This window comes from Exiguobacterium artemiae, from assembly GCF_033342815.1.
GTDB lineage: Bacteria > Bacillota > Bacilli > Exiguobacteriales > Exiguobacteriaceae > Exiguobacterium_A > Exiguobacterium_A artemiae_A.
Genome location: NZ_JAWPEN010000006.1, coordinates 57,672 through 115,342 on the forward strand (window position 1 = coordinate 57,672; position 57,671 = coordinate 115,342).

Below are 57,671 nucleotides of genomic sequence, written 5' to 3' on the forward strand. Positions count from 1 at the left end.
TCAGGATCGTGCGTAGCGAGTACAATCAATTGATCCGGATGATCAAGCATGTTTTGAATGAACGCAGACCGTTGCCGATCGGTTAATCCGGCTGTCGGTTCATCAAAATAACAGGCTTCTTCCTTCCAGGAGAGCCGTTCCATCAATTGTTGTTTTTGCTCGGAAAACGTAGCGGCCGGCTTGTCGAGGACAGGTGCAAGCGCCGGATGTGCCGGAACATAACATTTTTCGCCGGTCCGCCTGACCTTTCCGTACAGCGGCCGTTCCACACCGAGTAACAGACGGAGCAACGTTGATTTTCCGCTTCCGTTGGCTCCGATCAGCGCCACCCGTTCCCCCAGATGAAAGGATATTCGTTCAATCGACAAGGCATACTTTTCTTGTAACGGATAGCGGTGCCGGATGCGTAACATCTCGTCGATAACCTTTCCTTTGACCGATTCCGTCCCTTTCAGCTTTTCGAGCGGCTGTTGTTGGATGACGGAATAGGTGATATGGCAGGTAAAACGGCGCTCGATTTCCTCAAACAACAGCATCAGCCGGTTTTTACGAACTTGATCTAAAAATAAAAACGGCTCTGCCAGGAAGATTTTTTCCGGTAAACCGGACAAGGTGTAGCCGAGCGAGACCAGTTGCTGTTCCCCCGAGGATAATTCACTTGTCTCGCGATCAAAAAAGGCCTCTAAGCCGAGTAACGTCGCCAGTTCTCCAGCGACGAACAGACTGGTTGTCGCCAACATATCGCGGACACGACCATGCAGCAGGCGATCCGGTTGAATCACTTCTGTTCCGGCCGCATGAGCCAGTTGTTCCAGCCGCTTACGTGATCCTGCTTCTTCGGTAATGATGGTAGGCATCGCGTATTCCTCCTTTCGAGAACATCAATAGTCCGGGTAACACTAAAGCGGCTTCTACTGCTACAGGAGACCAAAAGGCAAGATACATTCCTGTAATTAAAATTCCGATCATCCAATCAGAACGCGTCAAACGCCGTAACCGACTGGGGACCGCTTCGACGGGCAACAGGTGGTACAGTGCCACACGTTCCATCTTTTCTGCCAGCGGTTGTTTGGTATGGCTCATTTTTACTTCCGGCCACGTCCGGAGCAATGAAGGTAAGATTGCCAAAACCATTCCCGTCAAACGGGTCAGGCGCGGTAAAACCCGGAATAACGGTCCCATTTGGTCAAGTCGGATCAGGGTGAAGGTCAGTTGACTGGATGTCACGAATAACGCCACCGTCAGACCGGTCAACCAAATTCCGTATGGATCAACGGAAGCACCGACGAGCAGAGGAGCATACATCATTCCGATATAAATCAAGGGTAAGGTTAAGTAACACAGGACATGCCATTGCCGGATCCATGTAAAGAATAGAACATGTCCGGTCAAGACAACAAGGATGCTTACATGTGTCTGCAAAAAAAACGGGACCGATAACATCGCCACTACAAAAAGAGCGACATTCAGTGGATGAAGTCGCTCCCGTTCGGCCTTACTGAAAATAAGCCATTGCATCTTTTTCAAATCGCCATTCCAGACGGTCACCGTCTTTTAATTGATACGCCCCTGCCCCGACTTGTGCCGGTTTGTTATTGACGCCGAACACCCAGCCACTACTCGCTCCGGCTGATTTTTCACGAATTCCGTCGACAGCCGTCACGTAGGCCATTTCACCCTTGCCGGTTTTGACGACTGGAAGATCTGTTTCTTCTAACGCATCAAGCGCCGTCTCTGATTCCTTGAGACACATGTCTTTTTCATATAATGTCTTATCATTCGCATGATTAACGACCGATACTTCGACCGAACGTTCACACGTCTTTGGTTCAGCAGCTTGATCTGTCGGTTGTTCCGTACATCCTGAAAGAAGGAGGACTAGCCCCATCAATATCCATTTTTTCATCGTACGACTCCTTTTCGTCTTGAGGTCTCAAAACTGTAATTGTATAAAAGTATGGTTTTCTCCCGTAACGATTGACCGTCAGAACGAAGATATGTCAATCGAATCGCATTCGCTAACACATCATCTCCCGTATTGACATACGGAATCAATTCGCCTTGATCGTTAATCAACAGAACCGTGGCATCCTGCAAACTGAACGTTTCGTACAAACCATCCAAATCCATCTCAACATACGGAGTCTTCGATTCATGAAGAATCTGTTTGATAGATAACGTCTTTAACGTTTGAAACGAAGTCGAGGCATCAATCAATTTTTGATAGTACGACTCTAATGAACGGGTCAATACTTCTTCGCGGGGACGGTACGTTAATATACCGGTCACCTCCTGATAGGTCACTTCGTACCGGATGAACCGCTTCGGACTTTTCGCAATCAACTCAAATGTCGCATTCCGCAAGTTGCCCCCTTGGTCAAACAACAATTGACTTTGTTCCAATCGTAGAGAGTCGTCTCCGATCCGCCGGTCGATGTGGGTCATCAGCGTATCAAACGATTCGTCCGTAATCGTGACCTGCCCCATTTGTTGCGTCTCTTCCCGGAGCGTAAACGTATCGAACGGTCCCAGGAAAAGCTGAAGCAGAAAAAAAAGAAAACCGAATAAGGCCATATAACGTTTGTACCGTGAATTTTTTTTCGGATGCAGAACAATCAGGAATAAGATAATTCCAAGCGGTAATTGAATATCATAAACAGGGAACGATACTGCTCCTAAACATGCATAAAAAACAAATTTCAGATAAAGATATTGTTCCTTTTCGGTCCGTCTTTCTAAAAAGAAACCAAGAATGATACTGGCTAACAGAAACAATGACCATTGGATGAGAAAGTCCATGTTGTTTTTACCCCTTAATCACGACAGATTGATGATCCGTCATGAGGTATGACTCTTCAAATACTTCCCGTGCCTCCGCTTCCAACCGTTGTTCTTGATCGACATACCGCGCAGATATATGCGTTAACAACAGTTTCTTCGCCCCTGCTTTCAAAGCGATTTCAGCAGCTTGTCTGGCTGTCGAATGACCGAATCGTCCTGCATGGTCTTGTTCAGAATCGGCAAATGTCGCCTCGTGGACAAGAACATCGACTTCTTGCGCCAATCGAATGCTTCCGTCACACGGCACTGTATCTCCTAATACCGCCAACTTAATACCCGGCTTCGGTTCTCCGAGAAAATCAGTCGACCGGTATTCAGTCCCCTCGAAAACAAACGTTTTCTCCTGTTTGATTTGTCGATAGAGTGGTCCTGAAGGAATACCCAGTTGTTTCAGCGCTTCGACGCGTAAGGTCCCCTTTTCTTCCTGCCCTTCAATCCGGTAACCATACGCCAAAAAGCGGTGTTCCAACGCTTCGACGTAAATTCGAAATCCTTCCTGCTCATAGGTCTGACCGGCTTCGACTTCAATGACATCAAGCGGATAACGTAAGTACGTACCTGTGATACGCAAAGTTGCCTCGAGCCATTCCTTGATTCCTTTCGGACCGAAAATCGTCAATAACGTCGTTCCTTCGAGTGCAGCCCGTGTACTGATGAAGCCGGGAAGACCGAAAATATGATCTCCATGCAGATGTGTAATGAAAATCGTACTGACTTTCCGCGGTTTAATCGGACTATGCAACATTTGGTGTTGTGTCGCTTCTCCACAATCAAACAACCAGGTCATTTTCGGATGCAAGAGCGCAATCGCAGACACATTCCGTTGTTTTGACGGCATTCCTGCACCAGTCCCTAAAAAATAAAATTCCATCTTTTTCCCCTTTTCGTAAAATTAGCATTTTTCATACATAAAATACACCTTTCTCGGTCCGAAGCATGTTAAAATGGGCCTATACTGATTCGAAAGGTGGTTTTTCCATGACCAAAATCGAACGGACTTATGCACGTGTCGTACAAGCCGCTCGTTTATTAAACGAGAACTATCGGCAACAATACGGAAAATCGATTCAACTTCAAGAAATCGCAACGACTTTACTCTGTACCGAGGAACTCATTCTGGAGTCGATGGAATTTGTCGAACGTCCTCAATTAACTTAATCGTAAACGAACAAAGAGTGTACCGCAATGTCGCGGTACACTCTTTTTAGTCTGTCATCATTTATTTGTGATGTAATCGACTAACGTCACGCACAATTCTGCTGTTTTCACGAGCTCTTCAATCGGCATTTTTTCATTCGTCGTATGAATGTCTTCATAGCCGACAGCCAGGTTGACGGTCGGAATACCGAAACCGGCAATCACGTTCGCATCTGATCCCCCGCCAGAGTGCAAGAGACGTGGTGTCCGACCGAGTTGTGTAATCGCTGCTTTCGCAACCTCGACAACTTGATCACCGTCTTCAAATTTAAAACCAGGATACATGACTTTAACTTCGACTTCGGCACGTCCGCCAAATTCAGCGGCAACCTCTTCAAACGCCGCTTTCATTTTCGCTGTTTGAGCTTCCATTTTAGGTGCAACGAGTGAGCGGGCCTCGGCAAAGATTTCAACATAATCACATACGATGTTGGTCGATGGACCACCACCGCTGAAGCGTCCGATATTCGCCGTCGTTTCTTCATCGATTCGGCCGAGCGGCATTTTGGCAATCGCTTTTGCTGCAATCGTGATAGCCGAGATTCCTTTTTCAGGTGCAACACCGGCATGCGCGGTTTTGCCGTAAATTTTGGCATTTACTTTCGCTTGGGTTGGCGCAGCCGTAATGATGTCTCCGACTTTACCGTCCGAGTCCAAAGCAAAACCGTAATCTGCATCAATCTTCGAAGGATCGAGAACCATGGCGCCGACTAAGCCTGATTCTTCGCCGACCGTGATGACGAATTGAATTTTCCCGTGCGGTTGGTTCGTTTCGTTCAGAACATGGACCAATTCGATTAAAGAAGCGAGCCCCGCTTTATCATCTGCTCCAAGAATTGTTGTTCCATCAGTTTTAACGTAACCGTCCTCGATGATTGGTTTAATTCCTTGTCCCGGGAAAACGGTATCCATATGGGAAGTGAAATAAATCTTATCAACACCGTCTTTTGTTGCCGGAAGCGTAATGATTAAGTTGTTTCCTTTATGTTCGGTTTTAGATGAAGCGTCATCTTCGAATACGTCACACCCCAGTGTCGTAAACGTCTCTTTCAAGTGGGCACAAATTTGTGCCTCTTCTTTTGATTCCGAATCAATCTGGACCAGTTCTAAAAAGGTGTCGAGCACACGTTGCTCATTAACCATGTTGCATTCCTCCTCGTTTTTTCAGTTCATCTAGCGCTTTTTTAGTATACCATCTATAGGCAGATTTGCACTTCGCAAGCGTTGTTTGTACAATGGCTATAATCAATGGCAGTATGAAAGGAGCGTTCTTTTTATGGCAAAACCATCAAAACAACAACGAATCATTAAGTGGACGACGATTACGATTTTGACGATTTTCCTGCTGGGCACTTTTGCCTCGACGATGTTCTATCTCTTTTGATCGACGAATCGTTGCTTTAATTGCAAATATTGCTCCGCTTCCTGCAACATATGCAGTAAAGCGGACCGGACTTCAAACTCATCCCGTGTCTTCGGGAGCGGTGACTCGCGAAACTCTTCGAGCAGTCGTTCGAGTTCCGCTAAAAATAACGTTGCGTCGGCATCGGGTCGGACATTGTCACCAATTGTCCGGAACAGGCCGGCGACTTTTTTTCCTTCTTCTACGACGAGAACCAAATCATCGACGTTGCGGACGATTCCATTTAATAATTCAAACTGTTGTTCACGCATTCGGAAATACAGGTAGTCTTCATCGTCATTTCGTCGACCGATCGCATTGCCCATCCGTTTCAGCGAAGCATCCTTTCCTTCCTTCAACAGCCGTTCCGTCTCGTGCAGTGTCAACGAATGCCGATTGATCCATCCCGTTTCAATCGCTGCTGCGACTTCGAAGAACAGGGCAGCAATCCGTTGATCGATTTGCAGTCTTCGCTCGGCAATCGTCCGGTCGAGACTCGGCATATACATGTTCACGAGTAGTCCGACACCGACACCGATCAGCAACAAATAAATTTCGTTTAAAAAGATGGTCAGATTCAATTGCTGTGCGACGTAAAGATGGGTCAGGATGACGACACTCGTGATAAAACCGTCCTGCAGACGGAGGCGTTGCGTCAGTGGAAGAAATAAAATGAAATAAAGTGCAATTGCAATCGGACGATAGCCGATGACTTCGAAGATGACAAAACCAAGTCCAATTGCGAGAATGGACGCCATGATCCGTTCATACGACGACCGGAATGATTTTTTTCTTGTCGCTTGAATGCTCAAAATGGCGATGATGGCTGCAAAGACGTAGTAATCCAGTTGCATCTTTTCCGCAATCCACATCGCCAGTGCCGCTGCGACAGCGGTCTTTAACGTTCGATATCCGATAAACACAGACTTCCCTCCATTCTTTGTTAGGTTACCTATTCTTTACCCAGGTTGTCGATTGATTTTTTTGAAGGACGTGATTTTTTGACTAAACGTACGATTCGCCCCACCCGACCGGTCCGTCGAACGGGTTCCTTCAAGGGGCTTGTCTTTTTTTTCTTACTCGGTTGCGGATTGTTCCTGTTGTTACGGGACAAACCTCAAACCATTCTTCCTCCGGCTTCCCCCTATGTTGCGGAACTATACCGGGACGGGAAAGTCATCCAGGAAGAGGAATTCGATTCTGCCGAAAAAGCGAAAGCTTTTATCGACGGGCGTCCCGGTGCCATTAAACGGACAGCGGATGAACGTTATATCTATTTGACCGGCAGGGGAATCGGTATCGTCCATCCGAATCAGACGCTGAATATCTACACCGATCGCGCTCTCAAAAAACGACACACGTATGTTGCTCCCGGCAGCCGTCTTTCCCTGCTTTCATACACAGATTCTGTCAGCCGGGTTGAAATTGCCGGTCTGACCGGTTACGTTGCTTCCGATCGGCTGACTCTTTATCCGCTCGAACAATCCAGTAACCGGTCCTATTACGAAAAGCGAGGCGACCGTCTGTTGCATTATATTGTCGCCGATGCCGGACTCGGCGGTTTGATTACAGCCGGTGAAGCCCCGGCGTCGTTAGATGACCGAACGATGCAGTACGTTGAATCGAAAACACTAACGCAGGATTTACGGAAACCGACCGCTTTGACAGCCAAACAACTCGATGCCTACATTAAAAAAAATGCTCCCGACAGTCCGTTGATCGGGAAAGGAAAGACCTTTAAGCAAGTCGAACGCACCTATCAAATCAATGCGGCTTATCTGCTTGCCCATGCGATTCACGAGTCCGATTACGGACGGTCGGACATCGCAAAAGACAAGTTCAATCTTTTCGGAGTCAATGCAACGGATATTGCTCCCGGTCAAAATGCGACGGCCTATACTTCGTTTGAAGACTCCATCCGGAAAACAGGCCGCTTCATTGCCCGCGACTACCTTTCGAAAGACGGGAAATACTACCGCGGTTCGTTTCTTGGAAACAAGGCACGCGGAATGAACGTTTTTTATGCTTCCGATCCGTATTGGAGCGAAAAAATCGCCGGCATCCTCTTGAAAATGAACGCCGTCTAAAACGGACTTATGGTACACTAATGGGCGAGACATCAATCATTTAGGAGTGAATACACATGGAAAAAGTTTTAGTATTTGGTCATAAAAATCCGGACACGGATACGATTGCATCGGCCATCGCCTATGCCGAATTAAAAAAAGAGCTCGGTGTTCATGCTGAAGCCGTTCGTCTTGGTGAAGTCAACGGGGAAACACAATTTGCCCTCGACTACTTTAAAGTCGCTCGTCCCCGCCTCGTAACGGAGGTATCAAAAGAAGCACAACACGTCATTCTTGTTGACCACAATGAACGTCAACAAAGCGCGGATGATATCGATGCCGTCAAAGTGACGGAAGTCATCGACCATCACCGGATTGCCAACTTCGAGACATCCGATCCGGTTTATTACCGTGCGGAACCAGTTGGTTGTACGACGACGATCTTAAACAAAATGTACAAAGAACACGGTGTTGCCATCAAACCGGAAATTGCCGGTTTGATGTTGTCAGCCATCGTTTCCGACTCATTATTGTTTAAATCGCCGACATGCACGGAGCAAGACGTTTTAGCCGCACGTGAACTGGCGACGATTGCCGGTGTCGATGCCAACGTCTATGGTCTCGACATGTTAAAAGCAGGTGCTGATCTATCGAAGAAAACCGTCGATGAGCTGATCTCACTTGATGCAAAAGAATTCTCAATGGGACCATTCAAAGTCGAGATTGCCCAAGCAAACACGGTCGACACGGCAGAAGTTTTGCTTCGTCAGGCAGAACTCGAAACTCGGATCGAAGCTTTGATCGCCGAAAAAGATTTAGATTTGTACATGTTACTCGTCACTGATATCCTGACGAACAATTCGGTGGCGCTTGTCCTCGGACCTGAAGCCTCACTTGTCGAACGGGCCTTCGGTCTTGAAGCAACGAACCATCTCCTTTATCTCGAAGGTGTCGTTTCACGGAAAAAACAAGTTGTTCCGGTCTTGACCAATACGGCAGCAGCCGTCGAATAATTTCTGTTCAAAAGAAGGAGTTTACTCCTTCTTTTTTGAATACTTATATTGAATGGCTATTCATTCAGTTTATAAGGGGGTTTTGGAAATGGCAAAAACAGTACTTGTCACAGGTGGTACGAGCGGAATGGGGAAAGCGATGGCGATCGCTTTAAAAGAGGCCGGGTGGAATGTCGTCGTGACCGGTCGGAATGCCGAACGGTTGCAGCAAACCGATCAGGATTTACAAGCGATTGACGGAAACCACAGTGTCATTCAAATGGACGTCCGGGATCCGGATGCCTGTATCGCTGCCGTCAATCAAACCCGGCAACAGTTTGGACAACTGGAAGCCCTCATCAACAATGCCGCCGGTAACTTCATCTGTCCGACGGACGAACTCTCGCCGAACGGATGGAAAACGGTCATTGATATCGTCTTGAACGGGACATTCAACTGTTCCCATGCCCTCGTCAAAGGCTGGCAGGAAGACAACGTATCGGGCGGACAAATCTTGAATATCGTTGCCTCATACGCGTGGCAGGCAGGTGCCGGTGTCGCACCTAGTGCTGCAGCAAAAGCCGGTGTCCTGAACCTGACACGAACACTTGCTGTCGAATGGGGATACAAATACGGAGCCCGCATCAATGCAATCAGTCCAGGACCGATTGAACGGACCGGCGGAGCCGATAAACTTGCCATGTCGCCGGAACATGCGGAACGGATTCGACGCAACGTCCCGCTCGGCCGATTCGGCACACCGGAAGAGATCGCCGGACTGGCGACCTGGATGTTGTCCGATCAAGCGAGTTATTTAAACGGGGAATGTATTGCCCTCGATGGTGGGCATTGGTTAAATAAACAACCATTTTGATCATATAAAGCGCCTCTCGTCTTTTCAGCGAGAGGCGCTTTTCCTCGTTTCCGGATTGTCCTTCCTGCTTTTTCAACTAGCTATGTTTATCAATCATTTTTTTAGGAAAATAGTAATACAGATAGGGAAAAGGGTTAAGGAGGATATTTACATGGGAATCGCTTTTATGTGGGGGGCAATCGCTGGCGGAGCCGTCGTCATCGGAGCTTTGATCGGTTTGTTTCTCCCTCTTAAACAACGGTTGATCGGATACGTGATGTCGTTTGGAACAGGGATTTTAATCGGGGCGGCAACGTTTGAGTTATTGGATGAAGCCTTAAATAAATCCACGACGAAGATTGTCGGCATCTCGTTCATCGTGGGTTCGCTCGTGTTCACCGGTTTTGACATGTTTGTTTCCTCACGTGGGGCCAGTAAACGGAAACGGTCGTCCGGCGGAAACGAAGGAACAGGAACTGCCATCTTTTTCGGAACGATTCTTGATGCGATTCCGGAATCGATCATGATCGGTGCCAGTTTATTATCGGGAAATGTCAGCGCCGCACTTGTCGCAGCCATTTTCGTCAGTAACATCCCGGAAGGTTTGTCGAGTACGACCGGCTTACAAAAAGACGGTTTCTCGAAGAAAAAAATCCTGGTCATGTGGGGAATCGTCTGGTTGATTTCCGCGCTCGCTTCTCTTGCCGGGTATTCGATTTTATCAGAATTACCGGATATGCAGTTTGCGATGATCGGTGCCTTCGCCAGCGGCGGTATCATTGCCATGCTCGCTTCGACGATGATGCCGGAAGCGCATGAGGAAGGCGGAGCCATCGTTGGTCTGTTCGCTTCCCTCGGTCTGATTACAGCTGTCATCTTAAGTTAACGAACAGGGATCTGCTCCTGATGGAGCGGATCCCTGTTTTTATCATTACTGACCGTTCCATTCCTGTTTGAACCGTTCGACGAATTCCAACATATACTGATGACGATCTTCAGCAATGATCTTCGCTGTCTTCGTATTCATCAAATCTTTTAAGCGGAATAATTTTTCATCGAAATGATGTAAGGCACTTGTCGTCCCTGTCCGGTCACCCGGCTCGCGGGGAGCCAGTCCCGGTACATACATCGGTTCCTTAAAGTGACCGGCAAATTGAAATGTCCGGGCGATCCCAATCGCACCGATCGCATCCAAGCGATCCGCGTCCTGGACAATCTTCCCTTCCAGTGTCTTCATCGGCGGACGATCACCCCCTTTAAACGATAAACTGTTGATGATGTCGAGGATATGCAGTCGGTCCTGTTCCGAGACGCGTGGTCGCAAATACTGATCGACGCGGTCACTCGTTCCGCCGAGTTTATCATCTGCTACATCGTGCAGGAGTGCAGCGAGTTCAATGATGCGTGCGTCGCCTCCCTCAGCTGCTGAAATCCGTAACGCCATCTTCCGGACACGTTCGATGTGGGCAAAGTCATGTCCGGAAAAATCAGCGGCATGAAACTCTTGGACAAACCGTTCCGTTTCTTCGTTTCCCATACTCTACCTCCTCTGTCTTAAAAAAGCGCCGACTCGTTGAATCGAGTCAGCGCTTTTCGTCACAACACTTTTTCCAAGAATTTTTTGGCGCGATCGGTTTTCGGATGATCAAACAGTTCAACCGGACTGCCCTCTTCCATCAAAATGCCTTCATCGAGGAACAGGACGCGGTCTGCAACTTCTTTTGCAAAGCCCATCTCGTGCGTGACGATGACCATCGTCATTCCGCTTTCCGCCAGTTGTTTCATGACATCAAGTACTTCATTAACCATTTCCGGGTCAAGGGCCGATGTCGGCTCGTCAAACAGCATGACGTTCGGTTCCATCGCGAGCGCCCGGGCAATCGCGACCCGTTGTTTTTGACCACCCGACAGCTGGTTCGGGAAGTTGTCGCGTTTTTCGGCCAAACCGACGCGTTCGAGCAGGACTTCCGCCCGTTTGACAGCTGCATCTTTCGAGAGGCCAAGTACGTTAATCGGTGCATAAATCAAGTTATCGAGGACCGATTTATGCGGGAACAGATTAAACTGTTGGAACACCATGCCTATGTTTTGACGGGCCTTGGCGATGTTTGCTTTCTGTTTCGTCAATTCAAACCCATCGACGTTAATCGTGCCGCTTGTCGGCTGTTCCAACAAATTGATGCATCGTAAGAACGTTGATTTCCCGGATCCCGACGGACCGATGACGGCAACGACTTCTCCCCGTCCGACCGTCGTCGTGATGCCTTTTAAGACTTCTAATTTTCCAAACTGCTTATATAGATCAGTAACTTGAATCATAGGTTCCATCTGATTACCCACTCTTTCTCATAGCTTTTTCGACTTGTTGACCAATCAAGGACAATCCCATGACAAGTACGAAGTAAATGAATCCGGCAAACAATAACGGTTCAAAATACAAAGCCTTTTCTCCCCCGACGACTTGCGCCCGGCGCATGACATCAAGCACACTGACCGTTGAGACCAATGCTGATTCTTTTGTTAAGGTGATTAATTCATTCATGAGGGCCGGCAGGATGTTTTTGAACGCTTGCGGTAAGATGATCGACCGTAACTGTTTCATGTAAGGAATCCCAAGCGCGTCTGCCGCTTCCCATTGCCCGCGGTCGACAGCTTGAATACCGGCTCGGATGATTTCTGAAATATAGGCACCGGAGTTCAGAGAAAAGGCAATGACCGCCGATTGATAACCCGTCGTCACATATCCCGTCAACTGCGGTAACCCAAAGTGAATGATCGCCAGCTGTAGAATGAGCGGCGTTCCGCGGAAAACTGCCGTATAGGCATGACCGATAAATCGAACAAATCCGTTTTTCGTAATTTTTAATGCCGCGACGACGATTCCGATCAGCATACCGGCAATCGCGGCGACGATGACGACTTGAAATAGAACTGGAATTCCTTGCAGAATATATGGGATTGAATCTTGAATCTTTGTAAAGTCTATCATAACCAATCTCCTAACGTCGCACAAAAGGGATGAGGTTACCCCCACCCCTATGCACTACTCTTATTTTGCTTCTTTTTGGAACCATTCTTCCGCGAGTTTATCGATGTCGCCGTTGTCGATCATCTTCTTCAACTCTTTGTTGAAGTCGTCACGCATTTTGTCTCCTTTTTTGAAGGCGACGGCAGAACCGGTTGGTCCGTCTTCTTTGATTTCGTACGTTTTTAATGCTTTATCTTGATTCATGTATTTAACAGCGACGGCGTCTTCAATGATCAAGGCGTCGATCCGGCCCGTATTCAACTCCTGAATGATTTCCGGAATTTTATTTAATGAAACAGCTTCACTGTCTTTGTAACGGTCCTTCGCCAACGCTTCCTGGATCGATCCGAGCTGGACACCCAGTTTCTTGCCTTTTAATTCGTCATCTGACGTGATCGCTTTATCTTTCGTCATGACCAGGTTTTTGGACTGGAAATAAATATCCGTGAAGTCGGCGTTTTTCTTCCGCTCGTCGGTCGGCGTCATTCCCGCCATGACGAAATCAACACGTCCCGCACTGAGCGCTCCAAGCAGACTGCCGAACTCCATGTCCTCAATTTTCAACTCATATCCGAGGTTTTTTGTGACTTCTTTGGCGATTGCCACATCAAATCCGACGATGTCATCACCTTTTGCTGTATCGATATACTCGAATGGGAAGTAATCCGCTGACGTTCCCATCGTCAATACTTTATCGTTCTTTTTTGTCGTATCCCCTGTCGATTCCTCCGAAGCGCCACATGCTGCCATTGTGACTGCTAGAATGCCTGCCATTGCCGTTGCTGCTAATTTCTTCATCAATAAATTCCCCTTCCAACGCTCAATTGTCAGAACTTTAACAATAGTATGACTTATGTTTTTTTCTAATTCAATACTAAAAAGTTCGACCTGATTTATTGCTTTTAGAATATACGAATATTTATTCATTGTAAAGCATAATAATCTATAAAAATTGCATAAAATACGGATTTATTCATATTTGATGAGTAATCACTTGTTTTGATAACGCTTACATTTATTTTAGGACAAACGACTTTCGTTCAACGGACGATGTTCATAAAAAAACCTGCCCCCTCAAGCAGGGGCAGGTTTTGATTTACTTAAGCGTAGATTTCAATCAATGACTCTAACTTCTCGACGACTTCTTCCGCTGTAAACGATTCGATATCAAACCGTTCGACCATCGACAAGATGTTTCCATCCTGCATCAAAGCGAATGATGGCGATGACGGCGGATATCCTTCGAAGTATTCACGGGCCCGATCGGTTGCTTCCCGGTCTTGTCCTGCAAATACCGTTACGAAATGATCCGGTTTGACACCTTCCATACGGTTGACGTAGGCAGCTGCCGGACGGGCAATACCGCCGGCACATCCACAAACCGAATTGACGAGGACAAGCGTCAGTCCTTCGCGTTTCATTGCCTCATCAACGCTCTCAGCCGTTGTTAATTCTTCAAAACCGGCTGCCGCTGCTTCTTTACGTGCCGTTTGAACGACATCTTCAAAATACATTTGGAAATCCATTGTATTTGTTTCCCCCTTTAATTCGTTGTCTTCTTTATTGTACGAGTTTCGATGAAATCTGTCCAAGTCTGCCGCTCAATTCACGTTCTAAATACGGCTTTGCATGCAACAGCTCCCGAAAAGCGATATACCGGTCGATTTTTTCTTCTGTTGGCCGTTTCGGATTTTTGTAAGCCCGAATCAGGATGTTTTTCGGCGTGTTTTCTAAATCGATGAATTCAAGCAATTGCGTCTCGTATCCGACAAGTGTCAATAACTCGGCCCGAATCGAATCCGTCGCGAGTGAAGCAAACTTTTCTTGAATCAACCCATGTTGCAGCATGACGTCAAGCGGTGAACAATCCAGTTGACGGTTTAATTCCTTTTGACAACACGGAACGCTGAGAATCACTGATGCGTTCCAATCAACGGCACGGGCAAGTGCGACATCGGTCGCGACGTCACAGGCATGTAACGTCACCATCAAGTCGACTTCTGTGTCCTGGTCGTAATCGTGGACATCACCGACACGGAAGGACAAATCATCATACCCTAAATCAGCAGCGATCGCCGCACAGTCCTCAATGACTTCTTTTTTTAGATCAAGACCGGTGACATTTAAATCAAAACCTTTGACGATCTTCAAGTAATGATAAAGAGCAAACGTCAGATACGATTTTCCGCATCCAAAATCTAAAATCCGTAATGTACGTCCTTTCGGCAACACGCTAATACTGTCTTCGACGAATTCCAGAAACCGATTGATTTGTTTGAATTTGTCGTATTTTTGGCGTTTGACCTGTCCTTCTTCCGTCATGACACCTAAACGGATTAAAAACGGCACCGGTACACCATCTTCTAACAAGTGACTTTTCTTCCGGTTATGAGACAACTCTGCCTGGATCGGTTCTTTGACGGTCGTCTTAATAGAGACTTTCATTTTCTTCGAGAGTTGAAACTGGACTTCTTCCGTTTCGAACCGGAATAAAAATTGACGGAATTCGTCAAAGAATTGGTCCATTCTTACAATAAATTCTTCTATACTTAAATTCTCATGCTTAATGATCCGTTCATGTTGAAACTCTAATTGGATTGCATACGTATCTCTAAGTAGAATCGGTTTTATCTTGATTCGGCGGAGATCATTTGATTTCAGACGCGGAGCGCTAATCGTCGCGTGTATGAGTGAAGTCGCCTGCAGTTTTTCCGTGAGCAAGTCTTTTAATTGATGTAGTTCCACGTATCGTCCCGTCCTTTTTTGTTTGGTCTTTCGAAACTGTAGCAAATTCATCCGTGTTCGACAAGCAAGTCAGCTTTCTTTTCAGTCGTCATACTTAATTTAAGGAGGAACACAACATGTTTAAAAAAATCCTTTCCCAAATCGGTATCGGTGCCGCAACGGTCGACACACGCCTCGAGCAAGAACACTGTGAACCCGGCGGTACGATTCAAGGAGTCGTCCATATCAAAGGCGGTAACGTCGATCAGGAAATCGCACGGATTTATCTCGCCTTCAACACCCAGTACAAACAGGAAGTTGGGGACAGCAAGACATTCACGACGTTCACACTGGATCGGTTTGTGTTAAATGAAGCACCGTTTACGATCGAAGCCGGTGTCGAACGCGAAATTCCGTTCACGCTGCAGGTTCCTTTTAATACCCCCCTCTCCGTCAGTCAATCGAAATCCTGGATCGAGACCGGTCTTGATATCGCGCAAGCGGTCGATCCGTCCGATCATGATGCGGTCGTCGTCAAGGCAAACGACTATCAATCCGTCATTCTGGAAGCGATGGAAGATCTCGGATTCCGCTTAAAAAAAGCAGATACAGAAAAATTACCGGGCCGCTTCCGAAAAGATTTACCGATCGCGCAGGAACTCGAATATTCTGCCCGCGGCACGCATTATGCGCATAAACTGGATGAAATCGAAGTCATCTTGCTGCAGGACCGGTCCGGAATCGATATCGTTCTTCAAATCGACCGTCGTGCCCACAGCCTCGGTTCTTTGTTCAGCGAAATGGCGGGTACGGACGAAACGATGACGAAACTTTCATTATCCAATCAGGAGTTAACCAATCCGTCGCTGGTGAAACAACGCCTCGCAGATTTGATTGAACGCCACAGCTGATTTATCTTTTCTATATAAAATACCGGATCCGCCAACAAGCGAATCCGGTGTTTTTACGTTGTCTCGTCTTATTTCAATGATGTCGTTGTAATAATCTGTGCCAGGCTTTTTTCAAATGTCTCTTCCGTCCAGCCCATTTCCCAAAACATCAATTCGTAATAACAGCTTCTGACGAAATGCTGCTTCATCCGGATGCGTTCTTGGTCACTTGCCTGCGCTGCCAATTCATTTAAACGGTCGATTTGCTCAAAGACCACCCGCTCGAACCAGTCCGAACTGTATGTCGCAATCCATTGTTGATAAATCGGTGAAGCTGGTGCAGTGGTCTGTAACTGTTGTCCGATTTCATAATAGAGCCAGTAACACGGCAAGATGGCAGCAATCGTCTCCCCGAGCGTCCCTTCGCTCGCATGGTGCATATGTGAAATATAGGCGTATGCGGTCGGTGCTGGCTCGAACCGGGCTAATGTTTCGTCCGAAATCCCAAGCGGTTCAAAAAATGATTGGTGCAGACTGAGTTCTGCGGCATAGGTCGATGTCGCATGTTCCGCGAGCTCGGCAATCGTCGCGAAATCCTGTGCCTTAGAAGCGGCACGGGCCTGAATTTTTGCGAAATGTTTTAAGTAATAGGCGTCTTGCAGCACGTAATGCCGGAATTTCCTTTCCGGCAATGTTCCGTCTGCAAGACCGGTTACGAACGGATGCGTAAAACTGCTGTCCCAATACTGTCCTGCCGCTTGCCGGATTTCTTCACTGAATGTCATATTTCTTCCCCCTTTTGTCATCAAAAAAACGCCACACCTGATATCAGGTATGACGTGAAAAGACCATAAAAAGAGGATCCGTCACGCCACTTCCCTCCGTAAGTCCAAACTTAATCAGGTTCAAAGGGTCCGCACGTCTCCGTCGTCTCAGTCAGCCTACTGACTCCCCTAGTGGTCGCTATTTGATTTGTTTCAAGTGTAACATGATTTCATTCAATTCTGAACCTGCCTCCCTTCTTTCCATTGTTTTTCTGTACAATGAACATGACGGAAGGTCGATGCCGGCTCGTCCTTGAGACCGATTCTCTTCCGTCACCGGTCGATTAGACTGAAATTAGTACCTGATACTTAACTTACGGAGGAATCTGACAATGAATAAAACCATCACATGGACTGCTTCGGCATTACTTGCCACGACGTTATTACTGCCTACTGCCGCATCTGCCGAACAGGTCGTCGACAAAACGATCATCACACTTGGTGAATCGCTCGGAGCAAAGGATAAAGCATGGGTCTTGTCCCGTCTCAATGCACCGGAAGGCATCACTCCGATCATCGCGACGTCTGCCGATGAGGAAAAATATCTTGGAAAAAACATTCCCCAATCCCAGCGTGGCGGCAATATGTATTCCTCCGCCAAGATTGAATTGGCTGAAAAAGGCGACGGTCTGTCCGTCGCAACCGAAAATATCACGTGGGTCACAAAAGACATGTATTTGAATGCGCTGGTCACGGCCGGTGTGACCGATGCCGACATTACGATTACTTCCCCTTATAAAGTAACCGGTACGTCTGCCTTGACCGGTATCATGAAAGCCTATGATCAAACGTCAAGTGAGACCGGTATCAAACTGACGGATGAACGGAAAGATTTAGCCCAACAAGAATTATCGGTCACATCAGATGTCGGAAAAACTGTCGGGACGGATAAAGTCGCCGACTTGATGAACGAAATCAAAGCCGAAATCGCGAAGCAAAAACCGGAGACGAAAGTCGAAATCGAGAATGTCATCGTCCAAGTCATTCAAAATAACAATATCAATCTGTCCGATGCCCAAATGGAGCGCTTGACCGGTCTGTTTAATCAAATGGAAAAAGCTGATCTTAACTGGGGACAGATTGAGACGGGACTGAAGGATGCCGGACAAAACATCCAGTCCTTTGCGACATCGGAAGAAACAAAAGGATTTTTCGCCAAACTGTTTGACGGCTTAAGTGCCTTCTTTAATTCCATCGCCGGTTTATTTAAATAATCTGCTCTTCCTTTCATTCCAAGCGGCATGGTAAAATAGAGTCATCGAATGAGAAAAGGTGGTGTGGAGAGATGGGTTTTGCTGCGTGTAAGCATTGGTTGATGGAACAACTGTATCTGTTGCGCGCGATTTTTCATGGAATGGCGTTCTAAGGGACTAGTCTGTCCTTTTTTGAAGAACTCTATACTTGAAAAATAAAGCAAAGCGCATCTTCCACTGGTGAAGGAGAGTGCTGTTTGCGCTCTCCTTTTTTGATGCGTCAGAGAGGAAAATTCATATGATGATCTGCGACATCCAACACCTGTCCAAACAATTCGGAGGCGACGATATCTTAACGGATGTGTCCCTCTTTATCCAGTCACACGACCGCATCGGCTTGATCGGACGTAACGGGAGCGGGAAAACGACTTTCCTGCGTTTACTGGCCCGGCTTGATTCACCTGACACCGGAACCATCTACCAAAAAAGCGGGCTATCCATCGGTTATTTGGAGCAATTGCCGGTATACAATGACCACATGACCGGACTTGACGTCCTGTGGACCGCGTTCGCCCCGTTGCTCGACTTACGGCAATCGTTGCACCGGCTCGAACAAGAGATGGCAACGAAAACCGATCAAATTGAGTCATTGCTTGCACAGTATACAAAGGTGACCGAGGCATTCGAGCGGCAAGGCGGCTATTTACTGGAGTCTAAAGTCGACCGGATGATTAACGGTTTACGGCTTCATTCGTTACTCGATCGTCCATTCAATCAGCTCAGCGGCGGTGAACAAACAAAAATCTGTCTCGGACGGATGCTGTTAAGTGAACCCGAATTGTTGATTCTTGACGAACCGACCAACCACCTTGATCTGGACGCCGTCGAATGGCTCGAGTCATTTTTAGCACACTACGCCGGTGCCGTGCTACTCGTGTCTCACGACCGTGTCTTCCTCGATACGGTCGTGACGAGCATCGCTGAACTCGAAGATGGTGAAGTCCGGCTCTACCAAGGAAACTATACGTACTACATGACGGAAAAAGAACGTCTTTTACTTGAACAATTCCATGCCTATCAGGAGCAGCAAAAAAAGATCAAGCAAATGAAGGATGCGATCCGCCGCCTCCGTCAATGGGCCAATGAAGCTTCTCCCCCAAGCGAAAAGCTGTTCCGCAAAGCAAAATCGATGGAACGGGCACTTGAGCGGATCGAACGCATTAAACGTCCGAAGCTCGAAGCCGAGACGCCCGATCTTACTTTTACAGCACACGGGAAGATGAGCCGGATGGTCTACCGCGTAGAAGACGTCAGCCTCTTCTTCTCCGAACAGTCGCTGTTTCATTCGCTAACGTTTGAAGTTTCAGCAAAAGACCGAATTGCCATCGTCGGGGCGAACGGAAGTGGAAAATCCACATTGTTGCATCTCCTGTTAGGTCAACTTGAGCCGACAAGCGGTCAGATCACACGTGGTCCTTCTGTTAAAATCGGTTACATGTCGCAACATATCGACTTCCCGTCCGGTGAACGGCTGATTGACATCTTTCGCGCAACCGTTGATCTTGATGAAGGAGCGGCGCGACAGCGTCTCGCCCAGTTCTTGTTTTTTGGACCCCGCGTCTTCTTACCGGTCGAAGCGTTAAGCGGCGGTGAACGCATGCGGCTGATGCTTGCGATTTTGGTCCATTCTGATTTGAACGTACTGATTTTGGATGAGCCGACCAATCATCTTGACATCGAGTCACGCGATGCACTCGAAGAAGCACTTGAATCCTTTGACGGGACCTTGATCGCCGTTTCGCACGACCGTTATTTCCTGAATCGGCTTTTCACGAAAACCCTTTGGCTAGATCAGACGATGGAGCTGTTTCCCGGTCCATATGCCTATGCGTCAATAAAACGTCAAACACATCCGGCCATCGCAAAAACACCGAAGACCGTCGTCTCGGACAAAAAACGATCTTCTCCTTCTATTCCAGTACAGACAACACGTCAAGTAGAGGCGATGATTGAACGATTGGAGCAGGAACTGACGACGCTTGATCGGCAACTTGCTAGAACGACGGGTTACGAAGAGACGGTGAAACTTTTTTCTATCCGTGAACAGCTTGTTCAACAGCTCGATGCACAATACGAACAATTTTTGGCTTCGGAATGAGTCAATTCTCCTGCATTATATGATTTGAGACCTGTCGACTAGATCGACAGGTCTCATTTATTTTTCAAAAACAGTTCAAATTCTCTACTTTCTAAATAGTTAACCATGTTAATCTACGAAAAAAAGTTTTAAAATTTCTCTTGCTTATTATCTGAAAATTCGTATAATTTAGCGTATATTCATTTTACTAAAACACATTAGGAGGAATTTTTCAGATGGATGCCTTTCAGCAAGCAGTACAATCAGGAGTCGATTTTGCCAATAACTTATTATGGTCTTATGTTTTAATCGCGGCACTAATCGGCGTCGGCATCTACTTTACGATTCGGACAAAGTTCATTCAGTTCCGGTACTTAAAAGAAATGTTCCGTGTCACACTCGATAAAAATGAGAAAACAACGGATGATGAAGGAGAAAGCATCACTTCGTTGCAATCGTTCTTCATCGGTGCCGCCACACGGATCGGAACAGGTAACTTAGCCGGTGTCACGATTGCCATCACGCTCGGAGGTCCCGGTGCCGTCTTCTGGATGTGGATGGTCGCTCTACTCGGTGGAGCAACAGCCTTGATTGAAAGTACACTCGCCCAAGTCTATAAAGTTCGTGATACAAAAACTAACGCCTACCGTGGCGGTCCTGCCTACTACATCGAAAAGGGTTTAAAAAACCGCGCGCTCGGTGTTGTCTTCGCTATCTTAATCGCCGTCACGTTCGGCTTAATCTTCAACTCTGTTCAATCGAACACGATTGCAGCTGCCTTTGACAATGCCTTTGGGATCAACAAAGCCGTTATCGGCGGTGTCCTCGTCGTCTTGACAGGACTCGTCATCTTCGGCGGTGTTCACCGCGTTGCAAAATTCTCTGCTGTCGTTGTCCCGATTATGGCGGGTCTTTATCTCATCGCTGCCCTCTTCGTTGTCGTCACGAACTTCACAGAACTCCCTGCTGTCTTCATGATGATTCTCAAGAGCGCATTCGGCATCGAACAAGCCGTCGGCGGATCTGTCGGAGCAGCTATTTCACTTGGTGTCAAACGGGGTCTCTTCTCGAATGAGGCCGGTATGGGTTCTGCACCAAATGCTGCCGCGGCAGCCGAAGTTTCGCACCCGGCAAAACAAGGATTCCTCCAGACACTTGGTGTTTTCCTTGATACGTTGATCGTTTGTACAGCAACAGCTGCTATTGTCTTGTTGAGTGATAGCTACGCTTCTGGTAACGGCGAAGGTATCGCCATGTTACAGAATGCTTTAGGTGAGCAGCTTGGCGCGATTGCTCCAGCTTTCATTGCAATCTGTGTCTTCTTGTTCGCTTTCAGTTCCATCGTCGGCAGCTACTACTACGGTGAAACAAACATCGAATTCATCAAAAACAGTCCGGCTGCTGTCTTCGGATTCCGGATTGCGACAATGGCCTTTGTTTTCATCGGGTCTGTCCTCAGTCTCGGAATGGTTTGGAGCTTCGCCGATCTCTTCATGGCAGGCATGACGTTGATCAACTTGACGGCTATCTCTCTCTTAGGTGGTATCGCCCTTAAAGTCATCAATGATTACCAGGAACAACGAAAAAAAGGACTCGATCCTGTCTTCTCAGCAAAAGCACTTGGAATTGAGAATACAGAGTGTTGGGACGAAGAAGAAACGGTTCGTCCGGCAGCAGGAGAAGCCTCCCCACCGCCGATCGCCCGTCGCTAATTTCAGGATTGCCTTGGACATGACGTCTGTCGATGTCCAAGGTTTTTTTCTGTCCAGGATTATGTTTATGCAATCTTGGGAAAATAGGAACAGGTAGAATTAAAGGAGGAATCATTTGTGTCAAAAGTCATGCTCATCATCAATCCGTCGTCCGGTAAAGAACTCGGTAAAAAACATGCGGAACTCGCGGAAGGAACATTGGCTCAACGGTTTACGGAAGTCGATGTACGGTTTACAGAAAAAGAACTCGATGCAACTGAATTCGCTACACAAGCTGCAATCGGGCACTATGATGCCGTCGTCGCCATGGGCGGGGATGGAACAGTCAATGAAGTCATTACTGGTATCGCGGAACAGGAGCATCGTCCGACACTCGGAATTGTACCTCTCGGGACGGTCAATGATTTAGCACGCGCTTTACACATCCCGACGGATCCCGAGGAGGCCATCAGCGTCTTAGAGGATGCCCCGTCCCGCCCCCTCGATATCGGAAAATATGATGATCATTACTTCATGAACGTCATCGCAGTTGGGTTAATCGCTGAAGCGGTCGAAGAAGTCAGTGTCGAACAAAAAACATCACTCGGTTCCGTCGCCTACTTCATCGAAGGATTAAAAGCCTTTAAGGATCACAGTCCCTATCCGATTCGTCTCACGGCGGAAGAAAAATCATTTGACGGTGAAACTCCTCTCCTGATCATATCGTTGACTAACTCTGTCGGTGGTTTCGAATCCTTCGCAAAGGATGCCCGTGTTGATGATGGCCTGTTACATGTCTTCATCGTGAAACAACTTGGTTTCTTTGACGCCTTACAGGCCTTACCGAAATTATTGACCGGAAAAATTTCCGATGCCGATCAAGTCGAATATTTTACGACAAAAGAAGTTCATATCGATTCAAAAGAACGTCTTCCAATTAATGCTGACGGTGACACAGCCGGTCATCTGCCGGTGACAGTCCAAGTTTTAAGTCAACATTTAACAGTTTTCGCTCCTGCATCCAAGTAATCCTTATTGCCTATATTCGTGATGATGTGCCTGGCGCATCGTCACGTTTTTTAATGTTTTTTTAAAAGAAGGCTCTTAATTTCTATTTTTATAAAAACAAATTCAGATACTAAAAGAAATATTATCCATTACAATATATGTTATACAACTATAACCTTGCAATGAAATTGAAATATTTTTGTGTTATTCGCGATGCTATAATCATTCTATCAAGAAAATATTTATACATATTAAGTACATGAACTTCATATCTTACAACTTTGAAAGGGTCTTGTTCCCTTACATAATCGTCCGTCGCCTTTCACACTTTAGGAGGAACTTCTACATGAAACGCATGATCACAACTATGACAATGACAGCACTGATGGTTTCTGGTTTCGCTACAACGGGTACAGAAAAAGTTGAAGCAGCAACAACGTATAAAGTTAAAGTAACAGCGGACGGATTACGGGTTCGAACGGGTCCCTCGACTGCGTATAAAGTTGTCGGCAGTGTCAATTCTGGTCAAACCTTCAATTATTTAGGTGTTTCCGGATCTTGGACAAAAATTTCTTACGGCGGCGCATCTCGCTACATTTCTTCTACATATGCAAAAAAATACAGTGTCACGACATCTACTAAAGCATCTAGCGGGTTTTCACGACCAGCCAGCGGACGAATTGCTCAAGGGTATGGTGCCGCTAGCGGTACTTACGGTTACACGTTCCATAACGGGATTGATATCGCTGCTCCAACCGGCACACCGGTTTATGCTTCTGCTGCCGGTACAGTCATCACTTCCCGGTATTACGGTGCTTACGGTAACCACATCATGATGAAGCATACCGTCAATGGAATTTCATACACGACGGTGTATGCACACTTAAGCAGCCGAGCTGTTTCTGTTGGACAAACGATTGCCAAAGGTTCGCGGATCGGCAATATCGGTAACACCGGCAACTCATTCGGTTCGCATCTTCATTTCGAAATGCATCGCGGCAACTATGTTTACAGTGCTTCTTCTGTAGCAAACAGCGTCAACCCACTAAACTACTTCAATTAAGATGTAAACTCCACTCACACGAATGTTTGTCTTCGTGTGAGTTTTTTTGTCGTTCGTTTGTCGTTCGTTCAAGATGAAATCCTTCCGAAAGAATGGTACGGTTGTAAAATAGACTGCTCATAAAAGGAGGATTTCCCTTGAAGAAGACACTCCCGCTTCTGCTTTCAACCAGCTTCGTGCTAACGATACTTGCCGGATGTCAGGATCAACCGACACCCGAAGAACGACTGGACGCCTATATTAAGTTATGGGAAAAACAGGATTATGAAAAAATGTACGCGGAATATGCCAGTACAGAAACGAAAAAAACCTATGGTAAAAAGGAATTCGTGGATCGAACGAAAAAACTAGCAGAGTCTCTTGCGATTGAAAACATTTCCGTCAAACGAACGAAAACAGACAAAAACGAGGATAAGGAAGAGGCAAGTTTACCGGTCTCAATTTCTTTTGAAACGTTGGCCGGACCCGTTTCCTATAAAAAAGAAATTCCGTTAACGTTCGAAAAACAGAAAGATACGGAAAACTGGTACATCAACTGGGATTCTTCCTTTGTTCTAAAGGATTTCAAGAAAGAAGACCGGATTCAATTGACGACGCTTGAGGCGAAACGCGGTGATTTGCTTGATACGAAAAAGCAACCTCTTGCCACGACCGGAACCGGCTACGAAGTCGGTGCGGTCGCAGGTAAAATCAAAGATCTTAAGACGCTCGCCAAACAATTGAACCGTCCTGTCTCAGCGATTGAAGAGGCGCTCGCCGCCAGCTGGGTCAAAGACGGACAGTTCGTTCCTTTGAAAACATATACAGCAAACGACAAAACACAAGTCAATCGTCTGAAACAGATTGATGGTGTCAGCGTCAAGGAAACGGAAGTCCGGGCGTATCCGTTCGGCAAAGCGACTTCCCATCTGATCGGCTATACCGGTTCGGCGACCGCGGATGACATCAAACAATCGAAACAAACGATTCAGGCCGGTGAACAAGTCGGAAAACGCGGGCTCGAGCAGGTACTCGACGAAACATTACGCGGGAAATCGGGTGCCCGAATCGAAATCGTCAAACCGGATCAGTCAACGGTTGATGTCGCAGAGACGAAAGCTAAAGATGGACAAGATATCCAGCTGACGATTGACGGCAAGTTACAACAAACGACCTATGCGACGATGAAAGACGATCCGGGAACCGCAGCCGTCATCGATCCACGGACGGGTGAAACACGGGTCCTGCTAAGTTCACCGGGATTTGATCCGTCTGAATTTACGACGGGCATTTCACAAGCACGGCTCGATACATTGACGAACGATCCTGACCAACCGCTCTTAAACCGGTTTACGAGTGCTTTCGCACCCGGGTCGACCCAAAAACCGTTGACGGCTGCAGTCGGCTTAAACAGCAAAACACTTGATCCGGCAAAAGCCTATACGATTGACGGGTTAAAAACGAAGATCGACGGGTTTAACGTCACTCGAATCCACGAAACACCGGATCCGGTCAATCTGCATAATGCGCTCGTTTACTCCGATAATGTCTACTTTGCAAAATCAACACTCGAACAGATTGGGACCAAAACGTTTACTTCGGGTCTTGAATCACTCGGATACGGTGAAAAGATTCCCTTCACCTATCCGATGCGGGCATCACAAATTTCAAACGACGGCTCGATTGCTTCCGACGGACAGCTGATGGATACGTCTTACGGTCAAGGACAAATGCTGACGAACATCCTGCACCTTGCATCGATGTACGAAATCTTCCTGACGGACGGAACGATTTACCGACCGACATTGCTCGCTGAGGAAGAAACCAAACAGGTCTGGAAAAAAGATCTCCTCGAAGCAAAAGATGCCGCCATGATCCGCGACGATCTGTATGACGTCGTCCATGCCGGTTATTCCTTACCGGCCGAAATCCCTGAGATTAAAGTCGCAGGAAAGACCGGTACGGCCGAATTAAAAAAAGCAGGCGAAGAAAACGGGCAGGAAAACGGCTTTTTCGTCGGTTATGACAATGACAGAAAAGATCTGCTCGTCGCGATCATGATTGAATCGGTCGAACAGGAGGACCGGGGCAGTCCGTATGTCTCGGGACTCGTCGCGGACGTCTTAAAAAGTCACGCTGACAATTGAACTACCTCCACCTACGCTTCGCTAAGAGGTGGAGGATTCCTGAGTTATCCGACCTATCGGTCGAAAATTTATCAGGCTAACCCCGTCGTCCCGACGGTTGTAAGTCTATCTTGTCCGTTTCTTTTGCGCGGATGCCTACTCTGCTTGGTTTTCGCTACTTCGGTCATCCGCAAGGTGAACGTTGAAGATTTTACGTGACAGACGAACTTCCTGTCACAACCCCATATCTTCAGTTTTCAAAGAACACGACAGTTAATTTTTTCCTGTTTTTTATTGTTTTTAAACCAGCATTGTCGAACAATTGACGTGTCGCAAGACACGCCTTGTCCAAAGGCGATTCATTTCCCACTTTCACTTGGGCTTCGCCCTAGACGTTTAGAAGTGGGAGTATTCTCGCCTGATTTTGATAAAACAGAAGTTACTGCAAAAAAGGTGCCGGATTTAAAATCCCGGCACCTTTTTTTTGCATCTTTTCCTTTACACGGTCACGTCCGGCAGACGGGCAGCCATCAACTGTTCGATTGCCGCTTCATCTCCCTGTTGCAACAATTCGACGATCTTGCTGCCGACGATGACACCGGCAACGCTTGTACTCAGTTGACGGACATGTTCCGGCGTACTGATTCCGAAACCGGCCATAACCGGCACCGGACTCAGCTGTGCCACTTTTGCCAAATGCTGTTCGAGCGAATCCCCGAAGTTTGTCTGTCCGCCGGTCGTTCCGTTGACGGTCACAGCGTAGAGGAATCCTTCACTGTGCGTCGCCAGTTTTTCAATCCGTTCCATCGGACTTGTCAGAGAAACGAGTTGAACGAGTGCGATGTCCTGCTTGTCGCGTCCGGCAAAAAACTGATCGCTTTGCTCGAGCGGTAAATCAGGAATGATCAGTCCGTCGACGCCGACTTCACGACAGGTCGACAAAAAAGTATCAATTCCGAAGCGGAAAATCGGATTCAAGTACGTCATGACGACAATCGGCACGCTTGTTGACTGACGCGCAATCCGGATTGCTTCCAGGACATCTTTCAAACTGATGTTATCCGCTAACGCCCGCAGGCCTGCCTCCTGAATGACCGGACCATCGGCGACCGGATCAGAAAACGGGACACCGACTTCAATCGCCGTCGCACCCGATTGTTCGAGGAACGCTAAAATGTCCGGCAGGCGATCGATGCCTCCGTCTCCTCCCATCACATACGGGATAAAGGCTTTTTCACCACGTGCATTGACTGTACGAATCGCTTGTTCTAATCGCATCATGCTTCCCCCTTTAAGGCATTTCTGACGGTCATGACATCTTTATCACCGCGTCCTGAAAGACAGATGACGACGACTTCGTCCGGTTGCATGCCTCTCGCAAGTTCCGTTGCATGGGCGACGGCATGGGCCGATTCGAGTGCGGGAATGATGCCTTCTTTTTGACAGAGCAGTTGCAAGGCATCCAGTGCCTGTTGATCCGTCACCGCTTCATACTGGACGCGACCGATGTCTTTTAACAGGCTGTGTTCCGGTCCGACTCCCGGGTAGTCGAGTCCCGCTGAAATCGAGTGCGCTTCCGTCACTTGACCGTGCTCATCCTGCAAGAGATACATCATCGAACCGTGTAAGACTCCGACTTCACCTTTCGACATCGTCGCGGCGTGTTTCTCCGTCTCGAGTCCGCTGCCGGCTGCTTCGATGCCGTACAAGGCAACCTCTTCATCATCGATAAACGGGTGGAACATTCCGATTGCATTACTGCCGCCGCCGACGCAGGCGACGATCGCTTCCGGTAACTTGCCTTCTTTTTCAAGGATTTGTACCCGGGTCTCTTGTCCGATCACCGCCTGGAAGTCACGGACGATTTCCGGAAACGGATGGGGGCCGAGAACGGAGCCCATCAAGTAATGCGTATCGTCGACATGTTTGACCCAGTAACGCAATGCTTCATTGACGGCATCTTTTAACGTCCGGCTTCCTTGGGTGACGGACACGACTTTCGCGCCGAGCAACTCCATTCGGAAGACGTTTAATTCCTGGCGGCGGATATCCTCTTCGCCCATGAAGATGACACATTCGAGATCAAGCAATGCACAAACGGTTGCTGTCGCGACACCGTGTTGTCCCGCTCCCGTCTCGGCGACGATTTTCCGTTTCCCCATCCGCTCAGCGAGCAAGGCTTGTCCGATCGTATTGTTGATTTTGTGCGCTCCGGTGTGATTCAAGTCTTCCCGTTTCAGGTAGATTTTGGCGCCGCCGATTGTCCGCGTCAAATGTTCCGCATAATAAAGCGGAGTTTGCCGGCCGACGTAGTTTTCCAGCAAATCATTCATCCGTTCACGAAATGCCGGGTCTTCCTTCACTTCGGCATATGCTTGTTCAAGTTCAAGAACAGCCTGCATCAACGTTTCCGGGATATAACGTCCTCCGTAAATCCCGTACTGACCTAAAGCGTCCGGTTGTGAATAACGTGTCATTAGAAAGTCTCCTTTACGGCATCATGAAATGCCTGCATTTTTGTTTGATCTTTTTGACCATCCGTTTCGATTCCGCTCGAGACATCGACGGCAAACGGTTCGTATCGGTTGATTACTTGTTTGACATTATCCGGATTCAGACCGCCTGCGACAAACATCGGTTGATCGATCTGTAACTCGGTCGTCCAATCAAAGGTTTGTCCGCTGCCGGCTTCCGGCGCATCAAACAAGACATAATCCGCTTCCGGATGAATCATAGCCTGTGATCCGGCTGCGAGTGCCTGAATGACCGGCACCTGTTTTTCGTGATAGACCTCGTCCGCGACCGGACCATGAACCTGAATGAAATCCAGTCCAACTTGTTCCACCGCTTCTTCAACTTCCTGTTTCGTCGGCGAGACGAACACACCGACGACCTGAACCGTCTCTGGAATTTCTGTCCGAAGCCGTGCTGCTTCCGTCACTGTGACCTGCCGTTTGCTCGGGGCAAAGACGAATCCGATATAATCCGCCAGTCTTGCAGCGTACCGGACGTCTTCCGCCCGCTTCAGCCCGCAGAATTTAATACGTGTCATGTTTGACTCCGTTGACGGCCTCAATGAAATCTGCCGGGTTCTCCGCCCGCATGAGTGTTTCTCCAATCAGAATCCCGTCCGCTCCTGCTGCATGAAGCATCTGTGCTTCGGCAACGGTCTTGATGCCGCTCTCACTGATATAGCGGACATCGGGTGACTTCGTCTTCAGCAATTCGAGTGATGTGCCGAGACTCACTTCGAATTTTTTCAGATTCCGGTTGTTGATGCCGATGATTTTCGCCTGTAACCGTTCTGCCCGTTCGAGTTCTAGCGCATCGTGAACTTCGACCAACACTTCGAGACCGCTTGCATAGGCATATGCGTATAAATCGTCTAACGTCTCGTCATCAAGCGCTGCAACAATCAATAAAATCAAACTCGCACCATGCGCTTTCGCCAAATCAATCTGAATCCGGTCAATCATAAAATCCTTACACAGGACCGGGACGTCGACTGCTTTCGTGACAGCCGCCAAATCTTCCATGCTTCCTTTAAAATAGGTCTGGTCGGTCAAAACGGAAATGACCGTCGCCCCGCTTTCGGCATATCGTTTCGCCTGTGCCACCGGATCGACGTTTAATGAGATATCGCCCTTTGACGGGGACGCCCGTTTGATTTCGGCGATGACGGATAAATCGGTTCCGCCGAGTGATTGATGAATCGATTGGTTGAGTTGTCGCGCCTCTGCTTGCGCCACACCGTCGATCTTCAAGCGGGCGACTTCCTGTCGTTTCGTTTCAATGATACGGTCTAAAATATTCATCCGATTGCCTCCTGTTGTTTCATCCGTTGTAAATACTGCAATTTTTCAAGTGCCCGGCCGGAATCGATGCTTTCCGCCGATCGTTCAATTCCTTCCCGGATCGTTTCGACCCGTCCTTCGGCAAACAGGGCGATTCCGGCATTGAGTAACACCGTATCCCGGTATGGACCTGCTTCTCCACGCAGAACCCGTAACAGAATTTCTGCATTTTCCGCTGCCGTTCCGCCGCGGATTGCTTCGATCGGAGCGACGGATAATCCGACTTCTTCCGGATGCAGACTAAACCGGATCAACTCACCTTGATCAAGTAACACCAATTGATTGGTTCCGGCGAGTGAGGCTTCATCCATACCGCATGCGCCGTGCAGGACGATAGCACGTTTTCGTCCGAGCCGGTGCAACGTCAACGCCATCGTCTCCAGTAAATCTTCCCGGTAAATGCCGAGCAACTGTGTTTTAAGTGGTACCGGATTCGTGAGCGGACCAATCAGATTAAAAATCGTCGGAATCCGTAAATCACGGCGAACCTTCATAATTTGTTTGACACGGGGATGCATCCGCTGGGCAAACAGAAAGGCAATCCCGTTTGTCTCAAGTAACGTCGCAATTTCTTCCGTCGAAACATCAAGCGGGACACCAAGTGATTCCAGGACATCGGCACTCCCCGTCTTACTCGAGACGCTCCGGTTTCCGTGTTTCGCGACCTTCGCCCCGGCACCGGCTAAGACAAACGCCGCTGTCGTGCTGATATTAAACGACTGGGATCCGTCACCGCCTGTGCCGCAGTTGTCGATGAAATCTGTTCCCGATACCGGAATGTCGACGGCGACTTCGCGCATGATCGAAGCGAGACCGGCCAGTTCTTCTGCTGTTTCCCCTTTTGCTTTTAAGGCAATCAGAAAAGCTGCGATTTCGCTGTCCGTGACGTCTTCCGCAAACAGTTCACGGGCCGCTTGTTGCATTTCTTCAAAACGAAGATGATTGGCGTTTGCCAGTTTTGTTAATACGTCCTTCATTCCTGTCACTCCTTCGTCAATTCGATAAATCGTTGAATCATGTCTTGTCCAAGTGGTGTTCCGATTGATTCCGGGTGAAACTGAATCCCGTAGGTCGGATGGTCACGGTGTTCGAGTGCCATGATTGTTCCGTCATCCGTCGTTGCCGTTACTTCAAGCACTTCGGGTAAAGTCGTCCGGTCGACAATCAACGAGTGGTAACGCATGACGTCGAATCGTTCCGGAAGACCGGTAAACAGGCGTCCGGTTTGTTTGATGGTTGAGGTTTTCCCGTGTCGGATTTCATCCGCTTCAATGACACGTCCGCCAAAGGCTTGACCGATCGCCTGATGTCCGAGGCAGACACCGAGAATCGGGATTTTTCCCGAGTAGGTCTTAATCACGTCGAGACAGATGCCGGCGTCATTCGGATTTCCTGGACCTGGTGATAAGATGATCCCGTCCGGATGCAAGTCAGCCAGTGCAGTCACTTCAATCGCATCATTTCGGATGACCTGGATGTCATCGTAGACAGCCGCATATTGATACAGGTTATAGGTAAAAGAATCATAGTTATCAATCAGTACAATCATTTCCAAACCTCCAGTAGTGACTTTGCTTTGTGCAACGTCTCTTCATACTCCAAGGTCGGATCAGAGTCGTAGACTATACCCGCTCCGGCCTGAACATACGCTTTTCCGTGCTGGATGACCATCGTCCGGATCGCAAGTGCAAAATCAAGATTCCCGCTGACATCAAAATATCCGACGGCTCCGGCATACACTTCGCGCTTTTTCGTCTCGTATTGATTGATCAGTTGCATCGCCCGAATTTTCGGAGCTCCTGAGACCGTACCTGCCGGCAGACAAGAAATCAAGGCGTCTGCCCCTGTCTTTCCTTCCGCCAGTGTCCCTTCGACGATGGAAACGAGATGCATGACATTTTTAAAGCGTTCGATTTCCATTTGCCGCGAAACATGGATGCTGCCGATCTGACAGACTTGACCGAGATCGTTTCGACCCAAGTCAACGAGCATCCGGTGTTCGGCCTGCTCTTTTTCGTCGTTCAGTAACTCATCCGCCAGTTGGATATCTTCCTGTTTGGTTTTGCCGCGGGGGCGTGTCCCGGCAATCGGATTTGTCGTGACATGACGGCCTTTGACTTGAACCAGGCTTTCCGGGGATGCGCCGAGGACGATGGCCTCACCTAAGTCGATATAAAAGAGATATGGGCTCGGATTGTCCTGCCGCAACTTCCGGTAAAAATGAAACGGATCACCGGCAAATGTTGCGTCTAACCGTTGCGACAGCACCAGTTGGAAGACATCTCCCTGCCGTATATGCTGTTTTGCCTGCTCGACGAGCGAGATAAAAGTTTCTTTTTCAATCTGTGGTTGGTAGACGATATTTTCAAGCGGACGCTCGATTCGCGTCTGTTGACCGGTTTGTTCGAGCTGTGTTTTACGGATATGCAGCTTCCGTATCATCTCCTGTCGGTCGGTCACTCCGCCGAGTGACGTATGAATCAAATGCACCCGGTGTTCCAAATGATCGTATAAAATGATTTCGTCATAGACTGCAAGCAGTGCGTCCGGTAAATTCCGGTCACTGTCCGGCACAGGTCCGATGTTTTCATACGCCCGGATCGTATCATAGCCGACATAGCCGATTGCGCCGCTTAAAAACGGAAACTCAACATCCGTTGTTCCCCGTGTCACACACTGTTGCAGAAGTTGGACCGGATTTCCTGTCATCGTTACGGTTTTTGCCGTCTGCAGGTGATGTCGTGTCACTTGACTGCCTTCCGCCCGAAGTAGTTCAACCGGATTGACGCCGATGATCGAGTAGCGACCGTTCCCGCCGCTCGCCGAGCTTTCAAGAAGACATTTCCGGTCTCCTTCCAGATGTAAAAAGATCGAAATCGGTGTTAACTCATCGCCGTTCATTTCGATTTGTTCGATTATCAATTGTTCTGTCTCGATCATCTTGTTCGCCTCCTGATATAAAAAAAGTCCTCCATACAGCAAATGCCGTATGGAGGACGATAGACTCGCGGTGCCACCTCACAATTGGAACAAAAAACGTTCCCACTCTTTCCGATGCGTCTTGACGAGACATCGTAGCCTGAGATAACGGGGGCTTCCGTCACGACCTACTTACCGTTCAGTCCTGCTCTCATGAGACCATTCATCACACATCCTTGTACGGAAGTCCCACCCTTCTTCCGCTCTCTGAAACAACGATTTGTCTGATTACTTAACTCATTCATCGATTTATTTATTCAATTAAATACGAAAAGGGTTTTCCCGTCCATTCATGATAAACATGAAGGACGGGAAAACCCGCGGTACCACCTTCGTTGACTAGTGCTAGTCCCCTCGAACGAACCGGTCACCCTGATTCGTCGTCCCTGATAACGGAAGGTACCCGTCAGAGCCTACTGTAAGTTCGGTCTGATGCTCAGAAGTCCATTCACCTGTTTCCCGATACTGATTCGCACCACCCATCAGCTCTCTTGAATCGTTTCATAGGTTACTTCTCTTCGTCATTGCGTCTGTATTGTTTAATTGTTTTTTATATTACGTTGGAAACCGTTTTCTGTCAACAGATTTGTCTGAATCAATATAAAGACAGTTGATTCGGGTCAATTGATTCGAGTGACTGTTTGACTGTCTGCAGGAATTGACCGGCCACGAGTCCATCGAGCACCCGGTGGTCAATCGACATACAGAGGTTGACCATATCGCGTGCTGCGAACATCCCGTTGATCCAGACCGGACGTTTAACGATCGATTCGACGGATAGGATTGCCGCTTGCGGGAAGTTCAGAATCGGTGCTGACTGAATCGATCCGAATGATCCGGTATTGTTGACCGTAAACGTTCCGCCCTGCATTTCGCTTGATGACAAGCGTCCGGCTTGCGCGCGTTTACCGAAATCATCAATCGACCGGGCAAGTCCTTTAATGCTGAGCTCGTCGGCATTTTTGACGACCGGTACGAATAGTGCTTCCTGTGTCGCGACTGCCAGTGACAGGTTGATCGCTTTTTTCTGAATGATCTTGTCACCCGCCCACGTCGAGTTCATGATCGGATGTTTCTTCAAGCCTTCAACGGTTGCTTTCATGAAGAACGGCAGGAACGTCAACTTCACGCCTTCTTGTTTAAAGAACGCATCTTTATGGCGGTTCCGGGCTTCAACCAAGTTTGTCACGTCGACTTCAATCATTAACCAGGCATGCGGTGCTTCGTGCTTAGAACGGACCATGTTCGTTGCGATTGCCTGGCGGACACCCGCTGTCGGAATTTCGATGTCTCCGTCTTCCGTCGTGCTTGCTGTTGATTTAACTGCTTGCGGACGTGACGATTGTGCGGATTCACGTTGATCAACCGGTTTTGTTGCCGGAACCGACTCGATCGTCGGTGCTTCGACTGTATCCGGTTGCTTGATTTGTCCGGTTTCGACGATTTTTAACAGGTCTTTCCGGGTAATCCGGCCGCCGGCACCCGTCCCCGAAACGTGTTCCAAATCGATGCCGTGTTCAGCCGACAATTTCAAAACGGCTGGTGAATAACGTTTCTTCATCGACTGATCACTCGAAACCGGCGTTTCTTCAATCGCCGGAACAGCTTCTTCCGTTGCTGCGACTTCTGTCGATCCGCCGCTGACTTGCAAGGTTACGATTGCTTCCCCGACTTGCAGCGTATCCCCTTCTTCAGCAAGCAGTTTGTCGATGACGCCGTCAAATGACGACGGTACTTCTGCCGTGACTTTATCCGTAATGACTTCCGCAATCGGATCATACTTTTTGACCGTATCACCTGGTTTGACGAGCCAAAGGGAAATCGTCCCTTCCGTTACACTTTCACCAAGCTGCGGCATCGTTAATGTTTCGGTTTTCATTGACGTTTCCCCCTTAGTACGCGTGCAGCGTCCGGATTTTGTCCTCGATCTTTTCACTCGAGATGTTAAAGAATTTCTCCATCGTTGGAGCGTATGGCATCGCCGGTACATCCGGACCGCAAAGACGTTCGATTGGTGCATCGAGATCAAACAACGCTTCTTCCGCGATGATGGCGGATACTTCACTCATGACACTGCCTTCTTTGTTGTCTTCTGTAACGAGCAAGACTTTTCCGGTTTTCCGGGCTGCCGCGACGACCGCTTCCCGGTCAATCGGATAAACCGTCCGTAAATCAAGAATATGAACATCGATGCCGTCTTTCTCAAGACGCGCCGCTGCTTCAAGGGCAAACTGAACACAAAGACCGTACGTGATGACCGTTAAATCTTCACCTTCCCGTTTGACATCGGCTTTACCGATTTCAACAGTATAGTCTCCTTCCGGCACTTCACCTTTGAGCAGACGATAGCCGCGTTTATGTTCAAAGAACAGGACAGGATCGTTTGAACGGATTGCTGCTTTCAGCAAACCTTTCGCATCATATGGATTAGACGGAATGACAATTTTTAAGCCCGGCGTCGAATTGAACATCGCTTCGACGGATTGGGAATGATAAAGGGCACCGTGAATCCCGCCGCCGAATGGTGCGCGGATGACGATTGGGCATGACCAGTCATTGTTCGAACGGTAACGGATTTTTGCGGCTTCACTGACGATTTGGTTGACGGCCGGCATGATGAAATCCGCAAACTGCATTTCAGCAATCGGACGCATTCCGTACATCGCTGCGCCGATTCCGACTCCGGCAATCGCACTTTCAGCGAGTGGCGCGTCGATGACACGTTCTTCCCCGAACTGCTCCAGCAATCCTTGTGTCGCGCGGAAAACACCGCCGCGGACGCCGACGTCTTCTCCGAGGACGAAGACGGATTCATCGCGTTCCATCTCTTCTTTGATCGCACTGTTAATGGCTTCGATTAAACTTAATGTCGTCATTTCGTTTCCCCCTCATCGTACACGTAACGGAGTGCATTTTCCGGTGCATCGTAAGCTGCCGCTTCCGCATACGCCGTCGCTTCATCGACTTCTTGTTCGAGTTTCGTTTCGATTTCCTGTGCCGTTTCTTCTGTCAGGACACCCATTTGAATCAGTTTTTCGCGGAACAGTTTGACACCATCGCGTGTTTTCAGTTCAGCCAATTCTTCTGCCGAACGGTAGGATTTATCATCATCATCGGACGAATGCGGTACGAGACGTTCGACTTCAACTTCAATCAGTGTCGGACCGTCACCGCGCAGACCGCGTTCACGTGCCTCTTTGACCGCTTTGTAGACAGCAAGCGGATCGATGCCATCAATCGTCACACCCGGCATCCCGTATCCGATCGCCCGGTCGGCAACGTGTTCCGCCGATAATTGTTTCGAGAGTGGTGTTGAAATCGCATATTTATTGTTTTCACAGAACAGAATGACCGGTAATTTGTGGATACCGGCAAAGTTTGCTCCTTCATGGAAGTCTCCTTGGTTCGACGACCCTTCACCAAACGAAACATAGGCGACAAGGGGTTCCCGACGCATCTTCGCAGCAAGGGCAATCCCGACCGCATGCGGTACTTGCGTCGTGACCGGACTTGATCCTGTCACGATGTTCAGGGCACGTGAACCGTAATGACCCGGCATTTGACGTCCACCTGAGTTCGGATCTTCCGCTTTTGCGAAAGCGGACAACATGATATCACGTGACGTCTGTCCAAAATGCAGGACAACTCCAAGATCACGGTAGTACGGCAAGATATAGTCTGTTCCTTTTTCAAGCGCGAAGGCAGCACCGACTTGTGCTGCTTCCTGCCCCTGACAGGAAACGAGGAATGGGATTTTCCCCGCCCGGTTTAATTTCCACATCCGTTCGTCGATTTTCCGTGCGCGGACCATCGTTTCGAACATTTGAACCGCATCCTGCTCCGTCAAACCCAGTTCGACGAGTTCTTTGAATTCTATTTTTTCCATCTGTTTTTCCTCCTTAGGCGTGAACCGCTAATCCGTCGACTGCCAGTGCTGCTTCCCCGAACGCTTCTGAAAGTGCAGGGTGTGGATGGACAAGCTGTCCGACTTCCCATGCTGTTGCATTCAGAACAAGCGCAAGACCGCCTTCACTGATTAATTCCGTTGCTTTAGGTCCCACGATATGGACGCCGACCAGATCATCCGTCTTGGCATCGGAAACGAGTTTAATGAATCCGGCTGCTTCCCCTTCAATCCGTGCTTTTCCGAGACCGTTAAACGAGAACATTCCCGTTTTGACATCGAGTCCCGCTGCCTTCGCTTCGGCTTCTGTTAATCCGACGGAAGCGGCTTCCGGCACACTGTAAATACAGCGCGGAACAAAGGCATAGTTCAGCGGTGTCGTTGAACCGTTGACAATCGTTTCGACCGCTTTTGCCCCTTCTGCTGACGCGACGTGTGCGAGTTGCAGGCGTCCGATAACATCACCAATCGCAAAGATATGATTATCCTTCGTGCGGAACTCATCATCGACTTGGATGAATCCGTTCTCGATGATGATGTTCGTATTTTCCAGTCCGATTCCTTCGACATTTGCCATCCGGCCGATTGCGACCAACAGCTTGTCTGCTGCGAGCGTCGTCTTGTCCCCGTTACGGTCGACATCAATCGTCACACCCGACTCGGTCAGTTGGAAGCTGTCGCTTTGTGCCGCTGCACTCGTCATGATTTTGACACCACGTTTTTTGAGCTGACGGGCCACTTCCCGACTGACAGCTTGATCTTCCGTCGGTAAAATTCGGTCGCTGAATTCGACGACCGTAACCTCGACGTCAAAGTCCGTCAACATCGACGCCCATTCGATTCCGATGACGCCGCCGCCGATGATGACAATGGATTTTGGTAAAGCGTTCATATCCAGTGCCTCATCCGAGCTGAGCACATATTCGGAGTCAAACGCCAGACCGTTTAACGGACGTGGTCGTGAACCGGTCGCAACAATCAATTGGCGCGGTAAAATCAACTCGCCGTCGCCTTCTTCCGGCTCGACGCTGATCGTTCCCGGCATCGGTGAAAAGATGCTTGGTCCGAGAATCGAACCGCGGCCGTGAAAGACTTCGATTTTTCCTTTTTTCATCAGATGCTGGATACCGGATTCGAGACCATCAATAATGTCCTGTTTCCGTTGTTTGACCTGTTCGAACCGTAAAAACGATTCCGGTACGTCGACGCCGTATGTAGCGGCGTGTTTCACTGTCTGATAGACGGCGGCCGACTTTAAAAATGCTTTGGATGGGATACATCCACGATGCAGACAGGTTCCCCCGAGTTTTCCTTGTTCTACGATTGCTACCGTCTTCCCGGCTTGCGCAGCGCGAATCGCTGCGACGTATCCACCGGGTCCACCACCTAGGACAACGACGTCGAATTCTCTAGCCATGTTAGTTCGCCTCCATATTCCTTCACTTGTTCCTCTTGACGCAGTACACGTATTACGCCTTCTGCAAGCGCCCGTAGCTCATCTTCTCCCGGTATCCGGATAACAGATCCGATATGGGCAATCCGTTCTTCAATCGCTTTCGTCAACCGGTCACTGTATGCGAGACCGCCTGTTAAGATGACGGCATCGACTTGACCGTATAAAACAGCACTTTGGGCCGCGATTTCTTTTGCAACTCGATACGCCATCGCCTCATACAGTAGAGCGGCTTTTTCATCTCCGTCGTCAATCCGGTGTTCGATTTCAACCGCATCATACGTGCCTAAGTGCGCGACAAGTCCGCCTGACCCAACGACCAGACGCTTCATTTCCTCGAGTTTATACTTGGTACTATAGCATAGTTCTACTAGTTGACCAACAGGCAGGGACCCGCTTCGTTCCGGTGAAAAAGCACCTTCTCCGTCGAGTCCATTGTTGACATCAATCACGCGTCCGTTCAGATGGGCGCCGACCGTGATCCCGCCACCCATATGGGCAACGATCAGCCGTAATTGCTCGTAGGGTGTTCCGATTTCTTTCGCATACCGTTTTGCGACTGCCTTTTGATTTAAGGCATGGAAAATACTTTTCCGTTCGAGTTCAGGCAATCCTGTAAGACGGGCAATCGGCTCCAGTTCATCGACGACGACCGGATCAACGATGAATGCCGGAATCGACAATGTTTGACCAATCTCATCCGCAAGCAGTCCACCGAGGTTCGAAGCATGAATCCCGAATCTGCCGTTCAGTAAATCCTCACGCATTTCCTGATTGACGCGGTATGTCCCGCTGACGAGCGGACGAAGCAGACCGCCGCGACCCACAATGGCGGTAAGCGCTTTCAATTCAATCTGTTCTTGTGCCAGCACATCGAGGACGACTTGGCGTCTGATGTTCAGCTGATCTGAAAGCGGTCCTCCGACCGCTTCAGCTGAATGGCGCAACGTTTTCGTAAACACTTGCTCTGTTCCATCAAAGATTCCGATTTTCGTTGAGGTTGAACCCGGATTGATGGTTAAAATACGTTCGCTCATTAAAATCCTCCTCTGATTAACCGCGTGATCCTAAAATGTTTTTATCCCGGCGTAAGAACTGGCTGCGGGCACTGCCCATTGTCGCGATCCGTTCTTCTGCCATCTTCTCTGCTGCCCGGTAAGTCGGCAGATGATCACGTTTGGCAATTTCGATGACTTTTGCTACCGCATCATAGACGAGTTCGACTTTTTTCATCGCCCGCTCACGGTTGTACCCGTCAAGTTCGTCGGCAACATTAATGACACCACCTGCGTTAATGACGAAGTCCGGTGTATACAAAATACCGCGTTCCTGGAGCATATCTCCGTGACGGTCTTCTTTGAGTTGGTTGTTTGCTGCTCCGGCAATGATTTTCACTTTCAGTTGTGGAATCGTCTCATCGTTCAATGTCGCACCTAAGGCACACGGCGCAAAGATATCAGCATCGACGCTGTAAATTTCATCCGGTCCGACGACGAGAGCGCCAAACGCTTCTTCTGCACGGCGTAATGCATCTTGATTGATGTCTGTGACAATCAATTTTGCGCCTTCTTCATGCAAGTGACGGCATAAGTTGAAAGCAACGTTACCAACACCTTGAATCGCAACCGTTTTTCCACCGAGTGAATCTGTGCCGTATACTTCTTTAGCGGCTGCTTTCATCCCGCGGTAAACGCCGTAAGCCGTGACTGGTGACGGATTGCCGCTTGATCCGAATGCCGGGCTGACACCTGTTACGAAATCTGTTTCCATGTGGATATAATCCATGTCGGCGACTGTTGTGTTGACGTCTTCCGCCGTGATGTAACGTCCGTTTAACGACTGTACGTAACGACCGAATGCACGGAACAGAGCTTCTGATTTTTGCGTTTTCGCATCACCGATGATGACGGCTTTCCCGCCGCCAAGGTTCAGACCGGCTGCCGCATTTTTATATGTCATGCCTTTGGCGAGACGAAGCGCGTCGATCAATGCTTCCTCGTCAGACGCATAGTTCCACATACGGAGTCCGCCGAGTGCTGGTCCGAGTGTCGTATCATGAATGGCAATAATCGCCTTTAATCCTGAGACTTTATCGTGACAAAATACGACTTGTTCGTAATCTTCCATTGCCATCGTCTCGAAAATACTGAATCGTGCTTCTACGTTTGTTTCAACCATTGTTAGTTCCCCCTTAGATTGTTTGTTTGATTTTTTTGGTAGGTTGCGCATTAAGTAAAGCAAAAGCTAATGAATAGAGTTTCGCTTCCGCCGTGTCGGCTCGACTTGTCAAGACGACAGGTGCTTTAGCCCCGACTAAAATCGCTGCAACCGATGCCTGAGCAAAGTACATCAGTGATTTATAAATCACGTTTCCGACCTCGATTTGTGGCACGACGAGTAGATCCGCTGCCCCCGCAACGTCTCCTGTCAGTCCCTTTTGTTTCGCCGCTTCTAAATTGACGGCGTTATCTAGAGCAAGTGGACCATCAACAAGGCAATCCTTGATTTGTCCGCGTCGATTCATTTGCGTCAGTAAGGCGGCATCAATCGTCGCCGGCATCGTCGGATTGACGACCTCGACAGCAGCAAGTACTGCCACTTTCGGCAAGGAATACCCGACGGCTCGAAGTGCGGCCACACCGTTTTCAATGATGTGGACTTTATCCTCCAGCGTCGGAGCGATATGAATCGCAGCATCCGTCAATCCAATGGCGGTCTCCCGTCCCGGTACTTCAAACAAAGCGACATGAGACAATACTTTTCCTGATCGTAAGCCCGTCTCCTTGTTCAAGACAGCTTTCATGAACGTCGCTGTCGGAACGAGTCCTTTCATCAAGACATCCGCGTCCCCTTTGCGGACGGCATAGGCGGCACGCTCTGCTGCTTCTTGTGCCGTAGCCGTATGCGTGATGACGAACTGTGATTCGCTTAACTGTCGATCATGAATCATTTTTTGAATACGTGTCGCATCCCCAAACAAATGAAAACGGGCTAAATCATTCTCAATTGCCAACGACACTGCATCCATTACCTCTTCATCATCAGCAGATGCAATCGCAACGACTGCATCTTCAAGACCTGCTGCTTGTTGAACCATTTGTTCAAACCTCAAGCCGTTTCCCCCCTTACCTGTCGTTCTCTTTATTTAACAGCAATTTTCATGCCAATTCTAAACCGACGGTATACCAACATCTTCGTCTTTATTTTTGCATGGAATTGCATTTATTTGCAATATATTGCACGCAAAATTTTGCAAATCAACATTGGATGTTAAACCGTTCCACTTTGTAATAGAGCGCCCGTAAAGAGATACCTAACTGTTTGGCCGCTTCAGTCTTATTTCCATTCACGACATCAAGTGCTTCCCGAATCAATTGTTCTTCGACGTAGGACATCTCATCCGACAGATGCTTGATTTCTTTTTTCGGACGTTCCGACCGTTTAGACGGTGTCGGGGAAACGAGTTGTAGGTGGCCTTTGCGTAACACCTGTTCTGTTTTATCCGTAAAAATCAACGCGCGTCCGATGACATTTTCGAGTTCCCGGACGTTTCCTTTCCACGTCTGTTTTCGGATCGCTTCCAGTGCATCTTCAGAAACACGTTCGACGGACCGACCGTAACTTTGATTCAATTTACGCAACAGATGCGTCGACAGCGGAGCAAGATCATCCGGTCGTTCGCGAAGAGCCGGAATATGGATCGGCAGCCGGTTGATCCGGTAATACAAATCTTCCCGGAACTCCCCGGTGATGATTTTCTGTTCGAGATTGGCATTCGTCGCGGCAATGATTCGGACATCAACCGGAACCGCTTTGGCTCCACCGACGCGAACGACTTCATTTTCTTGCAGTACCCGTAATAATTTGGCCTGGACGTCAAGCGGCAGTTCACCAATCTCATCTAAAAACAAGGAGCCGCCATGCGCCTCTTCAAAATAGCCTCTTTTCCCGCCGCGACGGGCGCCGGAAAAGGCGCCTTCTTCATAACCAAACAGTTCACTTTCAAGCAGACTCGGCGCAATTGCTGCACAGTTGACCCGGACGAACTGTTCATACCGGCGATCGCTTGCCGCATGAATCGCATGTGCAAACAATTCCTTCCCGGTACCGGACTCTCCCCGGATCAAGACATTGACCGGCATCGTCGCGGCAAGCTTCGCCTGATCGACGACAAAACGCATCGACTCACTTTCGGCAATGATGTCATCAAAAGTGTATTTCGCCTCCAGTGTCCGAATTTTTTGTTTAGCCGCCTTCAATTCTTTTGTTAACGCTTTCATTTCCGAGATATCGCGAATGACGCCGACTGATCCTCGTACTTGACCATCCACGACGACCGGTGCGGCATTGACGATGATATCCCGTCTGTCTTGACCAATCTTCATCCGGGCATCCCGAACACTTTCGCCTGTTTCGAGCACCCGTAAATGGACCGATTCCTGCATCCCGATATCTGCGCTTGCCGGTTTACCGATGACATCTCCCTCTGTATATCCGGTCATCCGGGTATACGCAGGATTGATCAGCATCGTTTCCCCCGCCTGATTGGCTACTGAAATCGCTTCACTCGTGCAGTGAATGATAGCTTCGAGCATCCGCTCTTTTTCTGCCAGACGTTCGAGTAACACCCGAACAAACTCTCCCGGTAAAACCGCGGCTTCCGGAAAATAATGAATCAATTGCTCCAGCACACCGTGTTCCCCGGTCGCGTCAATAATAAAGTCAATGGCCGTGCCTTGAAAAGCCGTCCATGTTTTTTCCACCCGGATATGTCCTCGTCTTGCGAGTTGAACGCCAATCGCGTGTTCGTCTGGATCGACGACACCGATTACTGTCAACAAAGGCGAACGTTGAAAAGCATGTAATACTTCTGTTCCACCGCGCCCCGCACCAACGATCAAGAGATGATGCATTCTAATTCCCCCTTTGAAACTGCTTACATCTTTATCCTACCTGTATTAAAACAGGAGGGCAAATCGAATTCGCAGTCATATGGATTTTCTGATACAATACGCTTGGAAAGGGGTCACAATCATGCGAATCATCGGTCTATTATCTTTACTCATTCCGGGCATCATCGGTGCCATCGGCATCAAGCTGATGCGGGACAGTGTTTTCTTAAAAGCGCAATTCCCCTTCCGGTATCTAGGGGATTCTGCCTATGTATATGTATTACAAGGATTTTCCGGCCTGGCTTTAGCCATCGGTGGAATCGGCTTCGTCGCCGGTTATGTCTTTTACCGCGATCGTAAACGAGGCAAAGTATCGGAGCGCTATCAAAAAAAATAAACACACAAAAAGGTCCCCATCTCTTGAACTCATTTCAAGCGCGGGACCTTTTATTCATATAAAGTTGGTTTCACTTACGGATGAACTCCTCTCATAGCAGAACTATTCGTGTACTTCAAAACCATAGGTTGTCCTCTTAATGAAGAGGTTGAAAGAAATCAGATTTGGCTATCGAGCGATCGATAGAAAGGTAAAACTACTCCAGTATCTGACTTTACTTGGACCTAGGTGAAGCGTAATGTCATCCGCTTGTTGCAGTCGATCATTCGGTTGCTAACATTCACTGCTAGACAACACTCCTTTTCACGAACTGTACTTGTTACTGGTCTTGCTTGGTCTTGCTTGGTCTTGCTTGGTCTTGCTTGGTCTTGCTTGGTCTTGCTTGGTCTTGCTTGGTCTTGCTTGGTCTTGCTTGGTCTTGCTTGGTCTTGCTTGGTCTTGCTTTGGACGTTTAATTTACGTTACCCTTCACTTTTTCCTTGCTTCGAAATCATGAAGTCTCATATCTGTTTGAGATAAATCATCTGAAAAAGATATGAAATGCCTTGGTAAGAATTCTACCAAGAGAATGTCGTCCATCATTCTTGAGCCGTTTACAGGTGGCGATCTGAGATGAAATTCGTTGAACGGTTTTCCGGGAACCAATTCGACTCGACGTTCATCTGACGTCTTTCCAAATCATTTGGTACCTTTATTATAACAAACATTTCAGTTTGTGCAACATTTATTTAATGAATATTCAGTTTTTTATTTATATCTAAAAAAATCAGGTTCCTTCGGTTTTTTTTCACCCGTCAAAACCTGATTTCTGCTTTATTAAGATCCGTTCATATGATTCGATACATAAGAAATGAACTCCGAATTTTTCGGACTTTTCTCCTGTTCGATTCGTCCGTTAAACAACGTATGTTCATTCATGCCTTCTTTCCAGGCCGACTTAATCGCATGACGCATCGCCCGCTCGACACGCGAGGCCGTCGTTTGATGTTTTCTGGCAATCGTCGGGTATAATTCTTTTGTAATCAGCCCCAATAAATCTTCTCGTTCCAGCACCAACAAGACCGCCTCTTTTAAGTACGTGAACCCTTTGATGTGTGGCGCAATTCCGATCTCCCGCAGCGTGGTGCCGACTTTCGTTTCGACCGGTTCCGCTTGGTTCGTTTGTACGCCGTGTACGACCAGACGGATCTTGTTGACGAGTTGATCTAAACTGAACGGTTTCAATAAAAAGTAGGCAGCACCCAGGGAAACAGCCTGTTGCGATACTTCATCCTTCCCGAACGCACTTAACATGATGACAGCCGGACTGCTCTCATGGCTCATCAATGCCTCCAAGACACCCAGTCCATCAAGATGAGGCATGATGATATCCAATAACAGCACATCGGTCTCGACATGTTCCAATTTTTCGAGACAACTTTCTCCGTTATAGGCAACGCATACTACTTCCATGTCTTCTTGGGCAGATAGATGTTGCCGAATCAATTCGACCATTTCTCGGTTATCATCCGCAATCCCGACTCTAATCAATTGTTACACCCCATTTTTAAGCGATTCCTTCATGTTCATTGCCTGTTCCATCAGTTCTTCCGCATGACGCAACGTCAAGTCCGTCATATGTGTGCCGGAAATCATCCGTCCCAGTTCATTTCCGCGCTCGGAGTCCGTCAATACGTTGACCTGTGTCGTCGTCCGGTCCGTCTCTTCGATTTTACGGATATACAGGTGTTGATCCGCAATCGATGCGACTTGCGGCAAGTGGGTGATACACAAGACTTGACTATCGATTGACAGACGGTAAATTTTTTCTGCCATCGCCTGGGCGACACGCCCGGATACCCCTGTGTCCACTTCATCAAAGATGATGGAAGCCACACCGACTGAACGTGAGAAAATCGATTTCAGTCCGAGCATGATCCGCGACAGTTCCCCGCCGGAAGCGACTTTCCCGAGTGATTTAAACGGTTCACCGGCGTTCGTCATGATGTAGAACTCAACGAAGTCGATTCCGTTTTTACGTAAAGTCGGCGCCTTTCCATCTTGGAGGAAGCGGATTTCAAAGCGGGCTTTTTCCATATACAACTGACGGAGTTCAAGGTGAATCGCTTCACCTAAATGATGCGCCGCCTTTCTCCGGGCCTGAGACAATTCCCCGCCGATTTCGAACAGTTCCGTCTCCAACTGTTCCACTTCTGTTTTCAGTTTTTCAATCCGCTCATCGCGATTCGTCATCGTATCCAGTTCCACACCGATTTTCTTCCCGTAAGCGATGACTTCTTCTATCGTTGCTCCGTATTTCCGTTTCAATTGTTGGAATACTGACAGACGAAGTTCGATTTCATCGAGCCGATTCGAATCAAATTCTAATGTTTCGAGTTGATCACGGACCGCATAGCCGACTTCCTCAAGCGCATAAAATGCATTGGCCAATGTATCACTTTGACCCGAAAACTCATCATCGATACTTGATGCCTGTTGCAGCTCACGCATCGCATCTCCGACGGAATCGATACCGCGTCGTTCATCATGCAACGCATCGTAAGCGGCACTGAGAGAAGCGTGAAGTTTTTCAAAGTTCGCCAACCGGTTTCGTTCGCTCAGTAAATCTTCTTCTTCTCCTGTTCGGAGTTTCGCGCTGTCGATTTCTTCCGTTTGAAAAGACAACAAGTCGATGCGTTGAGCTAATTCCTGCTCGCTTTGCGCCAGTGCCTGCAGGGCATCGCGTTTTTCTTCATACTGCTGAAAACGTTCCTGATACCGTTCGAGAATCGGAGAAATCGTCGCATGTCCAAAGTCATCCAAAATCGTTTGATGATACGTACTTTCCATCAGATGTTGATGTTCATGCTGACCATGGAGATCGACAAGAGCCCGGCCGAATTCCCGTAAAATCGTCAAGGTGACTAATTTATGATTGACGCGACAAACACTTTTTCCAGAAGCAAACAAATCACGGCGTAAAATGATCATGCCGTCTTCCATGTCGATCCCGTACTCTTCTGCCAACGTATAGGCCATATGACCGTCTTCAATCATGAAGAGACCTTCTAATTCCGCCTTGTCCTCACCGTACCGGACAAATTCAGCAGAACCGCGACCACCGATCAGTAATCCAATCGCATCCAGTACGATCGATTTACCGGCTCCCGTTTCTCCCGTCAAGACCGTCATGCCTTTTTTGAAATCAATCTGTAGCTGGTCAATGATTGCAAATTGTTTTATCGATAGTTCAGCTAACATCATGTCAACTCCTTACAACATTCCTAAAATACGTTCGGTCACTTCCGTTGCTGCTTCTTCATTTCGTGTAATCATCAGGATCGTATCGTCACCACAGACTGTCCCGAGCAACTCCGGCCAGTTTAAATGATCGAGCAAGACACCTAATGCATTCGCGTTTCCGGGTAAGACATGCATGACAATCAAGTTTTGTGCGGAATCAATCGAGATGAAGCTATCTCCGAGTAATCGGCGTAACTTTCCGAGTGGATTAAACCGCTGATCGGCAGGCAAGCTGTATTTGTATCGGCCATCATTTAGCGGCACCTTCACGAGATGGAGTTCTTTAATATCTCGAGAGACGGTCGCCTGAGTGACTTTATAGCCTGCATTTCGAAGTTCCTCGACTAACTCATCTTGTGTTTCGATTTCTGACTGCGTAATGATTTCCCGAATCTTGATTAACCGTTGCCCCTTTGTCATCCTTGCACCTCACAGTTTTTCTTCACTGATACTATTGTAATCCAATAATTCGATAAAAGTCCATGCTTGCCCTATTCAATCCTGACAAATCAAAAACAGACCCCATCATCTTTGACGGAGCCTGTTTGGAAATCGATTAGACTTACAACGCGGCATGGGCCAGGCGAACGGTTTCAAGCGGATCAACCGATTCTTCCATCCCCGGTGTCTCAAGCTTGGCGTGCAGGAGAAACTCGATATTCCCCTCACCACCGGTAATCGGTGAAAAATCCAATTGTTGAATGTAAAATCCTTCCCGGACAAAGAAATCTACCATCTCTTTGAGTACCCGATCGTGAATCCGCTCATCCCGGACGATCCCCTTTTTACCGACATCATCGCGCCCTGCTTCAAACTGTGGTTTGACAAGCGCAATGACATCCCCGCCCTCAGCTAAAATCGCCTTTAATGGCGGCAAAATCAATCTCAGTGAAATGAACGAGACATCGATGGTCGCAAAGCTCGGTTGAACAGGAAACATATCTGGCGTCGCATGACGGAAGTTGGTTTTTTCCATTGCCGTCACACGGTCGTCCGACCGTAATTTCCAGTCCAGTTGATTGGAGCCGACATCCAGCGCGTACATATGGGCAGCCCCGTTTTGTAAGGCGCAATCCGTAAAACCGCCTGTCGAAGAACCGATATCAAGACCGGTCCGTCCGGATACATCGATATCGAATACCGCTAATGCTTTCTCCATCTTGTATCCACCGCGACCGACGTATGGCATGACCTGACCTTTGACCGCCAAATCGATGTCTGATTTTACTTTTTCACCAGCTTTCTCCAGCCGTTCCGTGCCACTGAATACAAGACCTGCCATGATGGTCCGTTTTGCTTTTTCACGTGTTTCACATAAACCGCGCTCGACGAGCAGAACGTCGAGGCGGATTTTTTTTACAGTTTCCATTAATCGTTACACACTCTGTTTCTTTCCTTGATTGACAAATGAGCGGACTTCTTCCGCAATTTGTCCAGGTAATAATCCAATCTCTTCTAACAATTCGTTGACGCCGCCATGCTCGATATACCAATCCGGGATACCAAATCGTTTGACGCGCGGGAAAGCTTCCTGTTCATTGGCATGTTCGAGAACAGCTGAACCGAATCCGCCCTTGAGCACCGCTTCTTCAAGCGTTACGAGTGGAATACCTTCCGCGTATAGTGCATTCAACATTTTTTCATCCAGTGGTTTAATCGTCCGGGCATTGATGACCCGTACCGATACATCCCCTTCCAGAAGTTCCGCAATTTTCAAGGCATCCTGTACTTGTGGACCAAATGCCATGATGGCGACATCCGTTCCTTCGCGTTCGACGTCCCATGTATCAAGCGAAATTTCACGGAGTGTCTCATCCATCGGAACACCGATGCCTTCTCCGCGTGGGAAACGGACGGCAATCGGTCCTTCGTATTTAACAGCCGAATAGAGAAGGTGTTGCAGTTCATTCTCATCCTTCGCCATGACAATCCGGATATTCGGTACGTGACGCATGAAGGCGATATCAAAGACACCTTGGTGTGTTTCGCCGTCCGCACCGACGAGACCCGAACGGTCGATTGTGAACGTCACATCGAGGTTCTGGCGTGCGACGTCATGAACAAGTTGGTCGTATGCACGCTGGAAGAAGGTCGAATAAATCGAGACGACCGGCTTCATGCCTTGTGTTGCCTGACCGGCAGCAAAGGTTACGGCATGTTGCTCCGCAATCCCGACATCAAACATCCGTTCCGGGAATTCTTTTTCAAAGCAGTCCAGTTTTGATCCGACACTCATCGCCGGTGTAATCAGAGTTAACTTATCATCCTCACGGGCCATCTTCGTCAACGTGTCTGCCACTGTGAACGAATAACTTGGTGCTTTTGATTTCCCTTTGATGACTTCGCCTGACTCGATTTTGTACGGTCCTAGACCGTGCCATGTGCCGATGCCATCATATTCAGCCGGACGGTAGCCTTTTCCTTTTTTCGTGATGACATGAAGCAGGACAGGTCCTTCTTCTTTCTTCACATAGTTCAGCTGTTCGATTAAGTCCGTTAAATCATGACCATCAACCGGTCCGTAATAATTGAAACCGAGTTCTTCAAAGAACATGCCGGGAACGAGTGCTCCTTTGACCGCTTCTTTCAGCTTCTCGCCGCCTTTTTCAAGCTTTCCGCCGATTAACGGGATTTTTTTAATCAATGTTTCGAGCTCATCTTGCGCGTAACGGACTTTGCGCGAAGAACGGATTCTTCCTAACATCTGATGCATCGCCCCGACATTCGGTGCGATTGACATCTCGTTGTCGTTTAAGATGACGATGACGTTTTGTTGTTCCGCTCCGATATGGTTCAATGCTTCGAGTGCCATCCCGCCTGTCAACGCACCGTCCCCGATGATGGCGATTGCCCGGTCATCATTACCCTTCAGTTCATTCGACACAGCAATCCCCATCGCTGCCGAAAGTGAGGTCGAACTGTGGCCTGTTTCCCAGACGTCATGAACACTCTCGTTACGTTTCGGGAATCCGCATAACCCTTTGTGTTGACGCAGCGTATCAAACTGACCTGCCCGTCCTGTCAAAATTTTATGCACGTAGGCTTGGTGTCCGACATCCCAGACGAATTTATCGTTCGGACTGTCAAATTCGCGGTGAAGCGCCAATGTCAGTTCGACGACACCTAGATTCGGTGCTAAATGTCCACCTGTCGTTGCTAATTCTTCAATCAAAAAGCGTCGGATGTCACCTGCGAACAGTTCTAATTCCGAGACTGACATACGCTTTAAAAATGACGGATCCTGTATCTCTGTCAACTTCATACCTTACCGCCTCTTTCCCTTGCATTCTTATATGGTTTGTACCCTACATTGTACTAGAACAATCTTGCGAACGCCACATTCCCTGCGCATAAAAAAAAGACGGCTTACTACGCCGCCTCTCTTAATGGTCACGCTTGACGACGAAGTCGAGCAAATCCTTAAGCGGTGTCGCTTCGACGGAAAGAGCCTCGATTGCTTCATTCGCTGCCGTCACTTGGGCTGCAAGTGCCCGTTTCGCTCCGTCAAGACCCAACAGTTTCGGATAAGTTGCTTTGTCATTTCCTTCATCACTGCCAACCGGTTTCCCGATTTTGTCAGCGTCTCCGGTCACATCCAGGATGTCGTCTTGAATCTGGAAAGCAATCCCGAGATGACGGCCGTACCGTTTCAACTGTTCGAGATCCTCATCTGCGACTCCGGCTAAAATGCCGCCTGCTTCGACTGCAAAAATCAACAAGGCTCCTGTTTTCCGGCGGTGAATCGATTCCAGTTCTTCCGCATCACTGATTCCTCCGCGCTCTCCAAGCATGTCATCCAGTTGACCGCCGACCATCCCGGCTGCACCCGCTGCTGCTGCGAGTCGCTCGAGTAATTTCACTTTAACTTCCGCCGTGGCCGTCGTTTCGAGTAGACACGTAAAAGCATTCGTCAGTAACGCATCACCTGCGAGAATGGCGGTCGCCTCATCGAATTCAATATGATTCGTCGGACGCCCGCGTCGCATATCATCATCGTCCATCGCCGGTAAATCATCATGAATCAATGAATATGTATGAATCATCTCAAGCGCTGCCGCTGTTGCGTCACCCGTCTTACGATCGACGCCGTAAGCATCGAGGACAGCATAAATTAATGCCGGCCGGACACGTTTCCCGCCTGCATCAAGGGAATACAGCATCGCTTCCCGCAGACGATCCGGTGCTTCGAGACGGTTCATGAACGTTTCCAGTGCTTGCTCCACCTGCGTTTTCCACTCTGTTAAGACAATCATTGTGATCCCCCTTTTTCACGTAACGTGCCATCTTGTTCCAAGATTTGATCGAGCCGTTTTTCTGCCGTCGACAGCTTTCCTTGACAGAGTGCCGTCAATTTAACGCCTTCCTCGTACAAATTCATCGCTTGCTCAAGCGGTGCTTCACCCGCTTCCAGTAATTCGACGATTTCTTCCAACCGCTCTAAAGCGGCTTCAAAGGATTGTTCTGTTTCCATCTTCTTCATCCTCTCGTTTCGCTAGGATACTCCCGTCATGAAACTGAACCCGGAAGGTCTGATCTGACAATTCTGTTACGGAACGGACGAGTCGGCCGTCCTGCTCGACGTAGGTATACCCACGCAACATGACTTGCGTCGGGCTGACCGAGTCAAGTCGGGCAATCATTTGATGCAACCGGTCCTGTTTCGTGCGGAGGACGGTATGGATCCGTTCCAGCTGTTTCCGTGTCCGGACCAACTGGCGTCCTTGTTCCGCCAAACGTTCCTGCATCGCGATTCGGGCAAACCGGTTCACCTGATCCGTCAAGGCTTGTTGCTTCGACTGCAACACCTGTTTTCCGATCCGGTTCAGTCCCATCTCTGCCCGGTCCAACCGTTCCTGTTTCAAACCTAACAAGACCCGAGGAGACTTCAAGCCGTAACTCGTTGCCAAACGGTAGACTTGATCCTTACGTTCGGTGATGTACTGGGCATAATGGCGCGTCAATCTCCGATTCAGTTCCTTGAGACGCTTCGCAAGTTCCGCTGCTTCCGGCGTCACGAGTTCTGCTGCGGCAGTCGGCGTCGCCGCCCGGACATCTGCAACAAAATCCGCAATCGTAAAGTCTGTTTCGTGACCGACTGCTGACACGATCGGAATCCGCGACTGATGAATGGCTGTTACGACCGGCATTTCGTTAAACGCCCACAATTCCTCAATCGATCCGCCACCACGACCGATGATCATCACGTCACATGCCTGATGTTCGTTCATCCATTCAATGGCAAGGACGATTTGGGGTGCGGCCTCTTTCCCTTGAACGAGAACCGGCGCAAAAACGATAGCGGCCTGTGGATAACGGCGACGTAACGTCGTCGCAATATCATGAAGGGCGGCTCCCTTCGGCGAGGTTACGATGCCGATTTTTTGCGGGAAAGCCGGTAACGGCAGTTTCTGTTCCGCTTCAAACCATCCGCGGGCCTCAACATCCTCTTTTAGCTGGACATAGGCTTCGTAAAGGGCTCCTACACCGTCTTCCATCATCCGTTCGACGTAAAGCTGCATCTCACCCGATGCGACATAAACCGAAATCCGAGCCGTGATGATGACCCGGGCTCCATCCCGGATGTCCGTCTTGACACGACTGGCATCCCGGGCGAACATGACAGCTTTCATCCGCGACTGTTCGTCTTTCAACGTAAAATAAAGGTGACCGGAAGAGTGTCGTTTAAAGTTCGACACTTCTCCCACCACCTGGACTTGTTGGAGCAACGAGTCGTTCTCGAGTTCCCGTTTCACATATTGGACGAGTTCGGAAACCTGGAGAGGATTCGTCATTTCGCTGCCTCGATCGTATTGTGAAGCAACATCGTGATCGTCATCGGCCCGACCCCACCAGGAACTGGTGTAATCATCGAGGCGACTTCTTTCACTGCTTCAAATTCGACATCTCCGACTAATTTTCCGTCGACCCGGTTGACACCGACATCGATGACGACGGCTTCCGGCTTGACCATATCGGCAGTAATCAATTTCGGTACACCGACAGCGACAATCAGAATGTCCGCCTGACGGGTCATCGCGCCGAGATCTGCCGTCTTCGAGTGACAATACGTCACGGTCGCTGATTCATTTAAAAACAGCATTCCGACCGGCTTACCGACGATTTGGCTTCGACCGACGACAACGACATGACGACCGGCAATCGGAACATTCATTTCCTTGACGAGATGCAAAATACCATTTGGTGTACATGGCAAGAAAGTAGGTTCACCGATCATCATTTTCCCGACCGAGACCGGATGGAAACCATCGACATCTTTTTCCGGAGAGATGGCGAAGATGACCTTACTCTCATCAATATGTTTTGGCAAAGGTAATTGAACGAGAATACCGTGTACGCTTGCATCGGCATTCAGCCGTTCAATCAAGTGAAGCAATTCCGATTCTTTTGTCTCTTCCGGTAATCGGATCAAATCGGAATCCATCCCAATCTCCTGCGCCGCTTTTTCTTTACCACGGACATACGATTGACTGGCTGGATCTTCCCCGATTAAGATGACGGTCAGTTTCGGTTGAATACGTTCTTCTTTCAGACGTGCGACTTCTTCTTTCAGTTTCAAACGATACGATTGTGCGACTTGTTTCCCATCGATTACGACTGCCATGATTTTGTCCACTCCCCCAAAAATATTCGCTTCACTCTTTGCCTGATCAAACTTCTCTGTTTTTAAGTTAGTTGCTTTGCGGGTTTTCTTTCAAACCGTTTTGTTCCACTTCTTGCGCTACTTTTCCGAGCACACCGTTGACGATTTTTGTTGCTTCTTCATCGGCAAAAGCTTTCGTTAATTCGATTGCTTCATTGATGGTTACCCGGACTGGAATCTTCGCTTCAAACAACAGTTCATACACCGCAAGACGAAGAATCGTCCGTTCGATGTTTCCGAGACGCTCAAATGACCAGTTCACGAGCGCAGCACGCAGCTTTTGATCAATTTCCGGTTTGTTTGCTTCGACTCCTTCAACCAATCGTGTCACAAACGTATCATATTCTTTACCTTCTACTGCGAATTCAATGGCTTCTTGTGCAGACAGATCCGAGAGTTCCATTTGGAACAAAGACTGTACTGCCAGTTCGCGTGCCATATGTCTTTTCATCATGATTTTACGTGCTCCTTTTTTTATCGTTCTCAATCAATTAGTTTAGCACATTCTTTTTTCAAAAAACATAGAGAACGGCAAAAAGACGGGAGTTAAATACAATCGACTCCCGTCCACGATTACTTCACGATTTCTGCTTTTAGTTCACGTTCTGTAAATTTCGTCGTAAACGTTCCACGACGGAATACGGGATGTGCCAACACTTGTTGATGGAAAGGAATCGTTGTTTTGACACCTTCAATCCAAAACTCGGACAATGCCCGTTCCATCTTCGCACAGGCTTCTTCACGAGTTTCAGCATGAACGATCAGCTTAGCGACCATCGAGTCATAGTACGGTGGAATCATGTACCCCGGATATACGGCACTATCAATCCGGACACCCATTCCGCCCGGTGCGACATATTGTGTGACGCGTCCGGCATGCGGACGGAAGTCATGATCCGGATCTTCGGCATTGATCCGGCATTCAATCGAATGACCACGGAATTCAATATCCTGCTGTTGGACAGCTAACGGGTGATCGAGTGCCACCTGGAGCTGTGCCTGAACAAGATCAAATCCTGTAATCATTTCCGTCACCGGATGTTCGACCTGAATCCGCGTATTCATTTCCATGAAGAAAAATTCTTCCGTTTCTTCCACAAAGATGAATTCGATCGTTCCGGCACCGGTGTAGTCAATCGCCTTCGCCGCTTTGACTGCCGCTTCACCCATCTTCAGACGGGTTGCAGGGCTGACAGCCGGTGACGGTGCTTCCTCAATCAGTTTTTGCATCCGGCGTTGGACGGTACAATCCCGCTCCCCGAGATGGATCACGTTTCCGTGACGATCGGCGAGTACTTGAACTTCGACATGACGAAATTCTTCGATGAAACGCTCGAGATACACTTCACTGTTTCCAAACGCCTGTTTTGCCTCACGGCGTGTTTCATCCAGGCCGGTTACAAGTTCTTCTTGTGAACGGGCGACACGGATGCCTCGTCCGCCACCACCGGCAGTCGCCTTGATGATGACCGGATAGCCGATCTCATCCGCCAATTGTAAGGCTTCCTCGTCTGTGACCGTACCGGCAGAACCGGGTACGACAGGTACACCGCAGGCAATCATCGTTTGTTTTGCGACATCCTTGATTCCCATTTGACGGATGGCAGCCGATGTCGGTCCGACGAATTTGATGCCACAGGCTTCACACATCTCGGCAAAATCAACGTTCTCAGCCAGGAAACCGTATCCCGGGTGAATCATCGTGACGTTCCGATTAGTTGCAACCGCCAGGATATTCGTGACATTCAAGTAAGAAGCCGTCGAACTGACATCTCCGATACAATATGCTTCGTCTGCTAAACGGACGTGCAAGGCATCCCGGTCCGCTGTCGAATAAACGGCAACCGTCTGAATACCAAGTTCTTTTGCAGCTCGAATGATCCGGACTGCAATCTCGCCCCGGTTCGCTATTAAAAGTTTTTCCATTGCCATCACCCCGCTCAAGGACGAATCCGGAAGAGAGGTTGTCCGAATTCAACAAGGTCTCCATCAGCGACGAGAATCTCGACGACCGTTCCGGCTACTTCCGAGTTCAGATTATTAAATAGTTTCATTGCTTCTAAGACACAGACGACTTGACCGACTTCGATCTGATCGCCGACTTTGACGAACGAAGGTTTGTCCGGATTCGGACGCGAATAAAACGTCCCGACCATCAATGCATTGATCGTTACCGTATCTGCTTCAACGCTCTGTTCTTCCGCAGCCGGTTCTGCGGCGACTGTCGCAGCTTGAGGCGCCGGTGTTGCCACGCGGGCCGGTGCTTCATGTGAGACCACGATGTTATCATTTTGTTTTTTTAGTTTTAACTTATACGTATCGGTTTCAAGAGAAAGTTCATTGACACTCGATTGGTCCAACATTTCGAGTACTTGCTTCAACTGATCGATTTTCATTTTTCTTCATCCCCTATCTCAACATTCACCTTTATTATTATACTTTAATATTATACCAGGTGCTAATTCCTACTCAAATACTAATATTAACTGGTCATACCAAAGGACGCAAGTCAAGACAAAAGGAAAAAACGCCCATCCGTCCAAGTCGAGGAGGAATAGGCGTTTCGAAAACTTGATTATCCGTTGTAACGCCCTGTGAAATCACCAGTACGTGTATCAACTGTTACTTTTTCTCCTGCTTCGATGAAGAGTGGTACATGGATGATATGTCCCGTTTCAACCGTTGCATTTTTCTTAACGTTTGAAGCTGTATCGCCTTTGACGCCCGGCTCTGCTTCAACAATCGTCATAACGATCGTGTTCGGCAATTCGATTCCGAGAACTTCACCGTTGTAGATCGCAATTTGAACTTCCATGTTTTCAAGAAGGAACGGGAGTGCCGCTTCGACTTGAGCCGTTGTCAATTCAAGTTGTTCGTATGATTCTGTATCCATGAAGACATATGTTTCACCCATCGGATACAGGTACTGCATTTTGTTGCGTTCGATGTGGGCACGTTCGACACGTTCGCCACCACGGAATGTCATCTCTTGAATGTTTCCGTTACGGATGTTACGCATTTTTGTCCGGACGAATGCTGCCCCTTTACCCGGTTTAACGTGTTGGAATTCAAGAACCTGCCAAATCATTCCGTCTGATGTTTTAATTGTGAGTCCTGTTTTTAAATCGTTTACTGATACCATGAAAAGTTCCTCCTAAATGTTGATCTTGCCGTTTTACAGTGTGATGAGTTCTTTTGGTGAAGACGAAAGAATTTCACGCCCTGATTCGGTGATCAAGACGTCATCTTCAATCCGACATCCTCCGACTTGCGGTACATAAATGCCCGGTTCAACCGTCACAATCATCCCAGGCTGCAGTTTCGTTTCAGAACGGAACGACAATCCTGGTCCTTCATGTACTTCCAACCCAATTCCATGCCCCGTCGAATGACCGAAATATTCCCCATATCCTGCATCCTTGATGATGTCACGCGTCAAAGCGTCTGCTTCAATTCCGGTGATTCCCGGACGTAACCCGTCAACGCCTGCGAGTTGTGCTTTGAGAACCGTATCGTAAATCTTTTGTAATTCCGGACTGATTGGTCCGATCGCCACAGTACGCGTGATATCCGAGACGTATCCGTTCAACAATGCACCGAAATCAAGCGTCACAAGTTCACCTGACTGAATCACTTTCGAACTGGCGACACCGTGTGGTAACGCTGAACGATACCCGGACGCAACAATCGTATCGAATGACGACGACGTCGCACCGTGTTTACGCATGAAGAACTCGAGTTCGTTCGAGACTTCAAGCTCTGTCCGGCCAGCTTGAATATACGTCAAGATGTGGTGGAACGTCGCATCTGCTAAATCCACCGCTTCCTTAATCATCTTAATCTCTGACGAATCCTTAATCAAGCGTAGGTTTTCAACGATTCCAGTCGTCGGAACCAATTCCACGGAAGATGCTTGATCGAACGCTTCGAATGCGCCGAGTGTCATCGCATCTTTTTCAACGCCGACTGCACGTACACGGGCTCCAGCCATCAATTCACCCATTGTTTCAGGGATTGACCGTTCAATCTGGACGATTTCCATTCCCTTCACTTGATCCGCAGCTTGTTCCGTGTAACGGAAATCCGTCACGAAATAAGCTTGTTCAGCCGTCACGAGACATGCACCGCTCGAACCGGTGAATCCAGAAATATATCGGATATTTTCTGCCTTCGTCACAAGAAGACCTGGTAAATCACGTTCTTTAAGAGCTGTTTGGAGTGCTTCAATACGATGT

56 protein-coding genes, 1 riboswitch and 2 other annotated features (2 of these 59 cut by a window edge) are annotated in these 57,671 nt (G+C 48.4%); of the genes, 13 read left to right on the plus strand and 43 right to left on the minus strand.

Features of this window, described 5'->3' with window-relative positions; all coding sequences use genetic code 11:
* The 5 genes in view from R7V76_RS07845 to rnz are tightly spaced (at most 7 nt apart) and all read right to left on the minus strand, a layout consistent with a single transcriptional unit that may run on beyond the window.
* On the minus strand, positions 1-857 hold the 5' portion of the coding sequence (locus R7V76_RS07845) for an ATP-binding cassette domain-containing protein (protein ID WP_318091921.1). Its footprint begins 109 nt before the window's first position; only the first 857 of its 966 coding nucleotides appear in the window; its start codon is at positions 855-857; its stop codon lies beyond the left edge, outside the window.
* Complete coding sequence (locus R7V76_RS07850) at positions 820-1,518, minus strand: hypothetical protein (RefSeq protein ID WP_318091922.1); 699 nt, start codon at positions 1,516-1,518, stop codon at positions 820-822. Before R7V76_RS07850 ends, R7V76_RS07845 begins: the two co-directional genes overlap by 38 nt.
* Positions 1,496-1,906 (minus strand): DUF4430 domain-containing protein, encoded by a 411-nt coding sequence (locus tag R7V76_RS07855; RefSeq protein WP_318091923.1) that lies wholly within the window; start codon positions 1,904-1,906, stop codon positions 1,496-1,498. The genes R7V76_RS07850 and R7V76_RS07855 overlap by 23 nt, the downstream gene beginning before the upstream one ends.
* The gene (locus tag R7V76_RS07860; protein WP_318091924.1) at positions 1,903-2,799 is read right to left on the minus strand and encodes a hypothetical protein; all 897 of its coding nucleotides are present in this window, start codon (positions 2,797-2,799) and stop codon (positions 1,903-1,905) included. Before R7V76_RS07860 ends, R7V76_RS07855 begins: the two co-directional genes overlap by 4 nt.
* Positions 2,800-2,806: 7 nt before the next feature.
* Entirely contained in the window at positions 2,807-3,712 is a 906-nt protein-coding gene (gene rnz, locus R7V76_RS07865) for a ribonuclease Z (protein WP_318091925.1), read from the minus strand.
* Between the two features lie 107 nt (positions 3,713-3,819).
* Between rnz and R7V76_RS07870 the strand changes: the two genes are divergently transcribed.
* Positions 3,820-3,999 (plus strand): hypothetical protein, encoded by a 180-nt coding sequence (locus R7V76_RS07870; RefSeq protein WP_318091926.1) that lies wholly within the window; start codon positions 3,820-3,822, stop codon positions 3,997-3,999.
* Between the two features lie 57 nt (positions 4,000-4,056).
* On the opposite strand, the gene R7V76_RS07875 is transcribed toward R7V76_RS07870, so the two are convergent.
* Both R7V76_RS07875 and R7V76_RS07880 read right to left on the minus strand, forming a co-directional pair.
* Positions 4,057-5,181, minus strand: a complete 1,125-nt coding sequence (locus R7V76_RS07875) for a M20/M25/M40 family metallo-hydrolase (protein WP_318091927.1) — start codon at positions 5,179-5,181, stop codon at positions 4,057-4,059.
* A gap of 228 nt (positions 5,182-5,409) precedes the next feature.
* Entirely contained in the window at positions 5,410-6,363 is a 954-nt protein-coding gene (locus R7V76_RS07880; RefSeq protein ID WP_318091928.1) for an aromatic acid exporter family protein, read from the minus strand.
* 78 nt (positions 6,364-6,441) lie between these two features.
* On the opposite strand from R7V76_RS07880, the gene R7V76_RS07885 reads away from it, so the two are divergent.
* From R7V76_RS07885 to R7V76_RS07900, 4 genes are all read left to right on the plus strand, one after another.
* The gene (locus R7V76_RS07885; RefSeq protein WP_318091929.1) at positions 6,442-7,527 is read left to right on the plus strand and encodes an N-acetylglucosaminidase; all 1,086 of its coding nucleotides are present in this window, start codon (positions 6,442-6,444) and stop codon (positions 7,525-7,527) included.
* A gap of 56 nt (positions 7,528-7,583) precedes the next feature.
* Complete coding sequence (locus tag R7V76_RS07890) at positions 7,584-8,519, plus strand: manganese-dependent inorganic pyrophosphatase (RefSeq protein WP_318091931.1); 936 nt, start codon at positions 7,584-7,586, stop codon at positions 8,517-8,519.
* 88 nt (positions 8,520-8,607) lie between these two features.
* The gene (gene fadH / locus R7V76_RS07895; RefSeq protein ID WP_318091932.1) at positions 8,608-9,372 is read left to right on the plus strand and encodes a 2,4-dienoyl-CoA reductase; all 765 of its coding nucleotides are present in this window, start codon (positions 8,608-8,610) and stop codon (positions 9,370-9,372) included.
* 151 nt (positions 9,373-9,523) lie between these two features.
* Complete coding sequence (locus R7V76_RS07900; RefSeq protein WP_318091933.1) at positions 9,524-10,237, plus strand: ZIP family metal transporter; 714 nt, start codon at positions 9,524-9,526, stop codon at positions 10,235-10,237.
* A 45-nt stretch (positions 10,238-10,282) separates the two neighbouring features.
* Here the strand turns inward: R7V76_RS07900 and R7V76_RS07905 are convergent, their stop codons facing one another.
* The 6 genes from R7V76_RS07905 to R7V76_RS07930 all read right to left on the minus strand — a co-directional run bounded on the left by R7V76_RS07905 (position 10,283) and on the right by R7V76_RS07930 (position 15,124).
* Positions 10,283-10,888 carry an HD domain-containing protein gene (locus R7V76_RS07905; protein ID WP_318091934.1) on the minus strand — a complete coding sequence of 202 codons (606 nt, stop codon included), beginning with the start codon at positions 10,886-10,888 and terminating at the stop codon, positions 10,283-10,285.
* Positions 10,889-10,947: 59 nt separating this feature from the next.
* Positions 10,948-11,670 (minus strand): amino acid ABC transporter ATP-binding protein, encoded by a 723-nt coding sequence (locus R7V76_RS07910; RefSeq protein WP_318092008.1) that lies wholly within the window; start codon positions 11,668-11,670, stop codon positions 10,948-10,950.
* A 13-nt stretch (positions 11,671-11,683) separates the two neighbouring features.
* A complete protein-coding gene (locus R7V76_RS07915) occupies positions 11,684-12,340 on the minus strand; it encodes an amino acid ABC transporter permease (RefSeq protein WP_114596312.1) in 657 nt (218 codons plus the stop codon).
* A gap of 60 nt (positions 12,341-12,400) precedes the next feature.
* The gene (locus R7V76_RS07920) at positions 12,401-13,177 is read right to left on the minus strand and encodes a transporter substrate-binding domain-containing protein (protein WP_318091936.1); all 777 of its coding nucleotides are present in this window, start codon (positions 13,175-13,177) and stop codon (positions 12,401-12,403) included.
* A gap of 302 nt (positions 13,178-13,479) precedes the next feature.
* Complete coding sequence (locus R7V76_RS07925; RefSeq protein WP_012369842.1) at positions 13,480-13,905, minus strand: BrxA/BrxB family bacilliredoxin; 426 nt, start codon at positions 13,903-13,905, stop codon at positions 13,480-13,482.
* A 34-nt stretch (positions 13,906-13,939) separates the two neighbouring features.
* Positions 13,940-15,124 (minus strand): class I SAM-dependent methyltransferase, encoded by a 1,185-nt coding sequence (locus R7V76_RS07930; RefSeq protein ID WP_318091937.1) that lies wholly within the window; start codon positions 15,122-15,124, stop codon positions 13,940-13,942.
* Positions 15,125-15,240: 116 nt separating this feature from the next.
* On the opposite strand from R7V76_RS07930, the gene R7V76_RS07935 reads away from it, so the two are divergent.
* Positions 15,241-16,014 carry a sporulation protein gene (locus R7V76_RS07935; RefSeq protein ID WP_290830238.1) on the plus strand — a complete coding sequence of 258 codons (774 nt, stop codon included), beginning with the start codon at positions 15,241-15,243 and terminating at the stop codon, positions 16,012-16,014.
* A gap of 68 nt (positions 16,015-16,082) precedes the next feature.
* On the opposite strand, the gene tenA is transcribed toward R7V76_RS07935, so the two are convergent.
* The gene (tenA, locus tag R7V76_RS07940) at positions 16,083-16,778 is read right to left on the minus strand and encodes a thiaminase II (RefSeq protein ID WP_318091940.1); all 696 of its coding nucleotides are present in this window, start codon (positions 16,776-16,778) and stop codon (positions 16,083-16,085) included.
* A gap of 74 nt (positions 16,779-16,852) precedes the next feature.
* Positions 16,853-16,958, minus strand: a riboswitch (TPP riboswitch).
* Positions 16,959-17,149: 191 nt separating this feature from the next.
* On the opposite strand from tenA, the gene R7V76_RS07945 reads away from it, so the two are divergent.
* The 6 genes from R7V76_RS07945 to R7V76_RS07970 all read left to right on the plus strand — a co-directional run bounded on the left by R7V76_RS07945 (position 17,150) and on the right by R7V76_RS07970 (position 26,035).
* Positions 17,150-18,031, plus strand: coding sequence for a DUF1002 domain-containing protein (locus R7V76_RS07945; RefSeq protein WP_012369838.1), 882 nt, complete (start codon positions 17,150-17,152; stop codon positions 18,029-18,031).
* A gap of 277 nt (positions 18,032-18,308) precedes the next feature.
* The gene (abc-f, locus tag R7V76_RS07950; RefSeq protein WP_318091942.1) at positions 18,309-20,168 is read left to right on the plus strand and encodes a ribosomal protection-like ABC-F family protein; all 1,860 of its coding nucleotides are present in this window, start codon (positions 18,309-18,311) and stop codon (positions 20,166-20,168) included.
* Positions 20,169-20,383: 215 nt separating this feature from the next.
* Positions 20,384-21,859: an alanine/glycine:cation symporter family protein gene (locus R7V76_RS07955; protein WP_318091943.1), complete on the plus strand. Its 1,476-nt coding sequence runs from the start codon at positions 20,384-20,386 to the stop codon at positions 21,857-21,859.
* Between the two features lie 117 nt (positions 21,860-21,976).
* Entirely contained in the window at positions 21,977-22,867 is an 891-nt protein-coding gene (locus R7V76_RS07960) for a diacylglycerol/lipid kinase family protein (RefSeq protein ID WP_318091944.1), read from the plus strand.
* Between the two features lie 325 nt (positions 22,868-23,192).
* On the plus strand, positions 23,193-23,909 hold the full coding sequence (locus R7V76_RS07965) for a peptidoglycan DD-metalloendopeptidase family protein (protein WP_318091945.1): 717 nt from the start codon (positions 23,193-23,195) through the stop codon (positions 23,907-23,909).
* A 137-nt stretch (positions 23,910-24,046) separates the two neighbouring features.
* Positions 24,047-26,035 (plus strand): penicillin-binding transpeptidase domain-containing protein, encoded by a 1,989-nt coding sequence (locus R7V76_RS07970; RefSeq protein ID WP_318091946.1) that lies wholly within the window; start codon positions 24,047-24,049, stop codon positions 26,033-26,035.
* 477 nt (positions 26,036-26,512) lie between these two features.
* Here R7V76_RS07970 and trpA read toward each other — a convergent pair whose 3' ends face one another.
* The 15 genes from trpA to R7V76_RS08045 all read right to left on the minus strand — a co-directional run bounded on the left by trpA (position 26,513) and on the right by R7V76_RS08045 (position 43,117).
* Positions 26,513-27,292, minus strand: coding sequence for a tryptophan synthase subunit alpha (gene trpA, locus R7V76_RS07975; protein WP_318091947.1), 780 nt, complete (start codon positions 27,290-27,292; stop codon positions 26,513-26,515).
* Entirely contained in the window at positions 27,292-28,491 is a 1,200-nt protein-coding gene (gene trpB / locus R7V76_RS07980; protein WP_318091948.1) for a tryptophan synthase subunit beta, read from the minus strand. Before trpB ends, trpA begins: the two co-directional genes overlap by 1 nt.
* Positions 28,491-29,066: a phosphoribosylanthranilate isomerase gene (locus R7V76_RS07985; protein WP_318091949.1), complete on the minus strand. Its 576-nt coding sequence runs from the start codon at positions 29,064-29,066 to the stop codon at positions 28,491-28,493. Before R7V76_RS07985 ends, trpB begins: the two co-directional genes overlap by 1 nt.
* The gene (gene trpC / locus R7V76_RS07990) at positions 29,053-29,829 is read right to left on the minus strand and encodes an indole-3-glycerol phosphate synthase TrpC (protein ID WP_318091951.1); all 777 of its coding nucleotides are present in this window, start codon (positions 29,827-29,829) and stop codon (positions 29,053-29,055) included. The genes R7V76_RS07985 and trpC overlap by 14 nt, the downstream gene beginning before the upstream one ends.
* Entirely contained in the window at positions 29,826-30,845 is a 1,020-nt protein-coding gene (trpD, locus tag R7V76_RS07995) for an anthranilate phosphoribosyltransferase (RefSeq protein ID WP_290830215.1), read from the minus strand. Before trpD ends, trpC begins: the two co-directional genes overlap by 4 nt.
* Before the next feature lie 5 nt (positions 30,846-30,850).
* Positions 30,851-31,417, minus strand: coding sequence for an anthranilate synthase component II (locus R7V76_RS08000; protein WP_318091952.1), 567 nt, complete (start codon positions 31,415-31,417; stop codon positions 30,851-30,853).
* Positions 31,414-32,808, minus strand: a complete 1,395-nt coding sequence (gene trpE, locus R7V76_RS08005) for an anthranilate synthase component I (RefSeq protein WP_318091953.1) — start codon at positions 32,806-32,808, stop codon at positions 31,414-31,416. Before trpE ends, R7V76_RS08000 begins: the two co-directional genes overlap by 4 nt.
* A 49-nt stretch (positions 32,809-32,857) precedes the next feature.
* Positions 32,858-33,101, minus strand: a binding site (T-box leader).
* 47 nt (positions 33,102-33,148) lie between these two features.
* Positions 33,149-33,381: a binding site (T-box leader), on the minus strand.
* Between the two features lie 61 nt (positions 33,382-33,442).
* Positions 33,443-34,726 carry a dihydrolipoamide acetyltransferase family protein gene (locus R7V76_RS08010; RefSeq protein ID WP_318091954.1) on the minus strand — a complete coding sequence of 428 codons (1,284 nt, stop codon included), beginning with the start codon at positions 34,724-34,726 and terminating at the stop codon, positions 33,443-33,445.
* A gap of 13 nt (positions 34,727-34,739) precedes the next feature.
* On the minus strand, positions 34,740-35,723 hold the full coding sequence (locus tag R7V76_RS08015) for an alpha-ketoacid dehydrogenase subunit beta (protein WP_318091955.1): 984 nt from the start codon (positions 35,721-35,723) through the stop codon (positions 34,740-34,742).
* A complete protein-coding gene (locus tag R7V76_RS08020; RefSeq protein ID WP_318091956.1) occupies positions 35,720-36,733 on the minus strand; it encodes a thiamine pyrophosphate-dependent dehydrogenase E1 component subunit alpha in 1,014 nt (337 codons plus the stop codon). Before R7V76_RS08020 ends, R7V76_RS08015 begins: the two co-directional genes overlap by 4 nt.
* A 13-nt stretch (positions 36,734-36,746) precedes the next feature.
* The gene (lpdA, locus tag R7V76_RS08025) at positions 36,747-38,168 is read right to left on the minus strand and encodes a dihydrolipoyl dehydrogenase (RefSeq protein WP_318091957.1); all 1,422 of its coding nucleotides are present in this window, start codon (positions 38,166-38,168) and stop codon (positions 36,747-36,749) included.
* Positions 38,138-39,241: a butyrate kinase gene (gene buk / locus R7V76_RS08030; protein ID WP_318091958.1), complete on the minus strand. Its 1,104-nt coding sequence runs from the start codon at positions 39,239-39,241 to the stop codon at positions 38,138-38,140. The genes lpdA and buk overlap by 31 nt, the downstream gene beginning before the upstream one ends.
* Before the next feature lie 16 nt (positions 39,242-39,257).
* Positions 39,258-40,382, minus strand: coding sequence for a Leu/Phe/Val dehydrogenase (locus tag R7V76_RS08035; protein WP_012369820.1), 1,125 nt, complete (start codon positions 40,380-40,382; stop codon positions 39,258-39,260).
* 13 nt (positions 40,383-40,395) lie between these two features.
* Complete coding sequence (gene yqiS, locus R7V76_RS08040) at positions 40,396-41,316, minus strand: phosphate butyryltransferase (RefSeq protein ID WP_318091959.1); 921 nt, start codon at positions 41,314-41,316, stop codon at positions 40,396-40,398.
* Positions 41,317-41,461: 145 nt separating this feature from the next.
* Positions 41,462-43,117, minus strand: a complete 1,656-nt coding sequence (locus R7V76_RS08045; protein ID WP_318091960.1) for a sigma 54-interacting transcriptional regulator — start codon at positions 43,115-43,117, stop codon at positions 41,462-41,464.
* A 121-nt stretch (positions 43,118-43,238) separates the two neighbouring features.
* On the opposite strand from R7V76_RS08045, the gene R7V76_RS08050 reads away from it, so the two are divergent.
* Positions 43,239-43,493: a DUF2627 family protein gene (locus R7V76_RS08050; RefSeq protein ID WP_012369817.1), complete on the plus strand. Its 255-nt coding sequence runs from the start codon at positions 43,239-43,241 to the stop codon at positions 43,491-43,493.
* 816 nt (positions 43,494-44,309) lie between these two features.
* On the opposite strand, the gene spo0A is transcribed toward R7V76_RS08050, so the two are convergent.
* The 14 genes from spo0A to R7V76_RS08120 form a co-directional block, all read right to left on the minus strand.
* Complete coding sequence (gene spo0A / locus R7V76_RS08055; RefSeq protein ID WP_318091961.1) at positions 44,310-45,023, minus strand: sporulation transcription factor Spo0A; 714 nt, start codon at positions 45,021-45,023, stop codon at positions 44,310-44,312.
* Positions 45,024-45,026: 3 nt separating this feature from the next.
* Positions 45,027-46,733 (minus strand): DNA repair protein RecN, encoded by a 1,707-nt coding sequence (gene recN / locus R7V76_RS08060; protein WP_318091962.1) that lies wholly within the window; start codon positions 46,731-46,733, stop codon positions 45,027-45,029.
* 12 nt (positions 46,734-46,745) lie between these two features.
* Complete coding sequence (ahrC, locus tag R7V76_RS08065) at positions 46,746-47,195, minus strand: transcriptional regulator AhrC/ArgR (protein WP_012369814.1); 450 nt, start codon at positions 47,193-47,195, stop codon at positions 46,746-46,748.
* Between the two features lie 142 nt (positions 47,196-47,337).
* A complete protein-coding gene (locus tag R7V76_RS08070) occupies positions 47,338-48,144 on the minus strand; it encodes a TlyA family RNA methyltransferase (RefSeq protein WP_318091963.1) in 807 nt (268 codons plus the stop codon).
* A gap of 6 nt (positions 48,145-48,150) precedes the next feature.
* The gene (gene dxs, locus R7V76_RS08075; protein WP_318091964.1) at positions 48,151-50,037 is read right to left on the minus strand and encodes a 1-deoxy-D-xylulose-5-phosphate synthase; all 1,887 of its coding nucleotides are present in this window, start codon (positions 50,035-50,037) and stop codon (positions 48,151-48,153) included.
* Positions 50,038-50,158: 121 nt separating this feature from the next.
* Positions 50,159-51,028, minus strand: coding sequence for a polyprenyl synthetase family protein (locus R7V76_RS08080; protein ID WP_318091965.1), 870 nt, complete (start codon positions 51,026-51,028; stop codon positions 50,159-50,161).
* On the minus strand, positions 51,025-51,246 hold the full coding sequence (xseB, locus tag R7V76_RS08085) for an exodeoxyribonuclease VII small subunit (RefSeq protein WP_012369810.1): 222 nt from the start codon (positions 51,244-51,246) through the stop codon (positions 51,025-51,027). The genes R7V76_RS08080 and xseB overlap by 4 nt, the downstream gene beginning before the upstream one ends.
* Positions 51,224-52,567: an exodeoxyribonuclease VII large subunit gene (gene xseA, locus R7V76_RS08090; RefSeq protein ID WP_318091966.1), complete on the minus strand. Its 1,344-nt coding sequence runs from the start codon at positions 52,565-52,567 to the stop codon at positions 51,224-51,226. Before xseA ends, xseB begins: the two co-directional genes overlap by 23 nt.
* Entirely contained in the window at positions 52,564-53,397 is an 834-nt protein-coding gene (folD, locus tag R7V76_RS08095; protein ID WP_318091967.1) for a bifunctional methylenetetrahydrofolate dehydrogenase/methenyltetrahydrofolate cyclohydrolase FolD, read from the minus strand. The genes xseA and folD overlap by 4 nt, the downstream gene beginning before the upstream one ends.
* A gap of 67 nt (positions 53,398-53,464) precedes the next feature.
* Complete coding sequence (gene nusB, locus R7V76_RS08100) at positions 53,465-53,890, minus strand: transcription antitermination factor NusB (protein WP_114596348.1); 426 nt, start codon at positions 53,888-53,890, stop codon at positions 53,465-53,467.
* Positions 53,891-54,009: 119 nt separating this feature from the next.
* The gene (gene accC, locus R7V76_RS08105; protein ID WP_214766098.1) at positions 54,010-55,362 is read right to left on the minus strand and encodes an acetyl-CoA carboxylase biotin carboxylase subunit; all 1,353 of its coding nucleotides are present in this window, start codon (positions 55,360-55,362) and stop codon (positions 54,010-54,012) included.
* Positions 55,363-55,376: 14 nt separating this feature from the next.
* Entirely contained in the window at positions 55,377-55,832 is a 456-nt protein-coding gene (gene accB / locus R7V76_RS08110; protein ID WP_318091971.1) for an acetyl-CoA carboxylase biotin carboxyl carrier protein, read from the minus strand.
* A 179-nt stretch (positions 55,833-56,011) separates the two neighbouring features.
* Positions 56,012-56,578, minus strand: a complete 567-nt coding sequence (gene efp / locus R7V76_RS08115) for an elongation factor P (RefSeq protein WP_012369804.1) — start codon at positions 56,576-56,578, stop codon at positions 56,012-56,014.
* Positions 56,579-56,611: 33 nt separating this feature from the next.
* A protein-coding gene (locus tag R7V76_RS08120; RefSeq protein WP_318091974.1) for a M24 family metallopeptidase crosses the window boundary here: on the minus strand, positions 56,612-57,671 show its 3' portion. Its footprint extends 5 nt past the window's final position; the window shows 1,060 of its 1,065 coding nt (coding positions 6-1,065); its start codon lies off the right edge, out of view — the gene reads right to left on this strand; the stop codon is at positions 56,612-56,614.

Coding starts and splice junctions, on each gene's coding strand:
- R7V76_RS07850 (WP_318091922.1), bottom strand. CDS start 1,518: ATGCAATGGCTTATTTTCAGTAAGGCCGAACGGGAGCGACTTCATCCA.
- R7V76_RS07855 (WP_318091923.1), bottom strand. CDS start 1,906: ATGAAAAAATGGATATTGATGGGGCTAGTCCTCCTTCTTTCAGGATGT.
- R7V76_RS07860 (WP_318091924.1), bottom strand. CDS start 2,799: ATGGACTTTCTCATCCAATGGTCATTGTTTCTGTTAGCCAGTATCATT.
- rnz (WP_318091925.1), bottom strand. CDS start 3,712: ATGGAATTTTATTTTTTAGGGACTGGTGCAGGAATGCCGTCAAAACAA.
- R7V76_RS07870 (WP_318091926.1), top strand. CDS start 3,820: ATGACCAAAATCGAACGGACTTATGCACGTGTCGTACAAGCCGCTCGT.
- R7V76_RS07875 (WP_318091927.1), bottom strand. CDS start 5,181: ATGGTTAATGAGCAACGTGTGCTCGACACCTTTTTAGAACTGGTCCAG.
- R7V76_RS07890 (WP_318091931.1), top strand. CDS start 7,584: ATGGAAAAAGTTTTAGTATTTGGTCATAAAAATCCGGACACGGATACG.
- fadH (WP_318091932.1), top strand. CDS start 8,608: ATGGCAAAAACAGTACTTGTCACAGGTGGTACGAGCGGAATGGGGAAA.
- R7V76_RS07900 (WP_318091933.1), top strand. CDS start 9,524: ATGGGAATCGCTTTTATGTGGGGGGCAATCGCTGGCGGAGCCGTCGTC.
- R7V76_RS07905 (WP_318091934.1), bottom strand. CDS start 10,888: ATGGGAAACGAAGAAACGGAACGGTTTGTCCAAGAGTTTCATGCCGCT.
- R7V76_RS07910 (WP_318092008.1), bottom strand. CDS start 11,670: ATGATTCAAGTTACTGATCTATATAAGCAGTTTGGAAAATTAGAAGTC.
- R7V76_RS07915 (WP_114596312.1), bottom strand. CDS start 12,340: ATGATAGACTTTACAAAGATTCAAGATTCAATCCCATATATTCTGCAA.
- R7V76_RS07920 (WP_318091936.1), bottom strand. CDS start 13,177: ATGAAGAAATTAGCAGCAACGGCAATGGCAGGCATTCTAGCAGTCACA.
- R7V76_RS07925 (WP_012369842.1), bottom strand. CDS start 13,905: ATGGATTTCCAAATGTATTTTGAAGATGTCGTTCAAACGGCACGTAAA.
- R7V76_RS07935 (WP_290830238.1), top strand. CDS start 15,241: ATGTTTAAAAAAATCCTTTCCCAAATCGGTATCGGTGCCGCAACGGTC.
- tenA (WP_318091940.1), bottom strand. CDS start 16,778: ATGACATTCAGTGAAGAAATCCGGCAAGCGGCAGGACAGTATTGGGAC.
- R7V76_RS07945 (WP_012369838.1), top strand. CDS start 17,150: ATGAATAAAACCATCACATGGACTGCTTCGGCATTACTTGCCACGACG.
- abc-f (WP_318091942.1), top strand. CDS start 18,309: ATGATGATCTGCGACATCCAACACCTGTCCAAACAATTCGGAGGCGAC.
- R7V76_RS07955 (WP_318091943.1), top strand. CDS start 20,384: ATGGATGCCTTTCAGCAAGCAGTACAATCAGGAGTCGATTTTGCCAAT.
- R7V76_RS07965 (WP_318091945.1), top strand. CDS start 23,193: ATGAAACGCATGATCACAACTATGACAATGACAGCACTGATGGTTTCT.
- trpA (WP_318091947.1), bottom strand. CDS start 27,292: ATGCGATTAGAACAAGCGATTCGTACAGTCAATGCACGTGGTGAAAAA.
- trpB (WP_318091948.1), bottom strand. CDS start 28,491: ATGACACGTTATTCACAACCGGACGCTTTAGGTCAGTACGGGATTTAC.
- R7V76_RS07985 (WP_318091949.1), bottom strand. CDS start 29,066: ATGACACGTATTAAATTCTGCGGGCTGAAGCGGGCGGAAGACGTCCGG.
- trpC (WP_318091951.1), bottom strand. CDS start 29,829: ATGAATATTTTAGACCGTATCATTGAAACGAAACGACAGGAAGTCGCC.
- trpD (WP_290830215.1), bottom strand. CDS start 30,845: ATGAAGGACGTATTAACAAAACTGGCAAACGCCAATCATCTTCGTTTT.
- R7V76_RS08000 (WP_318091952.1), bottom strand. CDS start 31,417: ATGATTGTACTGATTGATAACTATGATTCTTTTACCTATAACCTGTAT.
- trpE (WP_318091953.1), bottom strand. CDS start 32,808: ATGATCGAGACAGAACAATTGATAATCGAACAAATCGAAATGAACGGC.
- R7V76_RS08010 (WP_318091954.1), bottom strand. CDS start 34,726: ATGAAAACCGAAACATTAACGATGCCGCAGCTTGGTGAAAGTGTAACG.
- R7V76_RS08015 (WP_318091955.1), bottom strand. CDS start 35,723: ATGACGACATTAAGTTTAATCGAAGCCATTAACAGTGCGATCAAAGAA.
- R7V76_RS08020 (WP_318091956.1), bottom strand. CDS start 36,733: ATGGAAAAAATAGAATTCAAAGAACTCGTCGAACTGGGTTTGACGGAG.
- lpdA (WP_318091957.1), bottom strand. CDS start 38,168: ATGGCTAGAGAATTCGACGTCGTTGTCCTAGGTGGTGGACCCGGTGGA.
- buk (WP_318091958.1), bottom strand. CDS start 39,241: ATGAGCGAACGTATTTTAACCATCAATCCGGGTTCAACCTCAACGAAA.
- R7V76_RS08035 (WP_012369820.1), bottom strand. CDS start 40,382: ATGGTTGAAACAAACGTAGAAGCACGATTCAGTATTTTCGAGACGATG.
- R7V76_RS08045 (WP_318091960.1), bottom strand. CDS start 43,117: ATGCATCATCTCTTGATCGTTGGTGCGGGGCGCGGTGGAACAGAAGTA.
- R7V76_RS08050 (WP_012369817.1), top strand. CDS start 43,239: ATGCGAATCATCGGTCTATTATCTTTACTCATTCCGGGCATCATCGGT.
- recN (WP_318091962.1), bottom strand. CDS start 46,733: ATGTTAGCTGAACTATCGATAAAACAATTTGCAATCATTGACCAGCTA.
- ahrC (WP_012369814.1), bottom strand. CDS start 47,195: ATGACAAAGGGGCAACGGTTAATCAAGATTCGGGAAATCATTACGCAG.
- R7V76_RS08070 (WP_318091963.1), bottom strand. CDS start 48,144: ATGGAAACTGTAAAAAAAATCCGCCTCGACGTTCTGCTCGTCGAGCGC.
- dxs (WP_318091964.1), bottom strand. CDS start 50,037: ATGAAGTTGACAGAGATACAGGATCCGTCATTTTTAAAGCGTATGTCA.
- R7V76_RS08080 (WP_318091965.1), bottom strand. CDS start 51,028: ATGATTGTCTTAACAGAGTGGAAAACGCAGGTGGAGCAAGCACTGGAA.
- xseB (WP_012369810.1), bottom strand. CDS start 51,246: ATGGAAACAGAACAATCCTTTGAAGCCGCTTTAGAGCGGTTGGAAGAA.
- xseA (WP_318091966.1), bottom strand. CDS start 52,567: ATGACGAATCCTCTCCAGGTTTCCGAACTCGTCCAATATGTGAAACGG.
- folD (WP_318091967.1), bottom strand. CDS start 53,397: ATGGCAGTCGTAATCGATGGGAAACAAGTCGCACAATCGTATCGTTTG.
- nusB (WP_114596348.1), bottom strand. CDS start 53,890: ATGATGAAAAGACATATGGCACGCGAACTGGCAGTACAGTCTTTGTTC.
- accC (WP_214766098.1), bottom strand. CDS start 55,362: ATGGAAAAACTTTTAATAGCGAACCGGGGCGAGATTGCAGTCCGGATC.
- accB (WP_318091971.1), bottom strand. CDS start 55,832: ATGAAAATCGATCAGTTGAAGCAAGTACTCGAAATGTTGGACCAATCG.
- efp (WP_012369804.1), bottom strand. CDS start 56,578: ATGGTATCAGTAAACGATTTAAAAACAGGACTCACAATTAAAACATCA.